A 54786-nucleotide genomic window follows, 5' to 3' on the forward strand; every position below is an offset into this window, starting at 1 on the left:
GAAGAGCGCGACATAGATCGGCACGAGGATCGCGAGCGCGACGAGGAAGCCGAGAAACAGCTCCTTGCCCGTCCCGACATACTCGGCCGGGGAGCCGTCGAGCGCGGTGCGTTCCCAGAAGAAGCGGCGCAGATTGGTGACGTACCAGAACCGGTAGATCCCGAAAGTCAGCACCGAGAGCAGAAAGCCCTTCAGCGCCAGCCAAGTCAGACCTTTGACCTGCGTGTCGAAGGATACGACGGCCGCGTGCCCGGCCGGACCGCCGCTCCGCATGTCGCTCTGGGTGCCGGTTACGGGATTCATGGGCCGTCGATCGTCCCGTCGCGTTTCACGGCGCGACACTACGGAGCGGGGCCAGCGCTGGCCAGTTCCGCGCGGGCGCAGATCAGTCCCGTCCCCGCAAAGTGGTGTGGCTACCTTTCGAAAGCGGGGGCGTCGTTAACGCGCGGTCACCGTTTCCCAGGCACCGATTGCCGGACCCGATCGGATCACCGGCGCGTCAGGGGTGGAGGCAGCTCACAGACTAGGCAGCTCGAACGGTGGCAAGGAAGCGCGCGACTTGAAGGCCCAAATGCTCCGACTGTTGCGACAGCTCGGAGGCGGATGCCAGGACCTGTACGGCCGCCGCTCCCGTATGCTCGGACGCCTGCGCCACGCCCGTGACGTTGGCCGTGACCTCGCCAGAGCCGGTCGCGGCTTGGCTCACATTGCGCACGATCTCCTGCGTGGCCGCGCCCTGCTCCTCGACGGCGGCCGCGATGGTGGATGCCACGGCGTTCATCTCCCGGATCCGCTCGCTGATACCGTCGATCGCCGCGACGGATTGCAGGGTCGTTGCTTGGATGCGCGCGACTTCGCCACCGATCTCCCGCGTTGCACGAGCCGTCTGCTCGGCCAGCGCCTTCACCTCGGCCGCCACAACGGCGAAGCCCTTGCCGGCGGCACCGGCCCGCGCGGCCTCGATGGTCGCGTTGAGGGCGAGCAGGTTCGTCTGGCCGGCGATGTTGGTGATCAAGCCGGTCACTTCGCCGATCCGCACCGACGCGGCCTGGAGCTCATGCACCAGCGCCGCCGTGCGGAACGCCTCCGCGTCAGCGGCACGCGCCATGTCGGCCGAGCCGTTCACCTGCCGGGCGATCTCCTCGACCGACGAACCGAGCTCCTCGGCAGCGGCGGCGACCGTGCCGATGTTGGTCGAGGTCTGCTCGGCCGCCGCTGCCACGGTCGTCGCCTGGCTCGCGGTCTCGGCGGCGATCCCGGCCATGCTCTGAGCCGTGGCCTGCAACTCGGTCGCCGCGGACGTGACGCCGGCGACGATTCCGCCGACGGACCGCTCGAAACCGTCGGCCATGCCCAGCAGCGTAGCCTTGCGCTCCGCCTCAGCCGTCGCCTTGGCCTCGACCGCTTCCGCCTCGAGTGCGCGAGCCCGCGCCAAGCCGTCCTTGAACACGCGCGTCGCCTCGATCATCCGGCCGATCTCGTCGGTGCGGCGGGTGTCGGGCACGGGCTTGGTGAGATCGCCGGCGGCCAGCGCGTCCATGACGTCGGCCAGTGCGAGCGCCGGCCGCGCAATCCCTCGGCCGATCAGGAAGGCGGTGGTGCCGACCAGAGCGGCTGTGACGAGCAAGCCAGCGAGCAAGCCGAGCATTATCGGGCGCATCTGTGCGGCGGTGTCGTCAGCGTACACGCCGGAGCCGATGATCCAGCCCCACGGCGCGAAACCCTTCACGTAGGAGATCTTGTCGATCGGATGATCGGCGCCGGGTTTCGGCCATTGGTAGGGTACAAAGCCTTCGCCACCAGCCCTGACGAGCTGGACCATCTCCCGGAACAGCAATTTGCCGTTCGGATCGGCCTTGGCCGATAGGTCGCTTCCATCGAGCTCGGGCTTGGTCGGGTGCATGATCATCCGAGGGGCCATGTCGGTGATGAAAAAGTACTCCTGGCTGGCGTAACGCATTCGCTTCACTGCCGCGGCCGCGGCAGCCTGCGCGACCCTACGATCCATCCGACCGGCGCGTTCCTCGGCTTCGAAGTGAGCCAAGATGCCGTGAGCCGCTTCGACGAGGTCGCGGGTTTTGAGCGCGCGAGCGTCGGTGACCGCGCCGTACAGTCCGTGAGCGGCCAATCCGACCAGAGCTACAATACCGATAAGGGCGACGATCGTGATCGACTGGATTTTTCCGGCAACGTTCAGCTTCATGGCCGTGAACCGATATAATGAAAACGTGCGAACGGCAGCCCTCGGCTCAAGCCGATCGGGTGCGTCACGCAGCGTTGGATGGAGCTGGTCTTAGTACGCGATCCCGCCGCGACTTCTTAACTGCGTCGCCGAAAGTGGGGTGCTTCGCCTTTAATTATGCGCGGAACATGAGATGTATTGGTCCATAGACCGACCAAACCTCCGGGCGGTGGCCGCTTTTGTGGCATTTGCAACTGAAAAATGCAGTATTCAGGTCTGGCAATCTCTGACTGAGTAGTTTCTTGTTAAGCCTCCGTCGATGGGGCGCGGACCGCCTCCACGTGGCGGTTTCGCCGGCCTGTCATAGCAAGCAAGGGTTGAAAACATAGCGGCGAACGAAGCCGATCTCTGACAGGTGCTTGCTCCGACTATTCGAAGGCTCCAGATCGGACCGCAGTTAGGCGGAATGGCCCGGATTCCGGTAAGATCGGTGGCCGGTACGACGGTTACATCTGCTTCGATGCATTGCAGCTCGGAAACAGCATGCCTCAATCGATCCTTCCCAGTCATGCCGAGGCGCATGCATGTGGAATAGGATCTGGCCGCGCCTTCGACTATCCCGCCGTCGACGCGAGGATTCACGGCTGAACTTGGCGCCTGAGGTTGTTCGAGATGGCTGCCGGCGGCACCGTGACGCGCGATAGGTTCAGCCACGACGCCGTTGATTGGATCGCCCCGAGCAACCGCTCCATCGTGTCCGCCGGCGCCGCCGGTTCGAGATGCGCCCGCAGGAGCATCAGCACGCCGGCCTTACGGTCCGCCTTCAGGTCGACCCGGGCGACGAGCGCTCCGTCCATGAGACCCAGGCGGGAGAACAGCGGCATGTAGTGGGCTCGCACGAGCACGTTGACGCTGTCGATCTGGAGGAGACCCAGCCGGCCGGTTGCGCGGCGCATCACGGTGGCGCTGACCTCCTGCGGGCGGTGGGGCGAACCGAAGCCCTGAGCCCTCAGCGCGATGCGGCGCGCCTCCAGATCCGAAAGTTCGAGCGTCAGGGCCACTCTCTGGAGCGCGGGCAGGATGCGGGCGAAGGCGCGTACGGATGACCGGGCACTGACCTGAGGCTCAGCGAGTTTGTGCGCGGCTCGGCTCTCTGATGCGGACCTGCAGCGCCTCGCTCATCGGTAGATCCAGGTTGAGCCTCTTGGGCGGAATGGGGTTAAGAAACCACTTGTCGTAGAGCGTCTTGAAGGCGCCGGAGGCCATCTCGGCTCTCAAGGTGCCGTCGACGAGCGCTTTGAATTCCGGATCGTCGCGCCTCAGCATGAGGCCGTACTCATCATCGGTCTGCGCCGCTGCCGGCAGGAACACGAGGGCGGAGGGGTCCGGTGCCGTTGCCCTTGCGCCGGCAAGGAGGACCTCGTCCTCGTACCACGCCGCTGCGCGTCCGGTGCGTAGCATCAGCAGCGACTCGGCATGGTCGCGCCCCTGGAGGATCGTCAATCCGAGTCCCTCGGCAGCGTTCCGCTTTTGAGCCAGCACCATGTTCAACGAGCCCTGCGTGATCACCACGGTGTGCTCGCGCAGGTCCCTCAGGTCGGTGATCCCTGACGTCGGCGTGGTCAGCCAGCGCGGCTGACTGACGAAGGTTGCGATGGAGAAGGCGACCTGCTTCTGCCGCTCGGGCGTGTTCGTCGTGCTGCCGCACTCGATGTCGACCGTCCCGTTCTGGATGAGCGGGATGCGGTTCGAGGCATTCACCGCGACGTAGGCGACCTTCAGCGCCGGCAGGTTGAGGTCCGTCCGGACCCGCTCCGCGATCGCGGCGCATAGATCGAGGGACATCCCCACGGGCTGCTGGTTGGCCCCGAGATAGGAGAACGGGATTGATGCCTCGCGGTAGCCCAGCGTGAGCGTTCCCGACGAGCGGATCTTCTCCAGCGTCTGGCTCGCAGCAAGCGCCGCGTCGAGGCCGGCGACGATTCTCGCGGCCGCGAGGACCACCAGCAGAACATTCCTGCGTCCAGGCATCATGGCAGCGTCTCCCGAAGAGGATTGGCAGGGGATGGCCGTCGACGGTCAGGCCGCCCGTCCGCGCGCGGTCACGTGAAGGCTCTCGCGCAGGGCGGCCTCCAGGATATCGACAGCGCGATCGATCTCGTCGGTCGAGACCGTGAGGGGCGGCGCGATGCGCCAGACCGAGCCGCGCTCGGGCCGGCGGCGGATGTTCATGCTCAAGCCCTTCTCGAAGCACTTGCGCGTCGTGAGGGCGCCAAGGGCGTGAGCCGGTGAGCGCGACTCTCGGTCCGTCACCAATTCGACGCCGAGGAGCAGGCCGAGGCCCCGTACGTCGCCGATCACATCGTGGCGCTGCTGCAGTCCTTCCAGGCGGCCACGGAGATAGGCCCCCATCTCGTTGGCGCGCTCGACGAGCTTCTCCCGGGCGATCACTTCTAGGACGGCGAGTCCCACCTCTGCGGTGAGCGGATCGGAAACGTGGCTGGTGTAGTAGGTGAAGTGCTTGGCGTGGATGTCTTCCTCGATCGCTGCGGTGGTGGACACGGCTGCGAGCGGCAGACCGCCGCCCAGAGTCTTCGACATCGTCATGATGTCGGGCACCACGTCGAAGTGCTCGGCGCCTGTCCGCGCGCCGATCCGGCCGAAGGCGGTCTGCGCCTCGTCGAAGATCAGGAGCATGCCGCGCGCGTCGGCGGCTTCCCGCAACGCCTGCATGAAGGCGCGCGACGGCACCAGGACGCCGCCCGCGCTGATCACCGGCTCGACGATGATTGCCGCGCCCTTGCCGGCCGACTGCATGTCGTAGAGCTTCAGAGCGAGGTCGAGATTGGCGAGCGCAGCCGCTTCCTCATCAAGGCCCGGGAAGTACGGCCGGTAGGGGTTCGGCTCGGGGATCACGAACACGCCGGGCGCGGGCACGCCGTAGCCCTTGCGGTCGCTGGCCATCGATACGGAACTCGCCCCGCCTGTGATGCCGTGCCAAGAGCCGCCGAGTGCCAGAACCTCGTAGCCGCCGGTGTACATCTTGGCCATGCGAAGGGCGACCTCGGTCGCCTCCGAGCCGGTGTTGATGAAGATCGTCTTGCTGAGATCCCGGGGCAGCCAGTCGTCGGCAAGCACCTGCGCAAGTTCGGCCACCGACTCCGGGATCATCCCGCTGAAGAAGTGGAACGCCTTCTCGCCGGCCCGGTGGACCGCCGCGACGATCGCAGGATGGTTGTGGCCGATCGTGGCGCACATCTGGCCGGAGGTGAAATCGAGGTACTCCCGCCCGCTGCTGTCAGTGACGACAGTGCCCCTGGCCTTCGTGAACAGATTTGGAAAGGTGTCCCCACCGTAACGGACCAGATGGTCCTCAGCCGCCTTGAGGAATGCGCTCATTGTCCGCTCCATCAGAGGATGCCAGGGCCATGCTCGTGCGGCGTGCCGCTCGTAGAGGCGCCGCATCGGCATCGGCGTTGCGTCGTGTCAGGAGCAGGGGTAGTCCTGGGATGCCGATGAGCGCCAACTCGAAGAATTCACCGGGTGCTGAGGCAGGCTCATCACCCGAACGGAACCTGCCCCGGATGCCGCCCTTGCGAGCGCTGGCGGCGTTCAAAGCGGCCGCACGGCACGCGAGCTTCGCGAAAGGCGCCGCGGAGCTCGGCGTGACCCCGTCGGCGATCAGCCACCAGATCCAGCAGCTGGAGGATTTTCTAGGTGTGGCGCTGTTTCGCCGGCAAGCGGGCCGCGCTGTCCTGACCGCAGCGGGCAGAACCTATGCGAGCGAGATCGAGGAGGCGTTCAGCGCCATCGCGGCGGCGACGGAACGGGTCGCCCCTCAATCGCAGCGCGAGCATCTCGTCGTAGCGGCGAGCCCGAGCTTTGCTGTCAAATGGTTGCAGCCACGGATGCAAGGCTTCCTGCGGACGCATCCGGAGGCGCGCATCCGCCTCTCCACCTTGTCGGAACGGGAGGACATCGAGAAGGAGCGCTTCGACATCGCGATCACCTACGGCCGGCCGGCCCACACGGCGATGAGCATCGAGCCATTCCTGCTCGAGTGCCTGCGCCCGCTGTGCAGCCCTGAACTCGCCGCCTCGATAGGATTGCGAACACCGCGGGATCTGGCGCGCACGACCCTGATACATTCCGTCAACGCACTGACATGGGCCGACTATCTGCGTCGGGTCGGCGAGGCGGCCTTGCGCCCGCGCAACGAACTTTGGCTCGACCGCTCTCTGATGGCGGTTGAAGCCGCGGTGTCCGGCCTCGGCGTCGTCTTGGAGAGCGAGGTTCTGGCGGCGGACGAACTGCGCGACGGCCGGCTCATCGCCCCCTTCGCCGATCAGGGGTTTGAAGTAGAGACGACCTCGTACTTCCTGATCCGGCCGCTGGGCGTCAGCCGCGGATCGTTGGCCAGGGCGTTCGAGGCGTGGTTGCTTGAGGCGATCACGGCCGAGAACCTGACGGTAGCGATGGCTGGCCAGCCGACAGGGCGTTCGGCGAGAACGTCGTAGATTGCGCGATCTCGACGGTCGATCGGGGTCGGTCGAGAGAGCGGAGACGGCCTCCGCTTCGATGCCGTGTTGCTCGAGAGCGCAGCTTCCTGAAACAATCCTGTCCGGTCACTCCGCATCTGGCCCTGAGCCGGCCTTCGAAAGGTCCGCGCAACGTCGGGCTGACCAGCCCGCAACGAGCGGACTTGGCACGAAGCGGCCTGTCCTTTTCGGAAGTGGTGGACCGACAGAACAGATTGCGGAGTGGCGGGAAAGATCCGCCCTGCATCTTACCGCGGATGGCGACGGCTGGCGTTGAAGACGGGTCTGGCCGCACCCCGCGAAGCACCCGCAACGAGCCGCATCACCACCGGAAGCGAACGTTCGCGGACGAGGGTCTGAGCGTCCATCGCAGACGTTGCGAGGCAGCCCGGGTGAACGTCGCTCACCCGAGCTGCCATCACCTGAAAGGATGCCGGTCTCAGACGGCAGCCTGCTTCTCGACGACGGTCGTCTCCACGATGTCCGCGGGCTCATACAGCCACCGGGCCAAGGCCCCCGCGGCCATCGCGCCTACAATCGGCGCCAGCCAGAACAGCCAAAGCTGACCGATGTACTCGCCGCCTGCGATCAGGGCAGGTCCCGTGCTGCGAGCCGGGTTGACCGAGGTGTTCGTCACCGGGATCGAGATGAGGTGGATCAGCACCAGGGCGAAGCCGATCGGGATACCCGCAAACCCCACCGCGGCGCCTTTCGACGTCGTCCCGATGATGATGAACAAGAAAAAGAACGTCATCAGGAATTCGGTGACCAGACAGGCTGCGAGACCGTACTTGCCGGGGCTGAGGTCGCCATAGCCGTTCGATGCGAAGCCGTTTGGAACCCAGCCCGCCTTGCCGGAGGCGATACTGTAAAGGACGCCCGCCGCGAGAACGGCGCCGATTACCTGGGCGCCGATATAGGGCAGGACGTGCCGCGTCGCGCACCGATTGCCTGACCATAGGCCGAGCGTCACGGCAGGGTTGAAGTGCCCTCCCGAGATGTGGCCGACCGCATAAGCCATCGTGAGCACCGTGAGACCGAACGCGAACGCGACACCCAGGAAGCCAATCCCGAGTTCGGGGAACGCGGCCGATAGTATGGCGGCGCCACAACCGCCGAAGGTGAGCCAGAAAGTGCCGAAGAACTCGGCAGTCGCCCGGCGCACAGTATCATGGTCCATGTCGATACCTCCCGCTGCTTAGGACTGCGATGCGCCCACGGAACAGGTCTCGAATTCGTTCGTCGCGCGTCGCGAAGATGATTTGCCCGCGCGCCCTGCGGGCGCCTTGCAAATGAAGGGCGCGAAGATTGCACATCAAAGTACATTTCGCAATTGATGTTGATCAGGCGTATTTTTTATACGCGTTAAGTTCGCTCCGTCCCGATTCATGTCTGCTTCTCGGCAGGAGCCCGACGGCTGCTCGCCACCCAACCCAGCCGCCCGAAGGCGCTCACCAACGCGACTGGAGCTGGCCGTAAGCGAAATGACCGCTTCGAAGAACGCCGGTCGGACAAGCGGACGGCAGGTTGGCTACGTCGCCCACCTGGCGATGAAGGCCAGCGACGACCTTCTTGCTGGTGTGCGGATCACCCTGGCCTCCCGGGCCGCCGATGCGCTTGAAGCGACATGTCGTTCATCCCGACCCAGTTTCTGACGCCGCGGAAGGCTCCCTGACGGTGGCCGGGACCGAGCGGGCCTCCGCGCCGTTCGACCCGGACGCGGAGCCGGACCGTTCGTCTTGGGGCATGCCCGCGGACGGTTCGAGGTTGTCGGCTTCAAGTCGATGCGGGCGCTTCCGGGTTCAGGGTCGAGCAATGTCGTGTCGACTTCACTCCGACGCGCCGTCGCGATCGCCGATGTCCCTGGCCTCCTGCTCGGCCGGTCAGTGTCGGCGGCATCCGGGCACCTCGGCCCGGGCGAGCACCGACAACGCGTGCACGGCTTGTGATCGGCTACGGATGCCATTCGCGGGCCTGGTCGCCCTCGCGTCCCGCCTCGGAGCCCGCCCCCTTGGCTGGACGAAGGCAGCGGCCGGTTCGTCTCGGAGAGGGGTCAAACCATCGTCGTCCAAGTCGTCGAGCCTGCCCGGACGGGCGATTGCGGCGGCGTGTGCCACTATGGCGAGAGGGAACGCGTACACTATATTAGGGTCAGCTAAAGAAGCGGGATTCCGGACCGGGGCCGATGGACGCCGTCACGCCGAACGAACTGATGCGGCTCCAGGACAAGGCCGGAGATGCGGCGCGCCTGCTCCGCCTCCTCGCCAACGAGAAGCGCCTGCTCATCCTCTGCCTGCTGGTCGCCCGCGGCGAGATTGATGTGACGAGCCTCGCCGAGGCCGTTGAACTCAGCCAGTCAGCCCTTTCGCAGCACCTCGCCAAGCTGCGGGAAGACGGGCTGGTCGCGTATCGCCGCGAGAGTCAGACACTCCACTACAGGTTGGAGGATCCCCGCGCCGCCCGCGTGCTCGCGACCCTGAAGGACATCTTCTGCCCCGAACTCGGCTGACCGCGTCAACCACGGAAGATCTCCGCCTCAAGTCCCGGCCGGTCCGGTCGGCGGCTCAGCCCACTCCGGCAGGACGCCAGCTCGGCGATGGTGAGGCCGAGCCCGCTCGACGCAGACGCTCGGGATCGGCCCGCAGGGTATATCCATCGAGCGTCGGTGAGGCGGCTTCTTCCGGATGTATCCGCATGATGAACCAGGACGTCATCGACCTGCATCGGTGCGTGCCGACGGCCACCAAGGTCGTGGTGCTCGGGACACGGGGAACCGCCCATGCCGCTCGGCCTGCGGTGCGGGGAACGACCGGTAGCCCGGCGGCGATGCTGGGACCGGGCCGGTCAGGGAACACGGTCCGGACCATGCGCGCCTCGACGACCTATCCGGCGGCGCCTCGGTGACGCCCGCACCCCTTACGGACGACGGAGTGGCGGATGAAGACGGTGTTTAGGAGCCTGATGCTCGCCGTCGTCCTCGCGACCCTGAGCATCGGGACGGTCCGGGCCGGCTCGGAAGTGCCGGCCGGTTACTATGCCGACCAGAGGGTGGTCTACCACAACGGCGGAGGCGGCCCGGACGGACCGGCCTACTTCAAGCGCCTGCTCGGCAACCTGCGCAATCACGTCGAGGCCGTGGGCAAGGCGCATGTCGAGATCCGCGTGGTGAGCCTCGGCGACGGGGTGGCGCTCTTCCAGTCGGCCGCGAGCGACGAGGAGCTTGCCGGCCGCATCGACGCGCTGAAGGCGATGGGCGTCCGGTTCCTGGTCTGCGCCAACACCCTGCGCGAACGGAAGATCGACCGCGCCGCGCTCCATGGCGTCAGCGAGGACGACGTCGTGCCGAGCGGCGTCGCCGAGCTGGCTCGCCTGCAGGGACTGGGGTTCGTCTACATCCATCCTTGAGGCCTGCCGGAGGCGTGACACCACCTCGGTGATCGACTGCGAAGCCCCGCCGGTGCGTCGCTGCACGTGACCGTCGGCCACCCATCCGCCGGACCGCTTTCCCGCTTGCCACAACATTAGAGGGTGCTAATTAAGTGCTATCTAATGTTTTCGGTGCGGGACGTCTGTTCCCGCGGCCGAGCCGGGTACCACCCGGATCGAAACTGGGAGCAGATCGCGATGGATGGCTTCACCCCAGTCGGCGCCCTTCTGGGCGGAGTGATGATCGGCGCGTCCGCGTCGCTGCTGCTGCTGCTCAACGGGCGCATCGCCGGCATCAGCGGCATCCTCGGCGGCCTCTTGGCCCCGCTGTCTCGCGAGACCGGCTGGCGAGCCGCCTTCGTGGCAGGCCTCGTCCTGGCGCCCCCCGCCTACACCGGCCTGGGTGGCAGCGTGCCGCCGGTGACCGTCGGGGCGTCGTTCCCGCTCCTGATCCTCGCGGGCCTGCTGGTCGGGTTCGGGGCGCGCCTCGGCGCCGGCTGCACCAGCGGCCACGGCGTCTGCGGCATCGGCCGCGGCTCGCCCCGCTCGCTGGCCGCGACCGGCACCTTCATGGCCGTCGCCATCCTGACCGTCCTCGTCGTGCACCATCTCGTCGGAGCCTGAGCCGTGGCCAAGACCGCCTCCGCCCTCGCCGCCGGCCTCCTGTTCGGCCTCGGCCTCCTCGTCTCGGGCATGGCCAACCCGGCCAAGGTCCTCGCCTTCCTCGACGTCACGGGCCGCTGGGACCCGAGCCTCGCACTCGTCATGGCGGGCGCCGTCACGGTCTCGGCCGCCGGCTACCGCCTGGCGCGGCGGCGCGGCCGGCCGATTCTCGCGCTGAGGCTCGATGTCCCGGTCCGGCGCGACCTCGACGCGCGCCTGATCGCCGGGGCCGCGATCTTCGGCCTCGGCTGGGGCCTGGCCGGCCTCTGCCCCGGGCCCGCCCTCACCCTCCTGACGGTGGCCCCGGCCGAAGCCGCGACCTTCGTGACGGCGATGGTCCTGGGGATGCTGCTTCTCCGCCTGGTGCCGCCGGCGCGCCTGAAGCCGACGGCCGTGCTGGGAGCCGACGCGTGATGCCCGGACCCGCCACATCCGGTCTCGCCGCCGGCTCGGGCAGGGTCGTGGGCGTGATCCTCGGCCTCGTCGGCGGAGGCGGCTCGATCCTCGCGGTGCCGCTCCTGACCTGCGTGGTCGGCGTATCCTCGCCCCACGTCGCCAACGGGACGAGGGACCGGGCGGTCTCGATCAGCGCGGCGGGGAACCTCGTCCCGCAATGGCGGGCCGGGAACGTGAAGTGGCGCCGCGCGGCGGCGTTCTCGCGTGCCGGTGTTCTCGGCGCGCTCGTCGGCTCGGCGGCCGCCAGGGCCGTCGACGGACGGAGCCTGCTCGCCCTGTCGGTGTCGTCATCCTCGGGGCCGGAGGCCTGATGCTGGCGAGATCCATGCCGCTGCGCGTGGCCATCGGCTCCACTGACCGCCGGCCGGCCTGTTCATCCTGGGCGGCGCGCTCGGTGGCCTCGTCGACTCGAAGCTCGGCCAGCGCCTCGCCGGGCGCGAACGCGCCCTGACCGTCACCTTCGCCGGCCTCGTCATCCTGGTCGGCCTCTACGTCGTCGCCCGCGGGGCTTTGCCGCTCCTCGGCACGAACGCCCGAACCCGGACAGGAGGAGATCCATGTCGGACCAGACCGTCGGAGCCCTGCGCGGGCATCCCGTCGTGACCGGTTTCTACGACGCGCCGACCGGCAGCATCCAGTACGTCGTCGCGGACCCTGAGACGAGGCGCTGCGCGATCATCGACCCGGTCCTCGACTTCGACCCGAAGTCCGGAGCGACCGCGACCCGCTCCGCCGACGCCCTGCTCGCCCATATCGAGCGCGAAGGCTACGCGCTGGAGTGGATCCTCGATACCCACCCGCACGCCGACCACTTCTCGGCGGCCGGCTACCTTCACGACCGGACAGGCGTCCCGACCGCCATCGGCGAGAAGATCGTCGACGTGCAGCGGCTCTGGAAAGGGCTCTACTGCCTGCCCGACACGTTCCGGACGGACGGGTCGCAGTGGTCCCGGCTCTTTGCCGACGGCGAGCGCTTCCGGATCGGCAATCTCGACGTCGGGGTGATGTTCACGCCCGGCCACACCATGGCCTCCATCACCTACCGGATCGGCGACGCCGCCTTCATCCACGACACCCTGTTCATGCCCGACAGCGGCTCGGCGCGGGCCGACTTTCCGGGCGGCAACGCGAGCGCGCTCTGGTGCAGCATTCGGCGCATCCTGGCCCTGCCGGACGACACGCGGCTGTTCACCGGGCACGATTACCGCCCGGGCGGCCGGGCGGCGGCCTGGGAGAGCACCGTCGCCCGCCAGCGGGCCGAGAACCCGCACGTGCTCGAAACTCCGACCGAGGCGGCGTTCGTGCGGATGCGCGAGGCCCGCGACCGCGAACTGCCGATGCCCAAGCTCATCCTGCACTCCCTGCAGGTGAACATCCGCGGCGGCCGCTTGCCCGAGCCCGAAGCGAACGGCCGCCGCTACCTGAAGATCCCGCTGGACGCCCTCGACGGCGCGGCGTGGGGCGAATGATGGGGACGCTCATGTCCACGACCAGCGCGAAGGACCGAACGGGCCTCGGACCGGTCGCCCATGTCGCGGTCGGCTTCCCGGCGCTGACGAAGGCCGGCGGCACCGTCGATCCTGCCTGATCGCGGCCGGCAAGGCGACCGGCCGCGCCCGGCGCCGGGCTCGTTCACGCTGCCCGTCGGAGGCTACCATCCGTGACCGAGACAACGCCCGACGCCGAGCCGACGGCCGCAGGGACGAGAAGCCCGATCCGCATCGGTCTCCGTGCAGATGCCGGCACGCCTCAGGTCAGCGCCGACCCGCGGCCTCCAGGCCGGGGCGGTCAACGATCTCGACCGCGCCACGCCGGACCTCGATCAGGCCCGCCTCTGCCCACTGCGCCAGGATGCGGCTCACCACCTCGCGCACGCTGCCGATGTCGTCCGCAAGCTTCTGGTGGGTCACCGCGGCCACGCCCCTTGGGTCCGCCTCGGCCAGGAGACGATGGGCGAGGCGCTGCTTGAGCGGTGCGAACGCGACCTCGTCGATCAGGGTGAACAAGCCGGACATCAGCCGCGTGTAGTCGTCCATGACGAGGCTGCGGAAGGCGGCGCTATCGCCCATCAGGTGCTGGAACGTGCTCACCGGCAGGGCCGCGAGTACGGTGCGCTCCTCGGCGACGCTCTGCGCCGGGAAGGTGCCGCCGGACAGGAGGCACTGCGTGGTCAGGGCGCAGGTGCCGCCCGGGCCGACCTTGTAGATCAGCACCTCGCGCCCGCCCTCCGACATGCGGAAGATGCGCGTGCGTCCCTCCAGGCACATCAGGTAGTTGGCGCACTCGCCATCGAGCTCGTAGGCGATGGCGCCCGCGTCCAGCACCGGGAAATGCACGGTTCCCCGGGCGATCTGGAGGTGCGCTGGGCTGAGTGCCTGAAGGAGCGGGAAACGGTCGATCCAACGTTCGACCTTCTGGGCATCCGTCATGGCTGGCGTCGTCCCCCGGCCATGACGACGGGTTGATCGTCCGGCTCGCGTTGCGTTTTTCTCCCGCCGCGCCGGACTTGTGTGACCTGGGTCACCGACCGGGTGCAGCGGCCCGGCATAGCATCGCGCCACAACGAACACGATGAGGGCACCCGCCATGCGCGGCGCCCACCGGGAGTGAGCCGATGCGCCGTTTAGCCCTGAGCTTCATGCTCGCCGCCCTCGCCGCCGGCCCCGCCGCGGCCGAACAGGACCTGCTGCTCGGGGCCGACATGTCCTCGCCCGCCATGACCAGGGCCGAGATGAGCCGCGCCGACGTCGAGGCGCTGATCAAGGGCGCGGACGGCAAGCCGGTCGACCTGCACGACAAGTCCCTGTCCGGACTCGATCTTTCCGGACTGAACCTGCGGGGCGCCAACCTCCGGACGGCGCGCCTGAACAAGGCGAACCTGCGCGGCTCCGACCTCAGCGGCGCGAACCTCGAACAGGCGTGGTTCATCAAAGCCGACCTGTCCGGCGCCAAGCTCGCGGGCGCGAAGATGTTCGGCATCACCGCCCGGAACGCCGACCTCAGCGGGGCCGACCTTAGCCGGTCGATGCCCATCGGCGACTTCAAGGGCGCCAACATGGCCGGCGCAACGTTGGTCGACCTCAAGGGCGGGGCCGACATCAGGAACCAGTCGATGGGCCTCATGCGCGCCGTGTTCGTGTCGGTGAACCTCTCGGGTGCGAACCTGAAGGGCGCCGATCTCGGGCGGTCGCGGCTCGAATACGCCAACCTCACGGATGCCGACCTCACCGATGTGGTGCTGATGGGCTCGGACCTGTCCGGAGCCAATTTGACCGGCGCCACAGTGAACGGTGCCGATTTCAAGAACGTCGACGTCAGCGGCGCCCGACTGATCGACCTCAAGGGGCAGCAGGAAGCCAAGGATTGGGCCGAGCGCGTGAACGCCGACCGTGCCGTCACCCAGGCATCCGATTGAGCCGACCGTCCGACTCGCCCCATCGCCGAGGAGATGGACCAACCCACGGCCAGCCGTCGCGTCCGGTTCAAGGAGCTGCAGGTGTTCGACGTCGACGTTCTCCGCACCGTCGCGGCCATCCTGCTGACCCCGATCGGGCTCGTCCTGATGGTTCCGGCCGCCCAGACCCGGCTCAACGATGCGTGGCTGGCGATGTCCGGTCCGGCATCCTGCCCTAGCTTTTCGGCGACTCTGGCAAGGGGCGAAGTAAGACAGGTCCGCGACAGCGTTGAATGCTGAAGAATGTCGTGCCCGTCGTGGCTCTGGTCGCCATGTTCGCCACCCCGGCTCTCGCCCTTGAGGTCACGAAGACGGCGACCATCGCGGCATCGCCGGACGAGGTCTGGAACACCATCGGCGGGTTCTGCGGTATCGGCGATCGGCATCCCGTCATCGAGACGTGCGCGCTGTCCCAGAAGGGCGGCAAGCAGGAGCGCGCATTGTCGCTGGGGAGCCCCTGACGACAAGGAAGGAGGCAATTGCCGGAGTCTGTGAGACGGGCCTGAAGGGCATCGCCGACAAGTCCCGGTGATTGCGTCGGCAGGCAGGGACAAGGGGGCCGCTCCCGGTGCACCCTCTGGGTGGAAGCGCGCCCAGGCTTGAAAATCTTCGGCGTCCTGGCGGCGCAGCGCGTCGGCGAAGCCACGAGTGCGATCACATGGTGGTGCTTCGCGCCGAACCGTTCCTCCGGCCCTCTATACTTCTGGGGCGAAATTGAAGGGACGGTCGAGAATGCGACAGGTGAAGGTCAGGCTGATGGAGCCGGGGCTGCGGCCCCGGCGGACGCGCTTGGAAATCCCCGGTTGGGCGGGCGATCCCGAGCCCCGCGCGGACGGCTCGCAGGAATATGCCTGGCACTGCATCCCGTTCTCGGAGGCGGCCAAGGGCGGGATCGAGCTGTTCTACCCGTACGACGCCGAGTTGCACGTGAGCACTCGGGACGGAAAGCTGGTCTTCGGGGGAGGACTCGCAGAGCCCGGCGGGCCAGGGCCGCAAAGGCCGCCGTTCCGGAGCTTCGGCGACGCTTACTACACCTATCAGATTCTCATCGACCTGAAGGTCGAGGAGGGCTGGGCGATCAAGACCGAGACTCATCCGCGCTTCTACACCGACCGGACCGGGACCGTGCCGGTCGCGGTGCCGGCCCTCATCCGGCACTGGTGGCCGATGATGTACTTCATGGTGTTCAAGGCCCCGGACGAGGGCCGCACGCACATCTTCCGGAAGGACGAGCCCTTCATGCAGGTGTCCGTCGTCCCGGCCGAGGCCGATTTCGAGCTCGTGCCCATGTCCGAGGCGGAGGCCGCCGAGCGCGAGCTCCAATCGCGGCGCATCTACGCCAGCCGCGCGACGCTGGCCGCCGACTCCCAGTGGACCTCGGCGACCCACACCGTGTTCGACGGCACCTATCGGCGCATCCTGGGCGCCGCCAAGAGTGAACGGTGAGGCGGGGCGGGACGGAGATCCCACCCCGCCGCAGCGGGCTCAGTACCCGTAGGGCACGTAGTAGCCGTGATGGTGATGGTGGTGATGATGGTGGTGGTACCGCCGGTAGTACCGGTGGTGGTGATGGTGATGATGATAGAACGGCGGGTAGAAGCCGTGATGATGGTGATGGTGGTGATGATAGTAGTATTGCGCCTGCTGGACCGTCGCCTCGCCGTCGGAAGCGGCCGGTAGCAGCCCGGCCTTCGCCGCGACCTCGTCGGACTCCTTGAGGAGTGCCACGGCGTCAGGGATGGGCTTGAGCAGGTCGGCGTAGCTCTCGGCCTGCATGGCCGCGGCCAGCCCGGTCTGGGCGGGCATCGCGGCCTGCGCCGGGTCGGCGGCCGCGAGCAGGGTGACGGCTCCGATCAGGCCAGCGACTGTCTTGTCCATCGACGGAATCCTTCCTTAGAACGGCGCGACCCGCCCCGAAGACGCGCGGACGGAAGCGCCGCCGGGAACACCATCCGCCGGAAAGCCGTTCCGGCTTGCTCAGGGCCAGGCGATCACTTCTCCGACATGAGCATCGAAGTGCCTGCTGCCGCTCGCGATGACCCGCGCCGATACTGCATGAAAAGAAATTTAGTCGATTTTCACCGCATCCTCAGTTGCTGCATCCAGCGCGACGACGGCATTGCAGTGTCGGCGCGACCATGCGGCGCGTGCCTGCCGCTTTTCGAGGAGTCGACGATGGCGAGACGTTTGCGTTGCGCCTTGCTGGTTCAACTCGCGGTCGTGCCTGCGGCCTCGGCCCAGCAACCGGCCGCGTCACCGGACGCGCCCGCATCCTTCGTCGAGCCGACGGACGCGGCGCACCGGCACTGCTCCGGCTCCTGCCTGAAGACCGGCCCCCTGCAGTGGTTCTGCCGGCCCGACCAGACCTGTTCCCTCGATTGCGGGACTGCGCCCCCGAAGATGCACTGCCACGACCCGAGACGGTGATCAGACGGCCTTGCCGACCAGGCTCCCGATGCCCGCCGTGACGGCCATGGCCAGCACGCCCCAGAAGGTCACCCGCGCCGTGGCCCGCGCGATCGGGGCGTCGCCCGCCTTCGCGCCGAGCGCCCCGAGCACCGCCAGGAATATCAGGGCGGTCCCCGACACGGTGTAGACCGCGAGGTTGCCGGGCGAGAGCGCCGCCGTCGCCAGGGGCAGCGCCGCGCCGACCGAGAAGGTCGCCGCCGAGGTCAGCGCCGCCTGGACCGGCCGGGCCGTCGTGACCTCCGAGATGCCGAGCTCGTCCCGGGCATGGGCGCCGAGCGCGTCCTTGGCCATCAGTTGCTCGGCGACCTGCAGGGCGAGCGCGTGGTCGAGGCCGCGGTCGACATAGATCCGCGCCAGTTCCTCCCGCTCGGCGGCGGGATCGCCGGCGAGTTCGCGCCGTTCCCGGGCCAGGTCGGCCTGCTCGGTGTCGGCCTGGGAACTCACCGAGACGTACTCGCCCGCCGCCATCGACATCGCGCCCGCCACGAGGCCTGCGCTCCCCGCAACCAGGATCTCGCCGGTACTGGCCGCGGACGCAGCGACGCCCACGATCAGGCTGGCCGTGGAGACGAGGCCGTCGTTGGCGCCGAGCACCGCGGCGCGCAGCCAGCCGATGCGGTCGATGAGGTGCCTCTCTTGGTGGACGGGTCGCATGGTCATCAGGATCCCCGGGGCAGCATGCGACGCAGGACGGCGTCGTGCCGGAGGTAGTGGTGTACGAGGGCGGCGACCGCCTGGAACAGGGCCAGGGCCAGCAGCACGTTGGCGGTGAGCCTGTGTGAGTGCGTCGGCGACCGCCGCCACCCGGGGTCGCGGACCTGCGGCAGGCTGATCGGGCCGAGGGAGACGCCGCGCACGAAGGCGTTGGCGATGCCGAGGCCGACCATGATCGGCGACAGGACGTAGAGCGCGGCGCGTGTGGCCTTCGCCAAGCGGTAGAGCGGCCCCGGATCCACCACCGGCAGGTCACGGCCCCCGGGCCGTCGCCCGACGAGGCAGGCGACGGTCATGCCGGCGAGGACGAAGCCCAGGTCGAAGTGTCCAGGCCGCATGCCGGAGCGCCGCGTGCCCTTGGGGGCGAGGTCTTCGAGGAAGGTCCCGACCAGCCACAGGCCGGGCGCGAGCGCGGCGGTCGGCCAAGGGAGCGCGATTGTGCCGCCGTCGTGTCGCGGCGCCGGGCGCCTCGTGTTGTCGGGTTCCGTCATGGTCGAGGTCCGGCCTACGCCGGTGATGCTGCCATGGGATGACGGTCGTTGACGACCGGGCCCCCGGGGCGACGGCACGCCTGCCCTTGGCGCTGATGAACCAGAGTTCCTCGCTCTCGTCCTGGACCGTCTTCACCGCGATCTGGCGCAGCTTCAGCACAACCGGCTCCACGCTCGTCGACTGACCTCGCCGCGTGGTCCGCGCCTTCGGTCCGGGCTGATCGTCTCAATCAGCACGGTCCAAAGCCGGCCGGTGAGGTCACCCAACATGCGATGTATTTCAAGCGTAACCGAGTCGACGATCTCTTGAAACGCGGTCGAAATCCCATTGAGCTACCAGGTTTATCGGGAGGTCGGGGCGCTTGGCGTGCAACCTTGATACTGGGAACCAGCCAAGCCGAAACCCGCCGGGATGATCCACCGTCGCATGGTGTTGGCCCATGAAATCCGTTGCTTCTCAGATCTGCGCCGCTGGCGTGTTTTCGGCGTCCGTTGTCTGCGCCGGGTCTCTCATGGCGGAGCCGCTGCCGCTATCCCATGGCAATTACGTCCAGGCGGATCTGGCCTGCGGGGGCGCGCCGTTGGCTGCTTTGAGGACATACGACGGGCAGGGGCTCGGCGGCCCGCACGACAGTAAATGCGTCAGCAAGATCATAGACGCTCGTGGCAAGACGTACAAAATAGCGACCTCCTGCGCCGCCGCCGGGGACGGAAGCCCGGTCGTGCCCACGACCACGTCCGAGACGGTGATCGTGCAATCGCGCGGAAGCTTCAAGATCGTGGACGCGTCCGCCGGCGATCGAGGGGGCGTATCGTTTAAGCTTTGCGCTGGAAGCAAATAAGTGCAGCAGAAGAATCAACTGGATTTTGGTCTCCAGGATTTGACGCACGGGGAGCGCTGAATAGCTGGTGCATCTCCATCGTGTGTGCACGCGGCCATGCCGCCTGCGCCCGGTGAGAGGCGGCGCATCGGATGATCCTTGCGTTATACGCGGTGGCGAACCGGGATGGTCGAGACTCTGATGAGTTCAAACGAATGGTACCATGTATAGCACCGGCCACCGCTTCGAGCCTCCGCTCGCACCCGACCGCGTCACCGGGCTCGGCGTCCCCATGCGGCTCCGTGGCAACGCCTTCTCCGCCGCGGAGCGGCGCTCCGCGGCGTCGCGGGATACACCGCGCGACATGTTCGATATGCTGGCGGATGCCTTTGGGGACGAGGACGAGGGCTTGTTGGCCGATGAGGTGTCGACGATGCTCTTCGCCGGTCACGAGACCACGGGACTAACACTGTTCTGGGCGTGCCTTCTCCTCGCTAACGCGCCTGAATGGCAGGACGCCGTGCGCGAGGAGGCTCGCTCATGCGACGTGTCGCCGAGTTCGGTCGGAGAGGCGCTCGCGCGCTTGCCGCTGACACGGGCCGTGGCTGTGGAAACCTAGCCACTATATCCCCCGGCCTGCATGTCCGCCCGTGCAGTCATGGATCCGTACGACCTACGCGCGCTACCGGTTCGAGGTGGCAGCCGCATCCTCCTTCCATTCTGCATGCTGCATAGGAATGCCGCGTTCTGGGCCTCTCCATCGCGTTTCGATCCATCGCGCTTGCTCGACGCCGCGAGGCCTGACCGGTTTACGTTCCTGCCATTCGGTGCCGGGTCGCGTGTCTGCATCGGCGCTCAACTTGCCGTGGCCGAGAGCATGCTTGTCCTCGCTCGGCTCCTGCGCGGCAACGCGATCGCGATGGAACACGCCGGCCCTGTTCAGCCAATCGGGTCATTCTCAACCCGGCCGAGCCGTGTACCTATTTTCAAGCCGCGCCGCGGCGCGCATCAGGCACCGGCGAAAAGCCCCAGATCAAGGTCACGACTCCACAACCGGGTGGCGTGCGAACCGATTGGGCCGGCTCCTCGATGGCGCTCCCCGCAACCAGCGAGCCCTATCGGCAGGAAGTCGGGCCCTTCGTCCAGTTGTTGCGGAAGGGGTCCGGCACGGAGCCCACCGATCCAAAGAAGGTTGCCACGGCGATCGTGGATCTTTCCGGCCGTGACGATGCACCGGTCGAACTCCTGAGCGGCGTGGACGCCTATGATCTTGCTCGAAGAGCAGCCGTGGCCGCGCCGGACCGGGCGTGGAAGGACCTGACCGTATCCGTCGCGTTCTGAGGCCGGTCGCCGACGGCGAGCCCGGACCTAACCGGATGCCAATAGAACGCCCCCGAGCGCGACGCGTATTCGAACGCCGACGCTCGCACCGGTATGCGGCCGCGAACCCGCGGTGCGCGCCCGCGCTTGGTCGCCCCTGCGGCCGTCCTGACGTGAGCGGAGTACTTCGTGCATGGCTGGCGGAAAGGCTCGACGAGGCTGGAAATGGACCCACCGTCTGCTCGCCGTGTCCGGGGCGGCCGTGCTTCTCTTCGGCATCTTCGGCGCGGTGACCCTCGGTCCGCTTCTCCTCAGGCCGAATGCCTATAAGGCCGTTGCTTCGATCGAGACGCAGCCCTCGTTTCACGATCCTGCGCTGCTCGCACGAGCCTGGGCTTTGCCGGTGGCCGAGAAGTACCGGCAACGTCCTTACGAGTACCAGAGCAACCCGAGTTTCTGCGGTCCCGCCAGCGTGGCGAACCTGCTACGCTCGCTCGGTGTCGATTTCGCGCAAGCCGATGTAATCCGCGGCACGAGATTCCAGCCCTGGTTCGGCCTCCTTGTGAACGGTCTGACGCTGGAAGAGTTGGCGGACCTGATACGGAGGCGGCTCGATCGCCCAGTGCATATCGTGCGCGATCTGTCGTTGGCCGCGTTTCGCGAGGCGATGAAACGCAGCAACGATCCGAACAGGCGGCTGATCGTGAACTTTCATCGCGGGCCATTGTTCGGCCGAGGCGCCGGACACTTCTCGCCAGTTCTTGGATACTTGCCGGACCGCGACTTGGTTTTCGTCGGGGACGTGAACGGAGACTACACGCCTTTCCTCGTCGGAACGGAGCGGCTCTGGCAGGCCGCGACGACGATTGACAGCGCGTCCGGCAAAGCCCGCGGATTGCTCATCGTCGGTCCCCTCGCACCCTAACCGCGATGTACGGTTTCCATCGCAAACGGCGCGTCAGTCGCGCGGACAAAGTCCGGCCCCGTCGCGCGGATCTCGATGTTTCAAACTCCCCCGACGCTCGGCAGCCGGTAACTGCGACCTGCTCCGGGATAAGGATATCGACGGCAGCGTGGCGCGCAGCATTTGCACATACAGTTGAGCGCATGCCCGTACGTGGCACGGCTGACCGCCAGCGCCATCGACCGACCGTACGGCTCGAGCACTTTCGGTGCGCCCTCATCGCCCGACCCTCGGCTGAGCGCCCGAGCGTACATGAGTCGCAACGCTCGAGAGGCTGTCTTGTCCATCATCCTAAAGGTGGACTTGCAAAGATCACCTTATAGGGAGGCGGATTACTGGCCATTGGATGGCTCTAGATCCGTATTCCGTGGCCGTTGACGTGAACACGCCGCTCGTGAACAAGGAGGGGGCGACGCAATCGCGAGCAGCGTGAGGCTAAGGGCGTCGCCCATTGCTTCGTCAAAACTCGGAAGGCTTCCAGTCCAATGCGTGGTGACCTGGGCCATTCGACGCCTGCACAGGCAGGCGTAGCGCGCCTGATACGGCCTTTGCTCGGTGTCGGCATCTCGCTCGTGTTCGTATATCTGGCCATCCGCAATTTATCTTGGCCACAAATTCGGGACGCACTAGCGGCCGTCGACCTTCGGTACGCGCCAGTAGCGCTCGCTTGTCTCGCGCTCGGATACGCTGCACGCATCACGCGCTGGTGGATAATGCTACTTCCCACCCGCTCGACTCTGCTCTGGCGCCAAGCCGCCGCACCGTACCTGATCAGTATCGCAGCGAATAACGTGCTTCCGTTTCGCATGGGCGACATCATGCGCTTGTTCGCTTTCAGAGGCCAAGTCGGCCTCGAGGCGAGCAGGGTTGCCGGCACGCTCCTCGTCGAGCGCCTCCTCGATCTATTCGCGCTGCTCGCGATCTTTGTCCTCGTTTTGCCGTTTGTGCCGACGTCGGAAAGTGCCGAACGCATCGCGTCGCTCGCCCGCTGGGCCGCTGCCTGCGGCGGCTTAGCGATCATCGCCTTGATCCTCGTTGCCGTGCTCGAGCGCCTCGTCGTTCGGCGGCTTGAAGCCCACCCTCTGACCCAGGCAATTCCGCTCGCTCCGAAGGTGCTGGCGACCGTCACGAGCCTGTCCGACACGCTGCGCGCGATAGGACGACCGAGCCGCATCCTGTCTCTCTGCCTCCTGTCGGCGGCAGCTTGGCTATGCGAAGGAGGCGTGTTCGTGGTCGCGGCCCGAGCCGCGGCCGTACCGCTCGACGTCCCAGGTGCATTTTTCTCGCTCGCGGTCGCGACGCTCTCGACCCTCTTGCCGAGTTCGCCCGGTTACGTCGGGACCTTCCACTTCTTTGCCATGCAAGCCGCCCTCACTTTCGGGGCGATGCCGGCGGCGGCGGCCGCGTTCGCGATTGTCGTCCACTTCGCACTCTGGGCGCCCACCACGCTCGCCGGCGCGCTCGCTGTTCTGGCGAGAGGCGCCCGTCGCCCGCGCGACTGGTCCATCGGCCTCCGCCCCATGAAGACCGATACGTTGCTTCCTGCGAGATTTGACGATGCCTGAAACCTCTCCGCACGTCGCCGTCATCGGCGGAGGCTTCACGGGCCTCGCGGCCGCCATCCGACTCCTCAAGGCCGGGTGTCGAGTTACATTGTTCGAAGCAGATGCGGGTCTTGGCGGTCTAGCCGGAGGCTTCGATATTGGAACAGGGCAAGTTCTAGAACGTTTCTACCACCACTGGTTCACGAACGACCGCCACGTTGTCGACCTCGTGAAGGAGATCGGGCGGGAGGGGGAGGTAATCGAGCGCCCGACCCGAACGGGAATGTATTACGCGAAGAGCTTCTTCAAGCTGTCGACACCGCTCGACCTTCTCCGCTTCGACGCTCTGAGCTTCCTTGATCGCATCCGGCTCGGCACCGTGGTGCTGCGTGCCCGCCGTGTGAAGGACTGGATGAAGCTCGAATCTTTGACTGCCAAGGAATGGCTCATCCGCATCTGCGGTGAGCGGGTCTACAAAGTCGTCTGGGAGCCGCTGCTGGTCGGCAAGTTCGGCCCCTTCGCGGACGAGGTTTCGGCGGTCTGGTTCTGGAAGAAGATCGCGCTCCGCGGGAGTTCCCGCAGCTCGGACGGGCGTGAGATCTTGGCCTACTACAAGGGCGGTTTCGCGGCCTTGGCCGACGCGCTCGGGGATGAGGTACGTCGGCTCGGCGGAACGGTCCGGGTTTCGACGCCGGTGACAGGCTTTGCGTCCGAGGACGGCCGCATTACCGGCGTCCGGACCTGCGAATCTGTGATTCCGGTCGACTCCGTCCTCATGACGCCGGCATTGCCGCTCATCGCCAACCTTCTCGAAGGACACGTCTCGGCGGACTACGTGGCGCGGCTCCGGCGAGTGCGCTACCTCGCCAATGTTTGTCTTGTCCTAGAGCTCGACCGCAGCTTGTCCGAAACGTATTGGCTGAACGTTGCAGACCCGACGTTTCCGTTCGTCGGAGTCATTGAGCACACTAATTTCGAGCCGCCAGAGTCTTATGGCGGCCGACATATAGTCTATCTGTCGAAGTACTTGCCCGAGAGTGATCCCCTCTACGCGATGTCGGCGGACGAACTCCTTGCCTACGCTCTGCCACATCTACAGCGAATGTTCCCTCGTTTCGATCCCGCTTGGATCACAGACAGTCATGTCTGGCGTGCCGCCCATGCGCAGCCGATCATGGAGCGCCACTACTCCTCGATCATTCCGGATGTGACAACACCGCTCTCGAATCTGTATATATCCACCATGGCTCACGTCTATCCAGAAGATCGCGGGACGAATTACGCCATCCGGGAAGGCCGCAAGGTGGCCGACGCCATCAACAAAAGTCTTTGCTTGACGGCTCAGACTACCTAGTCGCGGAGCGGAAACCGGCCAGCGTGACGCGAACACGCACTCGTTGCCGTCGATGAGCCATCGCCCCTCGCTGCGGCCTGCTGCTTCACTCTCTAGCGGGCCGTTCAAGAACTTTGCCAGCGGCGAGCGACGATGGGAAACTCGTCGCCGTGGAAGCCGATCTCGCGCCCACGCGAGTCATCCGCCCGAAGCTCGCCATCGGGAGCCGCAGGCCTCGTCCATCTCATCGTTCTCGTTCCGGCCGAACTGAGGTCGCCACCGCCGGCGAAAACCCTGGTAGCGCATCCGAAGGCGAACTTACCGCGGGCGGCTTCGAAGAGAATGAAGGCTGGCTCGATCCGGTTGGCAGAGTCGTCAACGCGGCTCAGCGGCGCGATGAGCTGCGAAGTCCACTGAGTAGAACAACGCCCCGAACGCCGATCCGAAACCTCGCATCCGCCTTAGCCGAGCGCTTCTGGGCGTGAGTGAAGAATGCCCGGCTTCGCCGCGCGATGGATGCCTTCGACGGCCTGCTGGACGGGTTTGCAATTCTTGAGCGCTGATACGCTCCGTACGACGTCATAGCAGTCCTTCGCCGCGGTCGATCTGATGAGCCACGCCATCATCGGGTTCTGGAACCCGCGCTGAGTTCCCACGATCGCCGGAGGGCGCGCAAATCTGCATTGTAGTCGAATGTACCGGCGGCTCGGACAGGCGTTGCGATCGAATGCGGGAGCGCATCGATTCGGTGAAGTCAGATACCACTAAAGTGTGTCTTCCGTTCGTGTGAGAGTGACAGGATCGTCTCTGATCTTCGAGGCGCGAGAGAGGCTGCCGCAACGGATCGGTTCTACAGACATAAGTCCGCCGACAGCAGTTTCCACGGCACTGCGATCCCGGAAAGGCTCTTGTGTTGAAGTATCCCAACAGGATGTCGGCTTGCGGAGATCCGGGAGGAGCGGTCCGTTGAAGGCTTCCCTGACCTCGTCGCGATCGGTCGGATTGTATCCGAGACGCGACACAATCCAGGGCCGCTCCCACGCCGAGTGAACATCGAAGGCCATGAATTCGCGAGAGAGGCTGGATTCAGCGATGCTCAGAACCCCGAATGACCTCGCCGGGCGCGCCTTGGCCACTGGAGGTAATAGGAGCGAAACTCTCGCCGGATTCGCCGGTCTGGCTCTGATGGCAATCGGCATCATCAGCGTCATGCTCATGATCGCGCGGCAAACGAACTGGCCGTCCGGAACGGACATGCAAGTCTACCTCGATGCCGCGAGATTGCTCGTTCATGGCCAGAACCCGTACGTGATCGTCGAGAGCGCCGACCCCTACCCCTATCCCCCCTTTTTCGCGCTCCTTGTCGGCATAATCAGCCAAATTCTAGGCTATGGGAAGCTTTGGATCCTGTGGCCGTGCCTAAGCATCGGTCTGGTTCTCGGCTGCGTCACGCTCTTTCGAAGCTTCGGCCGGATCATGCCGGACGGGTGGCTGCTGTTCGTGACCGGCCTCATCTTGTGCAGCCGGGTGATCCGCTCGGATCTATTTCATGGACAGATCAATATTTTGATCTTGTTCGCTGTCCTGCTTGGCTTGCGATACTTTCTGAACGGAGCCATCACCCGTGGAGCGGTCGCTTGGGCTCTCGTCTTCGTTTGCAAGCCGTTCATGGGCGTGCTGATCTTCTACTTGCTCTGCCGGAAGGGCTGGCGAGCAGCCGCCTTGACCGTAAGTGTCGCGGCCGTACTGTTCATCGGTCCTTTTCTCTTGATCAACAACGCCATTGAGGGAGTTCGGGGTTGGCTGGCGGCCTCGACCTTCCTCACGATGCTCCCGATGGCTGCGCGGCCGGATCATCAGTCGCTACCGGCCCTGGCCAAACGGCTCTTCGTCGAGAATCCATTCAGCGTTCCATGGATTGACGCACCGGTCGCCGCTCAAGTCGTGAGCGTTCTGGCCGCGGCTCTCGCCGTCCTTGTCTTCCTGGTTGCTATAGCATTCCGCCCTGGGCTCGAGAATGCTCAGCATAGGATACCAGAGGCAGGACTGGCTCTCGCCGAGGTCGGCCTGACAATCGGCATCGCGCTAAGCTGCGGGCCGCTTCTCGAAGGCGACCACCTCATCTTGATTTGGCCCGCTCTTTATGGGGCAGTTCTCTGCGCGCAGCGGGCCGGCCCGGATCCCGAGACGAGCCGGGGACGCTGGATCGTCGCTGCAGCGATGTGGTGCACCGTCTTCTGGGTGTTCGCCCTTCCGAAACTGCCTTACATCCTTGCCTCGGTGACATGGCCCGTGCTGAAGGGCCCTGAGATCCTGATGAGCGGGTGGAACGGCATCCTGGTCTTTCTCGCCTGCCTTGCAACGTCCTCCGCTCTGAGAGCGCGCGTAGATCGGGCCGGCGTGAGACAGCTCGCGTCCTGATGAAGGCTCGAACGCACGTGGACAGTCCACGGACTCATCGTCGATCGCGCGTGCTTCTGCCGGCTCGGCGCTGATTGAGGTGCATCGACAATCGAGCAGGTGTTGATCTGTCGAGGAAAGGTGACAGGGCGATGGACCGGATCGAGCTCAGTATCATAGTGCCATGCTTCAACGAGGAGCAGGTAATCCGCACGACGAACCGGCGCCTCTTCGATGAAATTTCGAAAATAACGTCGGACTTTGAGATTCTCTACGTCAACGATGGCAGCAGCGATGCTACCTATGGCATCCTCTGCAGCCTGCACGAGGAGGACACGCGGGCGAAGGTCATCAACCTGTCGAGAAATTTCGGTCATCAGATCGCCGTGTCGGCCGGGCTCGACAACGCTGAAGGCAACGCCGTCGTCATCATCGACGCCGACCTCCAGGATCCGCCGCACCTCATCGCCGCGATGGTGGACCTCTGGCGCGCCGGCTCCCAGGTCGTCTATGGCCGACGCATCAAGCGTAGCGGCGAAACCTGGTTCAAGTTGGCGACGGCCCACTGGTTCTATAGCGTCCTAAACAAGTTGTCTGATGTCTTCATCCCGCAAGATGTCGGGGATTTCAGGCTCCTGGACCGCCGAGCTGTCCTGGCCCTGCGCGCTATGCCAGAGCGCAACCGCTTCCTCCGGGGCATGGCGAGCTGGGTGGGTTTCCGCCAGACCGCGCTCGACTACCACCGTGACCCGCGGTTCGCGGGCGAGACGAAGTATCCGCTCCGCCGGATGGTGCGGCTTGCGGGCGATGGTATCCTGTCTTTCTCGGTCGTCCCGCTTCGGGTCTCGATTTGGATCGGGCTCTGCGCGGCAGCGCTCTCAATGGTCGGGATCTTCTACGCGCTGGTCTTGCGGCTGCTCACCAACGTTTGGGTCGAGGGATTCACTCTGCTCTTTGTGTCGCAATTATTTATCGGAGGTGTGCAGCTCGTCTTCTTGGGAGTTGTCGGCGAGTACATCGGCCGCATTTTCGCGGAGGTGAAGAACCGTCCTCTCTATATCGTTGCCGAAACGCGCGGAATTGAGGAGAGTCTTCAGAACGCGGTGTTTCCGCGCTCGAAATTACGCGTTCTGAACTCTCGGCCCGATAACCGTAGCGAAAGTCTCGGTCTTGTTCATGCGGGGGAGTGAGGCGTCAACGCCGTGGCGATGCGCGGCTGCGTCGTCCTGCTGACGGTGCGCCATTTCAAAGTGACTGGACGAAAGCGGATTGGCGAAGATATCAGGCCCTCTGTATTCGGGGCCGCCCCTGATCCTCGAACGATGCAGCAAGAGCCGTCGCCGCCGCTATCGCAGTCAATAGGATCATCACGTCACTTGTCGCGCTCAACAAGGCTTGTTCGCTCACCCCGATTGTACGTCCGTGAACGTCTGACGCCAGTTCCAGACGCCATGCGAGCAAGGTGGAAGCGGTCGCCACCCCTGTTGCCGTGCCGAACGCCCGCATGAGGTTCAACAGACCGCCCGCCTGTCCAGCATGGTCGGCCGGTGCGGCCGCTAAGGTGGCGCTGTTGTTTGGGGCGATGAACAAGCCAAGCCCCACCCCATACAGCGCCAGCAACATCATCATGGCCGGCTCGCTGCTGGGACTTCCGGTGAGCGTTTGGCTGAGACCGGCAGCGGCAGCCGCGCACAACCCCATACTGCCTTTCGTCACGAGACGGGGCCATTTCGCTGAAAGGCTGCCGCTGAACGGCGCCACCAAGCCGAGCGCGGCGGGTATGATGGCGAGCCGCAATCCCGCCGACAGCGGCGCGTCGTGGTAGCCGCGCACCAGTGCGAACGACATGGTGAAGAACATCCCGTACAGCATCGCGTAAGACAGCAACGTGGCGACCGTCCCGCCGGCGAAGGCGCGCGACTGAAACAAGCCTAAATCGACGAGCGGCGTCGGAGCCCGCCTCTCCCACCACACAAATCCTGCCAGGAGCACCAATGCTGAGGTCGCGCAGATGAGCAGCGCGGGGGAGAGCGGTCCCCAGGCATTCAGCTCGGTGAGCGTCGTCATCAACGCGCTCAGGGCTGGAATCAGTAGCAATGCGCCCCACCAGTCGAACGCGGCCTCTTTGCTAAGCCGCGTGCTCACGGGCACTGTCACCCAGCCCAGCGCCGCTCCGAGGGCAGCGAACGGCACGGTCACCCAGAAGATCCAGTGCCAGCTGAGGTTGCTCAGCAGCAAACCACCGAGTGCCGGCCCCGTACTCACTCCGATAGCCTGGGCGCTGGCGAATAGGCCCATCGCGCGTCCACGCTGAGCGGGATCTGTGGCAGCCACGAGGATGACGATGCTGTTTGCACCGAGCAAGGCCCCACTCATGCCTTGCAGCACGCGAAAGGCGATGAGCCAAGGCAGGTTCGGTGCTAAGCCGCACAGCGCTGAGAACAACCCGAACAGCGCAAAGCCGAGAAGGTACATCAGCTTGCGCCCGGCAATTTCGGCCAGCCGCGCGTAAACGGGCAGCACGGCGGCGAATGCGAGGCTGTAACCCACTGCGACCCAGCTCACCTGATCAAGCGACGCATTGAAGGCTTGCTCCAGGTCCGGCAGTCCGAGCTGCACAATGCTGGCATCGACTTGCCCTGCAAAGGCTCCGAGACAGGTAATGCAGACCACAAGCCAGGAAGAGACGCCGAGCCGAGAAATAGATCTGCTCGGTGCCGGCGCCTGTGAGGAAAAACTGGCTCGCTTATCCTGCGCTTCCGGCATGACAGGGACTCGCTTTTCCATGTCGACCTCCAGGCTCGGATTTCGGTATTAGAGCCTAGCAGGCAGGCTGAATTCAAGTTGGAATGATCCGGCCGGCTGGCCCGGGCTCGACTGGTTCAGCTGCGGCGCGGGTGTTCTCAGCGTTACTATAGCTGCTGTTTCGAGAGTGTTCGTCTCATTTTCCATAGGACGAAAAGTGCGAGAATTGGTTCTCGCAAATTTTGATCACCGACGTTGAGAAGTGCGCGGCCATTTCCGCGCTCACCGCAGATCCGAAATCGTCGCTGACCGGACCTTCGAACTGAGCTTCTGCGACGTCTCCGGAGATGCTCTCGAGGCCTGTTTGATACTGGCAATGGGCGCGAAGCCGAAAGTCCGCTTCTCGGATAACGGGCGCTGTGCCTGGGCTCAGCCAAGCCCCGCAGGGGCGGCTTCCTGAGCGACGTCTTCGTCGATCCAGCCGGCGTCCGGAGCCGACCACGTCAGTCGGTTCGGGATCGGGACTAGCAACCTGGAGGACGTGCCACGGTCCGAGCCGTCGACCGAGACGGCTATGATCCCGGGTGGCTCTGGAGAACGGCGGGGAACACCCTGCGGAACACCTCGACCGCGCAGGTCGCGAGAAAGCGCATGAGGTTATGGAGGTTCGTTGGAGCGGGCGATCGGGATCGAACCGACGACATTCAGCTTGGGAAGCTGACCGAACACTTGAAATGACCTGAAATCCAATGGCGAACCGTTAACCAAAACGCCCCGAACCACAACAAAAACATGGGGTTAGGAATACGGCGGAGTCGTATGCCCTTGCCAGCAGGCCCCGAGGTAGTTGTTGTATCAGCCGTTGTATCAGGGGCGCGGACGGGCATGGCGACGAGGAACGACTACACCCGCGAGCGGCGCCGGCTCAACGCCGATGACCTGAAGCGCGCCAGGGGAATGGTCGCCGGGTCCCGCGTCCCGGGGCGAGGTCTGGAGTGGGCCGACACCGAGGAGCGCGGGCTTGCGCTGCGGGTCCTTCCGCTCGGCGCGACTTGGTACCTGCGCATGCGGACGACGACCATGCGCCTCGGCACCGCCGACGAGCTCACCGTCCCGGCTGCGCGAGAGGCGGCTGCCCGGGCGAAGCTCGCCCTCAAGGACGGGCGCGACCCGCGCTCCGACCTCAAGCTCTACCGGGATGCCCTGGAGCAGTTTGCCGGCGACGTCGAGGCCGCCGTCGGTGCCGCCTTCGACTACGAGGTGCTGCCCGACGACGCGGCGCACCGGAGGCTGCACGGGCCTTGGACCTGGGACGACCTCGTCGAGGAATTCCTGGCGGCGAAGCTGCCCAAGCTGAAACCGGCGTGGGCGAGCCAGTACCGCACCCACCTGACCTACCCGGCGTTCCGCCGCATCGGGCACTGGCACCTGCACCAGCTCGACGTCGAGGTCCTTGAGGAGGTCAGGGACGAAATCGAGGCCGCGACGTCCCCATCATCGGCCGCCCGGGCCGTCAGGCAGACGAAGGCGGCGCTCGATTGGGCCTGGCGGTTCAAGCGTCGGCAGAGCCAGCTCGGCAAGGTGCCCTGGTGGGAATCCTTCGACATCGAGTACGCGTCCGGGACCCGGGACCACGTGCCGACGCTGGCCGAGCTCGGGCGCACGCTCACCCTGGCGGAGCGGTACCGTGTCCTCGGCTCGACCGACCAGGAGACAAGCCCCGGCACGCTGGCGGCACTGTGGGCCACGGTTCTGACGGCGCAACGGACCGGTGCCCTCGGTGGCACACGCCTCGACCGCGTCATCCCGATGCCGGGCCGTCCCGACTGGCAGGTCTGGACCTGGAGCGCCGATGACATGAAGGGTGGCAAGGATCCCCGCCCGCACGCGCTGCCGGTCCCGCCCTCGGCGCTGGAGATTCTCGCCCGGTTCGAGGACCCGGACACGGACAGCGCCTATCTGTTTCCGTCCCGGCAGTCGGGCCGGCACGTCACCAGCGAGGGCATCGCCGGCTTGCTCGACCGCCTCCAAGGAAAGAGCAAGCCGAGCCGGAAGCCGAAGGACGGCGGCGAGCGCAAGCCGCGGACCCCGCGCGTCAACCTGTTCGAGAAGCATGGCATCAGGCCGTGGGTCCCGCACGACACCCGCCGTTCTCTGGGCAGCTACCTCGACGACGAGGACCTCGGCGGCGCCGGCAGCGCCATCCTCGCGCACAAGACCGGGAAAAAGGATGACGAGCACGCGCGGTTGGAAGACGTGACCCGGAAGGTCTACGCAAAGGCGCAGCGCCTCGACCTGAAGGCCCGCGGCATGGAGCCTTGGGTCGCCGCCGTCATCGCTGCTTACGAGCGGGAGAAGGCCGCCCTCGACCGTGCCGCCGAGGCCGAAGCGCGCCGGGCCGAGCCGAGCGCCATGGCGACATCCCGGGGCCGTTCGGCACGGACGAATCCCGCCGACCCGCGGTAGCGGCCGGAGGCCTCCATGAGGTCCTCAGCCATAGCGCGCATCAGGGCGTCGCGCTCCTCCGGTCCCGCATCCACGACGTCCTGAAAGCTCAGCATCGACCACTCCGTTCTTGAGAACGAAGTAGGAACATCTGTGACCAGTTCAACGGGGGCGGCCCTGCGTTCAAGTTATGCTGCTTCCGGGGCTCTTATGCGCAGAACATAACGGCATTCGTGCTTCCCGGGCGACCTTATGTGCAACCAGCGCGATGCCCAGGGATAACCCCGCCTTCGCCGTTGACCGCCTGAGTCCGCGCCCCGATCATCGCATCCTCACCAGCCGCACGAGGCCGACGTGAAACGCCGAATAGCGCTCCCCCCGACCGAAGGACCGACCCCCGGGGCGTGACGCGCGTGCGCAGCCCCCTCACGGAGGCTGCCCCATGACGACTTTCTTCTCCGCCGATTCCCACTTCGGCCACGCCGGCGTCCTCGCCATGTCGAGGCGTCCCTTCGCCTCCATCGAGGAGCACGACGAGGCTCTGGTCGCCGCCTGGAACGGTGTCGTCGGCCCGCGCGACGAGGTCTGGCACCTCGGTGACTTCGCCCTCGGGGCGAGCCCGGAGCGGTGCGCCGCCCTGTTCCGCCGGCTCCGGGGACGCAAGATCCTCGTCCGTGGCAACCACGACAAGCCGCGGGTCACGGACCTGCCCTGGCACGAGCAGCACGACCTCGTCTCGCGGAAGATCGAGGGCGTCCGGGTCGTCATGTGCCACTACCCGCTCAGGGCGTGGCCCGGCGTTTGGAGGGGGTCGATCCACCTGTTCGGGCACACCCACGGTTCCCTGCCGGACACCAGCCAAAGCTGCGACGTCGGCGTCGACCAGTGGGCCTACAGGCCTGTGACGCTGGGGGAGATCCAAGAGCGCCTCGCCGCCACGCCGGACATCCCAGAGGAGCGGCGGCTCGGTCAGGAAGGGGACGACGATGCCGAGGGGTGAGCAGGAGATCCCAGACGACTGCGTAACGTGCATCCGCTGCGGCTGGGTCAGCTTCGCGGTGACGCGGGCTGACGCCGAGGCGCATGTCGAGAAGCACAATCGCTGGAGGCTGGAGGAACCGAGCCGCCTGCGGCATTGGCCGACACCGGCGACGCTCGATGGCTACCGGTGCCGGGGATGCGGTCAATGGGGGCCGTACCGGCGGACCGTTCCCGGGGACTGCCCAACGGGGGCGACGCTCAACGCAGTCGTATGCGAACACGTCTGAAACGCGAAGGGCCCTGGCGTCACCACCGGGGCCCTCTCTCTATATACAGGGCTCACCCCCTGCTCGGGTGGCGCTCCCGTTCCGCCCGGGCCTTCCACTCAGTCTCGGCGGCGACGAGCTCGTCATGCCTGGCGCGGGTCTCGTCGGCGCGGTGGGCGTCCTCCAGGTAGGGGTGAATCCGGGCAGCCCCGCCGGCGCACTGTGCCGCCCGCAGCATCGCCACATGGGCCCGCTCATCCGGGGCCGTCGGCTCGACGCCATAGCCCCAGCGCGTCAGCGTCCGAGGCCGCGCGAGATCCTCCTCCGCGGCACGAATCGCCTCGTCGACCGCGCGGACCCGCGCCGCAGTTCGGGCGGCCTCCATCAGGGCCGGGTCGGTCTCGGCTACGGCCCGAGCGAGCGCCGAGGCCTGATCAGCCAGGACCTCCTGCACCGGGGCGTCAGCCGGCGGCGCTGGCGGGGATTCTGGGAGCGGCCGGGGGAGCGGAATGGAGGGCGCGGCAGGCTCCCCGGGCGACCGGCGGCAGGCGGGGCGTGAAAGCGGTGGCGGTCGTCATGCTCGGCGGCTCCTCTTCTCTTCCTCGATGGCGCGGCGGTGGGCGGCAGCCGCGGCGGCCGCCGTCGTCATGATCAGGTGCTGGTGGGCCCAGGCAGTCAGGGCCCCCTTCACCAGGGCCTTCGTGGGGAAGGCCCGTTTGCGCCAAGCGGCGCGGGCCGCCTCCAGGCTCGGATACCGGGAGACGGTCCGCCCGCTGGGGCGATGCACGATGACGTGCTCGACGGGCGGGCGGGTCGGCATCAGCCGAGTGCTCCCGCGTAGCTATAGGTGTCCGCGAAGAGCTCCCGGAACTCGCATGCCTTCATGCGCGGCAGGAACGAGCGAATGGTTTGCCGTGCCGACACCTTCGGGCCCTTGGCGTGAAACGGGCTGTCTGCCTGCTCCATCATCCCGCTGTCCCACTCGATGACCGCTGCGGCGAGGCGCAGCGCGTCCTCTGCGGTCGTCTCGTAGGAGAGCGGGATGGTGTATTCCCGCGCGGCCATGACGTGGACGATGCGGACGTACTCGCCGCCGACCTCGGCGAAACCGGTCGCGACGTCGACGTCGAAGGTATCAATGGGCAGGCTGTCGTCGAGGTTGAGGTTGACGGTGCGCTCCATGGCGCTCTCCTTTTTGCGAGGGATGCCTGTTTCAGGGCGCCACTGACTGCCTGGCGCGCGACGGGGGCATCGTCAGGCGGCCTTGGCGTTGAGGCTGGAGAGCGCCGCATCCCGGTCGCGCAGGTCGATGGGCGCGAATCCGGCGAACTGCCCGTCGCGGACCAGGAGCTCGTCCCAGACCCGTCGGCTGTCGCGGTAGATGACGCGCATGCCGGGACGGAGCAGGCCGGACCGCACGAGGTCGCCGATGACGCCCTCGGCGTCGTTCGTGACCGAGCGGCCGCCGAGGTCGAGGTCGGTCACGAGAATGACGTCGCCCTCGATCTCGACCTCGTAGTCCGACCGGGTCGTGAACAGGTCGCGCTCGGGCACGCCCCCGTTGGCCCGGCAGATGGGGCCCTTGCCGATCTTCACGCTGACGGCATCGGTCAGCGTGCGGCCGCAGCACGAGCAGTGCGTGGCTGGGTTGGCGTTCGTTCGGATGGTGAGCATCTGGGTCATGATGGGTCTCTGCGGTGCGGGAGGCTTTGCTTCCCAGGCAGCCCTGGTTGGGTGCGCCCTCCCGCAAGCGGGAGGAAGCCGAGCGTGACGCTCGGGGTCGTCGTTAGGCCGGCTCGTTCGGGTCGACCCATTCCATCGCCTTCTCAATCTGCTCGATGGCGGACCGAACGGCACTGATGACGTTGTACTCGGCGTTCTCGACGAAGCGCTGCAGCCGGACGTCCGCCCAGCGCTGGGAGCCGGCGCGGGCCTTGGCGGCGGTCAGGACGGCGGCGTAGCAGGCCCGCGTCTCCCGGGCGTCGAGCAGGGCAAGCTCGTCGACGAATCGCGAACGGTCGCTCATGCGGCATCTCCGAACAGGTCGGTCTGCGCGACCGCCGGAGCCCGAGGCGCCTTCTTCGCCCGGGTGGCGTTCTTGCGCTCGCGCTTGGCCTCAGCCTCAAGCGACCGGATGGTGGAGCCTCGCAGAGAAGCGCCGCGGTTCGGGCTGCCGTGGGCGACCCGCTTGAAGGCTTCGTACCCCTCGTAGCCGCCGGGCTCGACGAGCCGCTTGAACTTCTCCAGGACCGGCACCTCGTCGGGGTCCATCATGGTCGCAACTTCGGGGACCTCCTCCATGACGAAGGAGACAGGCTGCATCTCACGGATGAAGCGGGCGAACTCGTAGACGAGGTTGTTGCGGGGGTCGGAGATGTTCTGCTTGCCAGCCTTCGAGTACCCCTGGCAGGGCGGGCCGCCCGAGATGAGGTCGAGCTCCCCAAGCTGCATGCCGATAGCCTTGAGCACCCGCTCGGACGTCAGCTTGCGGACGTCGCCGATAAATAGATGGCTGACGCCGGCCACGCGCGCATCCTGCCCGCGAATCCAACCGGACCCGGCGACGAAGGTGGGGGTGCGGGCCAGCTTACCGTCCGCGACTACGTGACCGCCCTTCACGGTCAGGCCCGAGCGCCGGTACTCCTTCTCGATGTAGGTGGACGTGCGCTTCTCGTCCTCCGGGGTCACGAAGTGCATCGTGACGCTGCCGTACCGGCACAGGTTCATCGCGTAGGTCAGGGCCGCGAAGACCTCGTACTCAGCCGCGGCCACGACCTCATAGCCGGCCTGGATCAGGCCGAGGGACATGCCGCCGGCTCCGGCGAAGAAGTCCATCGCCTTCGGTCGCCGGCCGACGCGGGCGCGCTTCTCGGCGACGGCGCTGGGGAGGATCAGGCCCGTCGGGGCCCGGACGAAGTCGCGCTGCCCGAGCATCACAGGACCTCCGCGTGGAGCAGGGTAACAACGTCCCCGTCGTAAAGCGTCACGGTCTCGGGCTGGCGCGGCACGTAGCGGACCTCTCGGACCAGCCCGAGGCCCTCCAGGATTCGCGCGGCCGGCCCGCGGCGCCTGCGCACGACGTCGTTCACGTATGGGACGCTCAGGCCGTGCGCGGCCGCCCACGCCGTCTGGCCGCCTGCCTCGATGCAGGCGGCCCGGAGACGGCCGACGACTTCTTCCTCTGTCAGCGATGCGGCCATTTCCAGTCTCAGGCATGTTAAACTCAGTAGAGACTATGGACATTCCGTTGAAAAGCAAGATGCCATATTCCTTCGACATTCGGGGGATCGTAATTCGTAATTTGCAAATTGCAAATTACCAATTAGGTCAGCGAAAAAATTTTCGGCGAATCTTTAAACGTGCTTGGCCGAGTGCTTCAATCTGGCAATCAGTGAATTGCCAGGAGGTCCCGACACATGCTCGCCTTCGCCATCCCCGCCAAGCACTGGCTATGGACGGGCGCCCTCACGCCGGGGACGCGCCGCGTCGTGGCTGACCGGCCGCTCCATCCCGCCCGCTACGAGATCATCGACGGGTTCCACACCGGCATCGTCGAGGCCGACCTGCCCGAGGGTACCGTCGTCGTGACGATCTCCGCCGGCATGCCGGAGCGGTTCGGCACTGCCTACGTCGTGCTCGCCGAGGTCCTTCAGCACGTTCACGAACACGAGGCCCAGGACCTCCTCGATCCGGCCGAGGCGACACTCCGCCTGCACGAGCGCCTCAAGCAGCAGGCCGGCCTCGACTGCGTGTCGCGCCGGTTCCGCTACCCCAACGGGCACGCCATGAAGAAGGGCGAGCTCCGGGTCCGCGGCGGCTGGTACGCCGTCGTCACAGACACGACCGCCCGCCAGGTTTGGCTGCGCGCCGCGACGACGGCCGAGATCCTCGCTGGCGGCGGCGTCGTCCCGGAGGCGCCGGTCGGACAGGACCTGATCGCGGCCATCCGCGCCGAGGTCGCCGAGACCGCAGCGGAGGAAGCTGACACTCCCGCCGCGGCGTGAACACCAGTCCCCGGGCTGGTGCATTTCCAGCCCGGGATTCAGCCTTCCCACGGGTCCGCAGAGCCGGCCCTTCAGTCAGGAATCCCCACGTCATGCGCAAGATCGCCAAGCTCGCCGCCCTCGTCCTCGCCGCCATGGCGGCCGCCACACAGGCCGTCTGGGACGGCTCGAAGTGGGTCATGAAGAGCCTGTTCGCCCCGCCGCAGCCCGTGGGCGTCGAGGTCGGAGACGCGATGGACGCCGTGGCCGCCCGAGCCGCCGCGCCCGTGACACCGTCACAGCCGGCGGCGCGTGACACCGTCACGCCCGCCCCGGCGCCGGCCCCCAAGTCCGAGACCGCCCCGAAGGCCGCCGCGACGGCGAAAGTTGTCGAGCTCGATCCCGTCCTCGCGAAGGGCAAGGCGGCCTACGCGTTCGCCTGCGCCCTCGCGACGCTGGGTGACGAGCCCCCGACGGAGGGTCTCAACGAGGCCGAGATCGCGTGGCTGAACTCGCTCAACACGATGGAGATGATGCACATCTGGCGCGGCGGCCCGATGCAGGCCGGCGCCCACATGCTCGGCATTAAGGCCATCCCCGGGCTGCCCCTGTGCCCGACCCTGTCGGAGTACAGGCACATCCTGGGAAGCGCGGCGCAAGTGACGCCTCGTCAGCGCGAGGAGATCGCCGAGTACAACGCCACCCTCGACCAGGCATTCGAGGACATGATCTCGGACCCGGGCTTCCAACTGAAGCAGGGCATCTGACGCCACCCCCGAACAGCGAAAGGCCCGCCCCGGGACGCCGGGGCGGGCCTTTCTTTTTGTCGCTCACCCTGCGGTCCGGGCCTTGATAGTTGCTGCGTGCACACTTTGTCGTGCTACCGCGTGCGCACAGATGCCGACGCTATGCCGACCGGGCGGCCCGCAGGACGAGGCCCTCAGCGCGGAGGGCGCGCCGGTGCATGCTCGCGGTCTCAGCCTTGGCGGTGGCGGTCTCCTGACGGGATGTGGCGAGCTCCCGCTGCAGCCGGGCGACCTGCGCGCGGAGTTCGGCCGCCTCGTCGACGGCGGCCTGATGGAGAGCGCGCTGGCGGGTGACGGCGGCCATCGCGCGCCCGGCGGCGCTGGCGTTCCGGAGGCCCTGCTCGTAATCGGCGTCGGCCTGACGCTGCCGGGCATCCGCGAGGCTCGTAGCCAGGACGCCAGCCAGGCCCATGCCCACCCGGTCGAGGTCGCTGGCGATTCCGTGGGCGGTCGTCATTGGGTCACTCCCTCGTCCGGTGTGATTTCACGATCGGGGGTCACGGACTCACTGTCGAGTAGGAGTCAACGCTTGTCCCTGGCCCGGACGCCGGAACGTGGGGAGAACTCTGAGCACGGTTAGCGCCCCGTTACTTGCTGCCTCTGTAACGGATTGTGGGAAGTACGGCGTCACCGGCCCGAGGGCATGTGTGGTCCGGTGCACGGGGGCAGGGCACGCTCCGCGGCATGGAGATCTCAGTCACCGTCGACCGGTCCGGTTACGACCGCCAGGTCAGCGACCTCGCCGCCAGGGTGCTCAAGCCGGCCTTGCAGGAGGTCGCCGACTATCTCGGCGCGGCCGCCCGCCAGCGCCTGATGGCGGAGACCGTCCTGCGCTTCGACAACCCGGTCGCGTGGACGGTCAACGCCTTCGCCTATCGGCGAGACGCGGCCGGGGACGACGCCGGCACATACGTCTTCGTCCTCGGCGACCAAGCGCAGTACTTCGGCCTGGAGGTCGAGGGCGGCCCCCGCGTGGCCGGCGACTACGCGACGACGAAGGGAGGCCCGCTCGTCCCGGCGTCCGGCGCCGCCGACAAGCTGGACGCCGAGGGCAACCTGCCCCGCAATTTCGTCCGTGACGCCGTCGCGGCCGGGGCCCACTGGATGCGTCTCAAGGTTGGCGAGCCGGAGGCCCTGGTGCTGCCCGGCCGGGGGCGCCTGCAGGTCCTGGCGGTCATCTCCGAGCGGATCGAATACCAGCCCCGATTCCTGTTCGCTGACATCGTCCGTGACGCCGTCCTGCAGAAGGCCCCGGCCGCCGTCACGAAGTACCTGAGCGGTGCTAGATGAGGAACACGGGCGACCAGACCGAGATGCCGACGAGGAAGGCGTTGCCGTTCTGGGCGGGCGGAGCGACCGGCGCGGGTGCCGCCACGCCCCCGTTGGCGGGCGGGACGTATCCGGTCGGCGGCGGGCTGTTCGGGTTCGAGGGGATGTACGTATTCACCCATGTCATCCCCATGTCGAAGGTTGCCGGCACGATCTTGTCGTAGCCATCAGCCCTGACGATGAGGTCGTGCGACTGCACGTGGAAGAACGCGCCGTCCACCCCGGTGCTCGGCACGTCCCAGCTCGTGCCCGTCCAGTCGACCGGGATGTTCCCGCCGGGCGGGTTGGTCGTCTTCATGAAATTCCCGGCCAGGTCGTAGAGCGCGAGGCGCTGCCCGTCGGTAAGGGTGACGACGATGGCGTTCATCCCGACGCAGGCCGGGGTGCACGGGTGTCCCGAGCTGGTCCTGACGAGCGCGTTGTCATTGACGCTCGTCCAAGAGCCGCTCGACTCGATGATGTACTCGTTGCTCGGCACGTCCCCGACGTCGAGGTACTGAAGCACCGTCCATGTCATGTTGACCATGGACTGTCCGACGGGGATGATCTCGGCGCCGCCCGCCAGCGTCAGCCGGACGAGCCCGTACGGGCTGGCGAAGCGGTAGTCGCTGTTGTCCCAGTCGACGATGCTGCTCTTGGGGTACGGCATGAGGGGCGTCCTTGCGTCAGGTGCTACGGGCGGGGCTCGGGCGGTTGGGGCGGCCGGTCAGTCCTTGCTGTCCCCGTGGAGGCAAGCGGCGCGCAGCGCCTTCACGAGCTCGTCCTCCTCGGCGGCCGGGCCGCCGCCGGCGCCGAGCTTCGGATTCGGGGCCTCCGCGTTCATCGCTCTGCGGAAGGCGTCGCCCTTCGGCGAATCGCCCGCCTCGCGCGTCTCGGGGGCCGCGGCGGCAAAGGTGTCGACGTCCTGCAGTGCAACAGCGAACAGCGTCTAGGCCTGCTCGGCGAAGAGGTCGGTGTCGAAGGCGAGCGCGGCGGCGAGGGCCGGGAAGAGCTTGCCGTTGGCCGACTGCGTGATGGCCTTTATGCGGGCCTTCTCGCCGGAGGCGCCGGTCGCGGCGGCGGTGGCGCCCTTCTTGACGTCCTTCTTCTCGTCGGCGGGCTCACCGTCCTCTTCGGAGGCATCCTTGTCCTCCTCCTTGCCCCCGGCCTTCTTGGCCTTAGCCTTGTCCTCGTTGGTCTGCTCCGAGGCGGTGCGGGGCGTCGCCAGCTTGGCGCGGAGGCGAGGGGCGGAAATGGGCTGCTCCGGGTTCGGGGGACCCGCGCCCAACCTCGGTATCCAGCCGGGGCCGTTGAGCGGGCCTGGAACTGTTGTCCCGGCGAGCGTCAGGTGCCGCCGTGCATCGGCCAATACATGCCGGACAGAAAAAATCGGCGGTGGAAAACGCTTGCCTCGCGTGCGTGCGCGCCCGCCTGCTGGCTTTAGAAGTCCGCAGTCGGAAGCGGGGCCGCAATTCGCAGGATGACTTGGATGGTCTGAACATCCCGGCATCTGACGCCGTTCGACGGCATTTCTCGGGGTTGACATGCTGACGGCGGAAATTCCCGCGTCGGAAATCAGTGCCCTCTAAACGCCGTGCGCCCTTGCGCTTCAATCCGCCGTGTGCATCTATGACGGTGTCATGGACGCATTGGATAAACTCATCGCCGAAAAGCGGCAGGCCATTCGGGTCGTAGAGGCGGAAATCTCCGACCACGAGGCCAAGGTCGCTACCCTGCGTGAGAGCATCGCTCTCGCCACCGTCGAGCTTGCGGCCTTTGAAAAGGCCGCGGCGCTTCGGCCGGTCTCGTCGCGCGGCGACGACGAGGAAGCCTTCGACACGCATGACGGTGACGGTAAGCGCCGCGGGCGCCAGAGGGGCGCGATCTCGCACGCTTGGCGGACCGCTCTCGGCTATCTGTACTTGATGGGTGAGCGCTTCGACTACGAGCGCATGCACGAGGTCGCACAGAACGCCGGCATCACGACCAGCTTCGCCTCCATCCGCGACCGCGCGCGCGATTACGTCGAGCGCGGGCTGCTCGACGGGTCTGCTGACGCCGGCTTCGTCGTGACGGACAAGGCCGCCAACCAGTTCAAGTTCGACCAGGCGCCGGCTGCCGGCCATGGGGGGACCGCCCCCGAGATGCCTGAGATCGAGGAAGAGGAGGAGGACGACGCCTCGGACGCCGGAACTCTGCGCGAGCAGGGCGCGACCGGGAATACGTCGTTCTTCGGGGATTCCGACGGAGGCGGTATGGCCTCATAGAAAGTGCTTCGACGGCTGAGGTCCTGCCGGTCGAAGTAACGGAGCCGGGTGCTACCAACACCCGGCTCCGTATGGACCACCAACGATAGCCGCTCCCGGGAGGAAGCTGCGCTGAAAGTCGACGGCTCGCAGCCTCAACGTGTCACTTTCCGCCGCAGTTTTCAACTCGGGAGCTCCTTCATCCTGTATATGAACAGGAGGGCTCGCCAATGCGCGGCCGCTTCCCCTGCACGTTCGAGATGGCGTGCTACGTCCTCTACCTCGTTGAGATCCTCGGCCTCAGCCAGACGGAGGCCGCCATCCGCGTTGGTCTTAACGTCGGCTCGGTGAACCACGTCGTCCATGGCCGCCGCCACCCGACGGCGTATCCGGTCCCGCTTCCGTCGTGACCCATCCGGCCGGGGCATTCATCGCCCCGGCTCCCTATGCGACAAGCAGGCCGGTCGAGGCCTCGTCCTCGACGAGCTCAGCCATGACTTCGTCGAAGGTGGATACCTCGTCGGCGAGGCCGGCGTCGACGGCGGCTTGACCGATGAACACCGCGCCCTGGCCGAACTGCTCGGATCCGACGACGTCCACGGACAGGCCGCGGTAGGCGGCGACCTATGCGATGAACACTGCGGCGGTGTCGTCGGCGTTCTTCTGGATGGCGGCCCGCCCCGAATCGGTCGCGACGTCGGGCCTCTTGTTCGGGGTCTGCGAGGAGATGATCTCGTGGGTCTTCACGCCGGCCTTCTCGTCGGCGCCGCGGCGGTCGACGATGGAGCAGCAGCAGCCGAGCGACCCGACGGCCGAGGTCGGCGTCACCACGATGTGGTCGGCGGGGGACACGTTCCAGAGGGCCGCGCTGCAGGCGTCCCCGGCGACGAAGGCCACGACGGGCATGTGCGCGGCCGCCGCCTTCACCGCGGCCGCCGCCTCGCTGCAGCCGGTGACCTGCCCGCTGGGGCTGTCGACCTCCAGGATGATGGCCGTGACGCCGCCGTGGGCGACCGCCGCGGCGAGGTCCGCCTTCAGGGTCGTGTACGAGGTCATGCCGCAACTCTGCAGCCACGACGCGTAGGCGATGAGCGGGCCGATGACTCGGATGATGGCGACGCCGTTACGGACGATGCCCCTGCCGTACTCGCGCAGGTAATCGTCCCCCTCGGCCAGCGCAGCCCGCTTCGGGGTGCCGTCGCCCTCGTCGTGGTCCCCGGTCGAGACGCCGCCGGTGACGTGGCTCTGCGCCCGCGGGGCGAGGGCCTGGATCTCGACGCCCTCCCGGCGAGCGAGGAACACAGTAGCCCTTCGGCGCTCCGGTCTCGGGGTCGAGCTCGATGCCCCGACGGCGGGTCGCCGTGTCGGGCGCGAATTCCGGGTTTGAGAGCCGGTCGGCCTCGACCACGCGGAAGCAGGTGCCGAACCGGGTGAGCCCGTTCTCGGGCAGGTAGTAGGGCACGGCGACGCCGGATCCCGACACGATGGTCGAGGTCAGGAGCTCCGAGGCCATGAAGCCCAGGGTCTCGGTGCGGGAGGCGTCGCAGTTGGTGGTCCGGGCCCAGTTCCGGAACAGGCCGCGGACGACGCGGGACCACTCCTCCGCTCAGAGCTTGCTCTTCCCGAGCGTCTTTCAGTCGGGCGTCGGGACGGCGTCGAGCCCTTCGCCGACGATGGCGAGGACCTGCTGCTGGATGGCCGAATAGACCTGTCCTTCGTGCCGCTCCGAGCCGCGCCCGCGCCAGAACGCGATGTCGGCCTCTGGTCCGTTGTCGGCGTCGGCGCTGCCGCGAGAGACCCGCCAGTCCCGCATCCCTCGCGCGAACGAAGTGCCGGGCCAGCTGCTGTCGATGGCTGCGTTCCGGCTTAGGGGCGTGAGCCCGTCGGCTGTGACGAGGGCGGGGACGCGAGGCTGCATGTTGGCCTCAGCCGATGTAGATCGCGCCGAAGCCGCAGGGCCCCGACAGGCGGACGCGGGTCTCCAGGTCGGCGATAATGTCCCGGAGCTCCGTCACGCTGGCCTTAGCCAACGCGACGTTCTCGCCGGTCGAGGCGACCGCCGCCACGTCCTTCGGACCGAGGCGCCGACGGAGGGCGGCCTTGGCGAGGGCGAGGTCGGCCTTGGCCTCGTCGAGTTCCTGAGCGGTCATAGGCGGGTCCCGGCTGTGCCCGCCCACCGTTCCCCCCGCCCATGCATCGGCCTACACATGCCGGCCGGGGCGGTGTCAGTCCTCGTCGTAGGATGCGGCCCGCCCGAGGCCGGCGCCCCGCATCAGGGCGCGCATGTCGACCTTCGCGGACGGGCCCGCGAGGCCGGGCGCATCGTCGCCCGGGGTGGCCTCGCCCCGACCTTGCGAGGGCATGCGCAGGCCTGGCGGGACACGGATGGCGTTCGCCGTGGGCGCGGGCGGGCGGACCACGCGGCGGACGATGCGGTCCTCGGGCGCGGCCTCGACCGACCGCGGGGCGGCGGGCTCGGGGCTCTATTCCATCGGCATGGCCTCCTGGGCGGCATCGTCCTCGCGGGCGTCCTCGGAATCCCCGGCTCTCGAACCCTACAAGGCGGGCGGTGCCCTTGCGGACGGCCTCGGTCACGTGGCTGGAGATGGAGCGGCCGCGCAGGTCGGCGGGGCGGACGATGGGGTTGTCGTTGTAGCGGGGCATGGGGGAGCGGCCCTGGTGGATGACCCCTCGACCGTCAGGCCGCCCCGTACATCGGCCAACACATGCCGGATGGGACGCGGCTCAGGCCTGCCGGGTCAGCCCGAGGCGCTGCATGAGGGCGCGCTTGGCCTGTGGCTGCGCGACGCCCCGGCGCTCGACCAACTCCTCCATGGCCTGCCCGAGGACGGCGTCGAGGCCATAGGCGATGCCGTCGTAGCTCCTCTGTTCCTTCACGCGCGCGCGAAGCCCACCTCGACGAGACAGGTCGCAGAGGGCGGTGGCGATGGCGGCCTCCACGAGGCGGGGCTCAGGGATGCCCTCGGCACGGCGACGGGCACGCTCGGCCCGCTTGCGCTCGGCGGCGTCCCGGCGCTCGCGTGCGGTGCGCGCCGAGCCAGACTCGGGCGCGCTGGCATCTTCGGCCTCGGACTCAGGGTCGAGGTGGATCTCGTACGGCATCTGCTCGCACAGGCCGGGGAGGATGAAGGCGGGCTCGGTGAACATGCGGGCTGGCTCCTGTTGGAGATCATGCCAGCCGGCCCGGCAAGGCACAGCATCAGAACGAAGAAGGCCCCCCGCCCGGGTGGGACGGAGGGCCTTCACGATGAGGTGCATCGTCAGCCCGCGAGAGCCTGCCAGCATATTGCCAGGGTGCTCGGCAATAGACAACGCCTATGGTGCGTGGGCGCGTGCACGCTGGCGTGATGCGAGTACCCTGAGCTCCGCCATGCGCGCATCCCCGGCCGCGAGGCCAGCAGGGTCGCGCAGGGCGCGAGCTTGGGCTGCGAGCCTGCCGAGCAGCCCCACTCTCCCAACGGGCGGAAGAGGCACCTCGGGGGCTTCCTCAGGGCATCCATCATCCAGTGCGGCCAGGGATACAGGGGCAGGTCTCGGAGGGGTGACGGCGGGCCTTAGCGGAGCGAGGTCTGAGGGGACGTCGGCGGGTGGCAGGTAAGGGGCGAGGAGCGCTAGGGACGAGCGAGTGCGAGGAGCAGCGAGGACGGGCGGCGTCTCATCAGGAGGGGGGACAGGCTCGGCCGCAGCCGGGGTCCGGAAAGCTAGGAGGAAGGCCGGAACGGGCACGGCGGCAACAGGCGCAGGGGGCTCTACAGGGGCCGGAGAGAGAGCCCCGGGCTCCGGAGGAGGGGCGTCAACACGGGGACGGGGAGAACCCGGGCGGGGCGGGAGGAGACCCAGGAAGGGGCGGAAGCGAGCCCCGGTCCCGGAGGGGGAGACCACGGGTTCGGGAGAGGACAACAAGGGCTCCGCGGAAGGGGCGACCTCAAGCTCCGCGATGGGGGTCTCGACAGGTTCGCCCACCCCCGGCTCCCTATATCGGATCATTTGGGTCGTCTCACCTATAGAATCCTTCCGCGAACCCCTTAAGGTTGCAGGTGAAATCCGGTCCAGCGTACCTTCCAGGACATCGTTCATGATGCCCTTCAACTCGGCCTGCCGACCCTCCGGTGCGAGGAAGCTGTCGTGGACCGGCAGGGCCGGGAGCTCAGCCTTCTCGCAGGCCTTGAGGACCTCTAGGGCCATGCGGGCATCGATGGCCATCAGCGAGACACCAGCGTCGCTCCCGATGTAGCCCGCGATGGCCGGGTTGTGAGCGATGACCTTGTCGATGATGCGCCGGGTCTCGGTCCAGCCGTAGGGCCACACTGGCGAGCCGTCGGCCTTCTTTTGGCGGGCCTTCTCTATCAGGGCCCCGGCCGCGGCGTTCAGGGTCGCGGCGTTGATGGCCACGTTCAGCGCAAGCTTGCCGACCCACCGCTGGTAGTGAGGCAGCGCGTAGCAATCGAACCCGGCGGGCATCCTCTCCCCGCGCATGGCGTACAGTAGGCGCGGGTGCAGGGAGGCGAAATCTTCCTCGATGACCACTTCGCCGTTGATCAACAGGTCGAGCCGCCGGTCCTTGGGCAGCCCCTCCCAAAAGCCGCCGTAGATTCGACCGCCCTGCCGGAATCCTCCACGGCTGAAAACACGGTAGACATCGACCTTCGGCGTGATGCGGGCGCAGGCCCATGTCTCGACACCGTCTTTCACCTTCCGGGCGCGAACGTGGTGCGCGGTCCGCTCCCAGTTGTCCGGCGAGGCCGAGGCCGAGACGTCGACCGAGAAGCTGTTCATGAACCGGTTGAGGTTGCCGATTTCGCGCGTCAGTCGCCGGGTTTCGGATGTGTCCTCGTAGTCGATGCGGGAGCCGTCCTCGCCCTTCAAGACGAGCGGGCAGCGCGAGCCAAGATACTCGATCGGCTGACCGGCCAGGATCTCGACGAGACGGTTTGAAGCCCGCATGCGGCTCTGCATGCCATGGGTCAGGTGGGCGCCGGGCTTCGACCGGATCTCCTCGATAAGGCCGAGGCGCCCAAGTTCGTTCACGGTCTGCAGCACCGACGAGTAGGTGTAGTCCGTCCCCTCGTACCGCCCTTGGGCCGCGTAGAAGTCCCGAGAGCGGCTGTAGGAGACGTAGGGCCGGTCGCTGTCCGATGCCAAGGCGAGCGCCGCCAGGACGCTGGCCATGGCTCTGTTGATCTTGGAGCGGGAGAACTTCGGCAGGCCTGCGGCGGCAACCAAGTCTTCGGATACGCGCCAGTGGAAATCCAGAGCGCGGGCATTGCGCGCCAATTCGTCATCGTGCTCGGGCATGTGGCTCTCGCGGTGGAGCACACGCCGGGGCACCTCTGACCCGACGCGGCTCGCGCATGCTCCGCCGCGCTTTTGCTAATAGCTAGAGGCGCTTAGCGGTGCGCCATGAACGCGATTCCTGATCCTTGGCCGAGCGGAAAGCGCCTATGCGAACCGCGGCAGGGAGGCCCGTCAGGGCACTTCAATTTTGAAAGTTGACCCCGGCATCATCCAGGTCGCTCGATCCAAACAAATCGGCTCCCCGGTGCCTTCCGCGTGGGTGCGACAAAAGCGCATCGTCGGAGACCTGCCTGTGAATGGGTCGGACTGCTCGAGGGCGGCGCTCCACCTCAGCGGGCATGTGGCTGCCGCTTACATTGCACTTGGCGTAAGCGTCATAGCCAATTTCAGTGCTTATCCATCCCGATGCTCCCGTCAATGATGCGCAGCAACCTGCTATAATCAATCGTTATAGGTAAAAACTAAACAATCCGATGTTGTGCTTAATCATAAATTTAAGCAATGCCAGATAGTTGGGAGCACACCTTGCGATTACGAGCCACCAAAATTTATCAGTATTTAGACAAACGAAATATTATTATTTGACCGAGAAGTCTTATTACTGAGATTTAGAATGAAACGGGCCCCAGCAGTGATGCCGGGGCCCAATTGGACGTCTCAGAGTGCCGACGTACGGAAATCTTCCATGTTGTAGGCAACCTCGTCGAGATCGTCGAGCCAGTTTAAGACGGCCAAACCGCGGTCGCCTTGTTGCCACTGCTCGGACATGAACTCGAGCCTGTACCTCTGATCCTCGATGAAATCTTGGAGAGAGTGGTACGAGGCCGCGAGCTCGAGTTCGAGCTTCTTGGGCATCTTCATTCTGACCCGCATTGCTGGGTACCTCACACGATCCGCTCCCAAGGCCGAGAGCAATAAAGAGGACCGGCCTTGTGGGTGTGTGAGCAGCGCCGCCTTCAACATACTGCGCCGCGCGAGTTTCCAACAAGTTAAGACCTGTTCTGAACGTCGTCGCTGATGTCGGCCTACCGGGGAGTATGAACGGGCTCTAAAGTGTGAACCGAACCAAGGCGTAGCAGGGTTTGTGGTTTTGTAATTCAGGGCCGCCGTTTACAGCGTGGAGGCGGCGATGGCGGACCTGATCTGGCTTCGAATGAGCAGTGGGCGGTGATGGCCCCGTTCATGCCCAAGGATCAACCCGGACCCGAGCGAAAGGACGACCGGCAGATCATCTCTGGCATCCTGCGAGTGCCCACCTCGGGCTGCCGCTGGCGTGACTGCCCGGTCGCGTATGTGCCTCGCACGACCGTCTACAACCGTTTCAACCGCTGGTCCCGGCGTGGCTTCTGGAAGGCGATGTTGGCCGCCCTGGCCAAGGCCGGCTGGTCGGGCGAGGCGGCTGCCATCGACAGCACCTACGTGCGAGCACATTGCTCGGCGCACGGCGGGATAGGTGGGCGCAGGCCCAGGCCATCGGCCCGTCGCGTGGCGGCCAGACGACCAAGGTCCATTCGCTCACCGACGTCCTCGGTCGGCCCGGCGTGCTCCTACTGACGCCCGGCATGTCCGCCGTCAGCACTCCTGAGACAGATTGAGGGCCTTCACGAACGGAGGATGGTTGGTTCAACGTAGCCCCCAGGAGCGAAGATGAAACAGACGTCCGGGCCGGCACGAAAGCCGGCGGAAGCCGTAATCTAGGATATCCGTCGAGCCACACGCCGGCAGTTCTCGGCCGAGGAGAAGATCCGCATCGTGCTGGAAGGCCTGCGCGGTGAGGACAGCACCGCCGAGCTGTGCCGGCGCGAGGGCATCGCCAGTTCGATGTACTACGGCTGGTCCAAGGAGTTCTTGGAAGCTGGCAAGAAGCGGCTGGCCGGTGACACGGCTCGGGCCGCGGCCGCCGACGAGGTCAAGGACCTGCGCCGCAAGCCAGGCGCGCTGGAGGGGGTCGTGGCCGACCTCGATCGCCGCCATCACCCTCAGCGTATCCAGGCTCAGATGCCCGGCCTGCTCGGCGCGATAGACCGGACCGGCGGCGCGGAAGACGTTGGCCAACTCGATCGCGGCGGGCATCGTCTCAGTCCGGCGCTGCCCCCTGTCTATGGAACAGGGCGAGCCTGTCGAGGGGGCTGGTCACGGCCCGCACCGTCCGGGTTGCGACCTTGGCGTAGAGGGCGGTGGTGTCGAGCCGGCTGTGCCCGAGCAGGACCTGGATGACGCGGATGTCGACGCCGTCGTCCAGGAGATGGGTGGCGAAGGAGTGGCGCAGGGTATGGGGACCGACGCGCTTGGGGTGTCCGCCGTCAGCACTCCTGAGACAAATTGAGGGTCTTCACGAACGGAGGATGGCTGGTTCATCGTAGCCCCCAGGAGCGAAGATGAAACAGACGTCCGGGCCGGCGCGGAAGCCGGCAGAAGCCGTGATCAAGGACATCCGCCGCGCCACGCGCCGGCAGTTCTCGGCCGAGGAGAAGATCCGCATCGTGCTGGAAGGGCTGCGCGGTGAGGACAGCATCGCCGAGCTGTGCCGGCGCGAAGGCATCGCCAGCTCGATGTACTATGGCTGGTCCAAGGAGTTCTTGGAGGCCGGCAAGAAGCGGCTGGCCGGCGACACGGCCCGTGCCGCGACCGCCGACGAGGTCCAGGACCTGCGTCGCGAGGCGGGTGCGCTGAAGGAGGTCGTGGCCGATCTCGTCCTGGAAAACCGCCTGCTGAAAAAAAGTATGACCGGGGCTGGGGGCGACGAGGCATGAGGTACCCGGCCCCCGAGAAGCTGGAGATCATCCGGCTGGTCGAGCAATCCCATCTGTCGGTGCGCGCCACCCTGGAGAAGCTCGGCGTCACCCGGGCTACGTTCTACCGGTGGTACGACGCTTTCCAGCGTGGCGGCCCCGAGGCATTGGCGGATCGCCCGTCCCGACCCAGCCGGGTCTGGAACCGGTTGCCCGCCGAGGTCCGCGAGCAGATCGTCGCCCTCGCGCTGGAGCAGCCGGAGCTCAGCCCGCGCGAGTTGGCGGTGCGCTTCACCGACGAGCGGCGCTACTTCGTCTCGGAGGCCACCGTCTACCGCCTGCTCAAGGCCCAGGACCTGATCACCAGCCCGGCCTACATTGTGGTCAAAGCCGCCAACGAGTTCCGCGACAAGACCACCGCACCCAACCAACTCTGGCAGACGGACTTCACCTATCTGAAGGTGATCGGCTGGGGTTGGTACTACCTCTCGACCGTGCTGGATGACTTCTCGCGCTTCATCGTGGCGTGGAAGCTGTGCGCGACGATGCAGGTCGGCGACGTCACCGCCACGCTCGATCTTGCGCTGGCGGCGGCCGGGCTCGATCATGTGCAGGTGGCGCATCGGCCGCGGCTGCTCTCCGACAATGGATCAAGCTACGTCGCGGGTGATCTGGCCGACTGGCTCGGCAGCCGGGGCATGACCCATATCCGCGGCGCGCCCCGCCATCCTCAAACGCAGGGCAAGATCGAGCGCTGGCACCAGACGCTCAAGAACCGCATCCTGCTCGAACACGCCTACCTGCCCGGCGAACTGGAGGCGCGGGTTGCCGCCTTCGTCGAGCATTACAACCACGCTCGGGCTCACGAGAGCCTGGGCAACCTCACTCCCGCCGACGTCTACTTCGGCCGCGGCGAGACGATCTTGCGTGAGCGGGCGCGGATCAAGCGCCAGACCCTCATCGATCGCCGCTTGCGCCACCACGCGCAGGCTGCCTAACCTCTCAACCCAGAAGGACCAGAGCCTCCGTTCCTGAGCGCCTCAAGTCGTCTCAAATCATCTGACGACGGACACGACTGTAGCCGACGATATCCGTGATCAAGATCGCGGCGAGACGGCGCTCGACGGGCCTGTCCAAAACCGCCTCCTTCGGCTCAGACTTCCACCGGTTCTCATATCACGGCTGCGCCCCTCGGCTACTATCGGCTGGCTATGCAGTTCTTCAGAGCCGCGACAGCAGCAACAGATGAGGTGGTCGTGGGCGACAAAAATCGTCCAGAGTGGCTGTACGGGAGGACTGAGTACAATTTCTGTTTGGCGGCGGCCCGAAGCATAAGCGATTGCGCATGGCAGCGAGCACCTCGATCTCGATGGGATATGTCGAAACCCGTGAGACGCCACAGCAGCGTCCGCTTTGGCCAGTTCTCGCTTTGAAGCAGACGAGCCGGTTTCCACCCATCTGAGACGTTCGTCCGGGCACCGGGCGGCGGCAGATGCTGGCCGAAAGCGGCTGGTCCGCTTCGAGTCAGATCCGCTGCAAAAGCGAATCTGACCCCTACCGACCAACCCCAGACGTGCGGACAGCCACCGCTGCTTCCCAATAGCCGCCATTCGTCGGCTCCTCGGCTTCGGATGCTTTGCGCTCCAAAGGATCGCCACTAGCCAAGCGCCCGGCCGCCGAGGCGACACGCCCGGCCTTCCTGCGCCCTAAGGTCTGCGACGAGGCTCGCTCCCGACCGCAAATAAGCTACGTGGACCTTACTCGTCTGCGCCGCCCACCGCGGGCTGGTAATGCCCTCCTGGCCTCCATGAGATCACTGGCATCGCCTGGATCGGTCGCGGCTGGATCTTTGGCGTCCAAGTCACGATCGATACAAGCCGACCACCATCGCCCGTGGGCGACGGCGGCCGAGATGGCTGTCTAAAACATCGCCCGCAATGGCCCGAACGCCGGCGCGCGGTAGGGCCGGATCAAGGTGATCTACATGCCTGCGGCTGTAGGGCGAACGATGACCTCGTTGACGTCGACCCCCTCCGGCTGCTCGAGAGCGTAGCGGATGGCGCGGGCGATAGCGTCCGGGGTCAACGATTTCTGCCTCCAAACCTTCAAGGCATCCGCTACCTGCGGATCGGTGATGTCGTTGCCGAGTTCCGTGGCGACGACGCCGGGCGAGATGACGGTTGCCCGAATGTCGTCGTGCTCCTGCCGCAGCCCCTCCGTGATGGCCCAGACCGCGTATTTTGTCGCGCAGTATACGGCCCCCGTGGGCACAACAAGGTGTGCGCCGATCGACGCGACGTTCACGACATGCCCTGACGCCTGGGCGACGAAGCGGGGCAGCACGGCGGCGATGCCGTTCAGAACGCCGTGGATGTTGACATCAATCATTCGGGCCCACTCCTCGCGCTTGAGTGCGGCGAGCGGAGATAAGGGCATTACGCCCGCATTGTTCACAAGCGCATCGATCCGCCCGAACCGTGCTTCTGCCGCCTCGGTGAAGGCCTCGAAGTCAGCTCCGTCGGTGACGTCGAGCACGCGGTAGGCGACATGCTCGCCGAGTTCCGCAGCCAACTTCTCAAGCCTGTCCGCCCGGCGAGCGCCGATGAAGAGGCTTGCGCCGGCCTTGGCGAGCTCGCGCGCAGTGGCTTCGCCGATGCCGCTCGAAGCGCCGGTGACGAGGATGGTCTTGTGGGTCACGCCGGTCATGGTTGATCCTTTCAGCTTCAAATTGCCCGGCAGACCATGCTTTGGCGGAGGCCCCAGTGGTTAGAACGATCGCCCGAAAGCTTTGCACGATCCTCTGAACCCGCCGGCTCTGGCTTGTGGCGCCTGCGAGGCCAGCCGAAAAAGGGTTCATGGATAGGACTGGAGAACTCGCCGCGTTGATCAGGCGGCACGGGCCTGCGGAGGGCCTAGCACCCACAGCAATGCGCGGCCTCTCGCTCATCCGCGCCAATGGACCGACCATGCCGGTCCCGGCCGTCTACGAGGCATCGCTTTGCCTGATCGCCCAGGGCGCGAAGCGCGTCTCCCTGGCAGATCAATGCGTGGTGTACGATGCGTCGCGCTATCTGCTGGTATCGGTCGATCTCCCGCTTGTAGGCCACATCATAGAAGCGAGTCCGAGCGCACCGTATCTCTGCTGCAAGATCGATCTCGACCTGCAGGCGCTCGCTGATTTGATCGTCATCGAGGGTGGCGCGGCGAGCAAGGCGGACCTGTCGGCAATCGCTGTCTATCCCGTCGATCCGGATTTGGTAGATGCAGTCTGCCGCCTCGTGAAGCTACTGGAGCGGCCTGAGAGCATTCGCGCGCTCGCGCCTCTAATCGAGCGCGAAATTCTCTACCGCCTGCTGATTGGACCGCATGGCCCCACGCTTCGGCAGATGGCCATGGTCGACAGCCGCATCAGCCAGGTGACTCGCGCCATCATCAGGATCCGCGAGCGTTTCAACGAGCCGCTTCGGATCGACGAGATCGCCGCTGCGGCAGGCATGAGCGCCTCCTCGCTGCACGCACACTTCAAGTCCGTGACCCGGATGACGCCGTTGGAGTACCAAAAGCAGCTCCGCCTCCAAGAGGCGCGCCGCCTGATGCTCGCGGACGGGCTGAATGCCGGAGCCGCCGGCTTCGCTGTTGGCTACGACAGCCAATCACAGTTCAGCCGCGAATACCATCGCCTGTTCGGTGCCCCGCCCCGTCGAGACATCGAGCGCCTGCAAAGTGTGACAATCTATGCAGGGATAATCTAGGCACGGAGGTGCGTCTTAAGCTGCCTAGGAACGGCTTTGATGGTGATTTCTGCTTCTTAGGTGTCGCATTCGACCGCAGACTGCCGCAGATTCACCCATATGAGACGCTCACGCAGTCGGCCTGCAACGGCTGATGCTGGCCGAGAGCATTCGGTCTGCTTCGGAAAAGGTCTACCGGAACAGGGGACACGCGCTACGTCGCTGTCCGTGCAGCGACCGGTTGGCACGGGAGCTGCTCCCACTCGCCATCACAGTACGGCACGGGTACGGTCGTCAGCGCTGCCTGAGCAAGAGCTGCGCTAATGTCCGAAATCCACTCCTCCGTCTGCCCGCACGACTGTCCCAGCACCTGCGCCCTGGATGTAGAGGTCCTGGACGGGCAGAAAATCGGAGCGGTGCGCGGGGCCGACAACCCGTATACGGGCGGGGTGATCTGCAACAAAGTGGCCCGTTACGCCGAGCGGGTCCACCATCCGGAGCGCGTGCTCTACCCGCTCCTACGCACCGGCGAGAAAGGCAGCGGCACCTTCCGCCGTATCGGATGGGACGAGGCGCTGGACCGCGTCGTGGCCGGCTTCGGCGCTGCGACCGAGCATCACGGCAGCGAGGCCGCCTGGGCCTACAGCTCCGGCGGCACGATGGGCCTCGTGCAGCGCGACGGCATCTTCCGGTTGCGCCACGCCCTGCGCTGGTCCGGTCGCAAGGGGACGATCTGCTCCACGATCGCCGGTGCCGGCTGGACCGCCGGCTGCGGCCGCATCTCGGGCTCGGACAGCCGGGAGATGGCGGTCGCGGACCTCAACGTGCTGTGGGGGACCAACCCAGTCTCCACACAGGTCAACGTCATGGCCCACGTCACCCGCGCCCGGAAGGAGCGCGGGGCGAAGCTCGTGGTGATCGACCCGTACCGCACCGGCACCGCGGCGGCCGCCGACCTGCACCTCGCCCCTCGGCCCGGGACGGACGCGGCGCTCGCCTGCGCGGTGATGCACTGCGCCTTCCGCGATGGCCATGCAGACCGCGCCTACATGGCGGATTACGCCGACGATGCGGAGGCGCTTGAGGCGCATCTGGCGACGCGCGGGCCCGCCTGGGCGGCCGAGATCACCGGGCTAAGCGTCGCGGAGATCGAGGCGTTCGCTGCGCTCTACAACACCACCCCGCGGGCTTACATTCGCTGCGGCTACGGTTTCACCCGCGGCCGCGGGGGCGCCGCGGCGATGCACGCGGTGACCTGCCTGCCGACCGTCACCGGCAAGTGGCATTACGAGGGCGGCGGCGCGCTGTTCACCAACAAGGGCATCTTCGCCTGGGACAAGTCGCTGATCGAGGGCACGGCCCTCCGGGATCCCGCGATCCGGGAGCTCGACATGAGCCGCATCGCCAGCGTGCTGACCGGCGACGCCGACGCGCTGCACGGCGGCCCCGGCG

Annotated in this window: 57 protein-coding genes and 7 pseudogenes (2 of these 64 running past the window's edge); 33 read left to right on the forward strand and 31 right to left on the reverse strand. The window is 66.6% G+C overall.

Annotation, left to right across the window (positions count from 1 at the left end):
- The 5 genes from MOTC310_RS08615 to MOTC310_RS08635 form a co-directional block, all read right to left on the reverse strand.
- Positions 1-303, reverse strand: the 5' portion of a protein-coding gene (locus MOTC310_RS08615; protein ID WP_331301523.1) for a YjgN family protein. The gene continues 990 nt to the left of window position 1, outside the view; only the first 303 of its 1293 coding nucleotides appear in the window; it begins with the start codon at positions 301-303; the stop codon falls past the left edge of the window.
- A 220-nt stretch (positions 304-523) separates the two neighbouring features.
- The gene (locus tag MOTC310_RS08620) at positions 524-2203 is read right to left on the reverse strand and encodes a methyl-accepting chemotaxis protein (protein ID WP_331301524.1); all 1680 of its coding nucleotides are present in this window, start codon (positions 2201-2203) and stop codon (positions 524-526) included.
- A gap of 617 nt (positions 2204-2820) precedes the next feature.
- Positions 2821-3243: a hypothetical protein gene (locus MOTC310_RS08625; protein WP_331301525.1), complete on the reverse strand. Its 423-nt coding sequence runs from the start codon at positions 3241-3243 to the stop codon at positions 2821-2823.
- Between the two features lie 64 nt (positions 3244-3307).
- Positions 3308-4216: a transporter substrate-binding domain-containing protein gene (locus MOTC310_RS08630; protein WP_331301526.1), complete on the reverse strand. Its 909-nt coding sequence runs from the start codon at positions 4214-4216 to the stop codon at positions 3308-3310.
- Between the two features lie 45 nt (positions 4217-4261).
- A complete protein-coding gene (locus MOTC310_RS08635) occupies positions 4262-5647 on the reverse strand; it encodes an aspartate aminotransferase family protein (protein WP_331301527.1) in 1386 nt (461 codons plus the stop codon).
- 50 nt (positions 5648-5697) lie between these two features.
- Here MOTC310_RS08635 and gcvA point away from each other — a divergent pair, with 50 nt between their 5' ends.
- Positions 5698-6699, forward strand: coding sequence for a transcriptional regulator GcvA (gene gcvA / locus MOTC310_RS08640; RefSeq protein ID WP_331301528.1), 1002 nt, complete (start codon positions 5698-5700; stop codon positions 6697-6699).
- 460 nt (positions 6700-7159) lie between these two features.
- Here the strand turns inward: gcvA and aqpZ are convergent, their stop codons facing one another.
- Positions 7160-7900, reverse strand: a complete 741-nt coding sequence (aqpZ, locus tag MOTC310_RS08645) for an aquaporin Z (RefSeq protein WP_331301529.1) — start codon at positions 7898-7900, stop codon at positions 7160-7162.
- A 1005-nt stretch (positions 7901-8905) separates the two neighbouring features.
- Between aqpZ and MOTC310_RS08650 the strand changes: the two genes are divergently transcribed.
- The 7 genes and pseudogenes from MOTC310_RS08650 (at position 8906) to MOTC310_RS08680 (ending at position 12734) form a co-directional block, all read left to right on the forward strand.
- A complete protein-coding gene (locus MOTC310_RS08650; protein ID WP_331301530.1) occupies positions 8906-9229 on the forward strand; it encodes an ArsR/SmtB family transcription factor in 324 nt (107 codons plus the stop codon).
- A gap of 143 nt (positions 9230-9372) precedes the next feature.
- Positions 9373-9674 (forward strand): annotated as a pseudogene (locus tag MOTC310_RS08655) (L,D-transpeptidase family protein); the annotation flags it as partial.
- On the forward strand, positions 9658-10125 hold the full coding sequence (locus MOTC310_RS08660; RefSeq protein WP_331301531.1) for a DsrE family protein: 468 nt from the start codon (positions 9658-9660) through the stop codon (positions 10123-10125). The pseudogene MOTC310_RS08655 and the gene MOTC310_RS08660, both read left to right, overlap by 17 nt.
- Positions 10126-10344: 219 nt before the next feature.
- Entirely contained in the window at positions 10345-10770 is a 426-nt protein-coding gene (locus MOTC310_RS08665) for a YeeE/YedE family protein (protein WP_331292820.1), read from the forward strand.
- Positions 10771-10773: 3 nt separating this feature from the next.
- Positions 10774-11223: a DUF6691 family protein gene (locus MOTC310_RS08670; protein ID WP_331301532.1), complete on the forward strand. Its 450-nt coding sequence runs from the start codon at positions 10774-10776 to the stop codon at positions 11221-11223.
- Positions 11223-11793, forward strand: a pseudogene (locus tag MOTC310_RS08675) (TSUP family transporter); the annotation flags it as partial. The gene MOTC310_RS08670 and the pseudogene MOTC310_RS08675, both read left to right, overlap by 1 nt.
- A gap of 29 nt (positions 11794-11822) precedes the next feature.
- Complete coding sequence (locus MOTC310_RS08680) at positions 11823-12734, forward strand: MBL fold metallo-hydrolase (RefSeq protein WP_331301533.1); 912 nt, start codon at positions 11823-11825, stop codon at positions 12732-12734.
- Between the two features lie 285 nt (positions 12735-13019).
- Here MOTC310_RS08680 and MOTC310_RS08685 read toward each other — a convergent pair whose 3' ends face one another.
- Positions 13020-13694, reverse strand: coding sequence for a Crp/Fnr family transcriptional regulator (locus MOTC310_RS08685; RefSeq protein WP_331301534.1), 675 nt, complete (start codon positions 13692-13694; stop codon positions 13020-13022).
- Between the two features lie 185 nt (positions 13695-13879).
- On the opposite strand from MOTC310_RS08685, the gene MOTC310_RS08690 reads away from it, so the two are divergent.
- From MOTC310_RS08690 to MOTC310_RS08705, 4 genes are all read left to right on the forward strand, one after another.
- Complete coding sequence (locus MOTC310_RS08690) at positions 13880-14680, forward strand: pentapeptide repeat-containing protein (protein ID WP_331301535.1); 801 nt, start codon at positions 13880-13882, stop codon at positions 14678-14680.
- Between the two features lie 81 nt (positions 14681-14761).
- On the forward strand, positions 14762-14959 hold the full coding sequence (locus MOTC310_RS08695; protein ID WP_331301536.1) for a hypothetical protein: 198 nt from the start codon (positions 14762-14764) through the stop codon (positions 14957-14959).
- The gene (locus tag MOTC310_RS08700; protein WP_331301537.1) at positions 14953-15180 is read left to right on the forward strand and encodes an SRPBCC family protein; all 228 of its coding nucleotides are present in this window, start codon (positions 14953-14955) and stop codon (positions 15178-15180) included. The genes MOTC310_RS08695 and MOTC310_RS08700 overlap by 7 nt, the downstream gene beginning before the upstream one ends.
- 271 nt (positions 15181-15451) lie before the next feature.
- On the forward strand, positions 15452-16165 hold the full coding sequence (locus MOTC310_RS08705) for a hypothetical protein (protein WP_331301538.1): 714 nt from the start codon (positions 15452-15454) through the stop codon (positions 16163-16165).
- A 39-nt stretch (positions 16166-16204) separates the two neighbouring features.
- Here MOTC310_RS08705 and MOTC310_RS08710 read toward each other — a convergent pair whose 3' ends face one another.
- Positions 16205-16597: a hypothetical protein gene (locus tag MOTC310_RS08710; RefSeq protein WP_331301539.1), complete on the reverse strand. Its 393-nt coding sequence runs from the start codon at positions 16595-16597 to the stop codon at positions 16205-16207.
- Between the two features lie 297 nt (positions 16598-16894).
- On the opposite strand from MOTC310_RS08710, the gene MOTC310_RS08715 reads away from it, so the two are divergent.
- The gene (locus MOTC310_RS08715; RefSeq protein ID WP_331292904.1) at positions 16895-17146 is read left to right on the forward strand and encodes a hypothetical protein; all 252 of its coding nucleotides are present in this window, start codon (positions 16895-16897) and stop codon (positions 17144-17146) included.
- Here the strand turns inward: MOTC310_RS08715 and MOTC310_RS08720 are convergent, their stop codons facing one another.
- Both MOTC310_RS08720 and MOTC310_RS08725 read right to left on the reverse strand, forming a co-directional pair.
- Entirely contained in the window at positions 17147-17842 is a 696-nt protein-coding gene (locus MOTC310_RS08720) for a VIT1/CCC1 transporter family protein (protein ID WP_331301590.1), read from the reverse strand. It abuts the gene before it with no gap.
- A gap of 5 nt (positions 17843-17847) precedes the next feature.
- Positions 17848-18393: a cytochrome b gene (locus MOTC310_RS08725; protein ID WP_331301540.1), complete on the reverse strand. Its 546-nt coding sequence runs from the start codon at positions 18391-18393 to the stop codon at positions 17848-17850.
- A 38-nt stretch (positions 18394-18431) separates the two neighbouring features.
- Between MOTC310_RS08725 and MOTC310_RS08730 the strand changes: the two genes are divergently transcribed.
- The 8 genes and pseudogenes from MOTC310_RS08730 (at position 18432) to MOTC310_RS08765 (ending at position 27965) form a co-directional block, all read left to right on the forward strand.
- Complete coding sequence (locus MOTC310_RS08730; protein ID WP_331301541.1) at positions 18432-18578, forward strand: hypothetical protein; 147 nt, start codon at positions 18432-18434, stop codon at positions 18576-18578.
- 928 nt (positions 18579-19506) lie between these two features.
- Positions 19507-20127: pseudogene (locus MOTC310_RS08735) on the forward strand (cytochrome P450); the annotation flags it as partial.
- Positions 20128-20303: 176 nt separating this feature from the next.
- Complete coding sequence (locus tag MOTC310_RS08740; protein ID WP_331301592.1) at positions 20304-20555, forward strand: Rossmann-fold NAD(P)-binding domain-containing protein; 252 nt, start codon at positions 20304-20306, stop codon at positions 20553-20555.
- A gap of 172 nt (positions 20556-20727) precedes the next feature.
- The gene (locus MOTC310_RS08745) at positions 20728-21459 is read left to right on the forward strand and encodes a phytochelatin synthase family protein (protein WP_331301542.1); all 732 of its coding nucleotides are present in this window, start codon (positions 20728-20730) and stop codon (positions 21457-21459) included.
- Between the two features lie 524 nt (positions 21460-21983).
- A complete protein-coding gene (locus MOTC310_RS08750) occupies positions 21984-23063 on the forward strand; it encodes a lysylphosphatidylglycerol synthase transmembrane domain-containing protein (protein WP_331301543.1) in 1080 nt (359 codons plus the stop codon).
- Positions 23056-24396: an NAD(P)/FAD-dependent oxidoreductase gene (locus MOTC310_RS08755; RefSeq protein WP_331301544.1), complete on the forward strand. Its 1341-nt coding sequence runs from the start codon at positions 23056-23058 to the stop codon at positions 24394-24396. Before MOTC310_RS08750 ends, MOTC310_RS08755 begins: the two co-directional genes overlap by 8 nt.
- A gap of 1071 nt (positions 24397-25467) precedes the next feature.
- Positions 25468-26796 carry a glycosyltransferase family 87 protein gene (locus tag MOTC310_RS08760; protein ID WP_331301545.1) on the forward strand — a complete coding sequence of 443 codons (1329 nt, stop codon included), beginning with the start codon at positions 25468-25470 and terminating at the stop codon, positions 26794-26796.
- A gap of 131 nt (positions 26797-26927) precedes the next feature.
- Positions 26928-27965 carry a glycosyltransferase family 2 protein gene (locus MOTC310_RS08765; protein WP_331301546.1) on the forward strand — a complete coding sequence of 346 codons (1038 nt, stop codon included), beginning with the start codon at positions 26928-26930 and terminating at the stop codon, positions 27963-27965.
- Positions 27966-28056: 91 nt separating this feature from the next.
- Here the strand turns inward: MOTC310_RS08765 and MOTC310_RS08770 are convergent, their stop codons facing one another.
- A complete protein-coding gene (locus MOTC310_RS08770; protein ID WP_331301547.1) occupies positions 28057-29562 on the reverse strand; it encodes an MFS transporter in 1506 nt (501 codons plus the stop codon).
- A gap of 843 nt (positions 29563-30405) precedes the next feature.
- On the opposite strand from MOTC310_RS08770, the gene MOTC310_RS08775 reads away from it, so the two are divergent.
- Together MOTC310_RS08775 and MOTC310_RS08780 are read left to right on the forward strand one after the other, a co-directional pair.
- The gene (locus tag MOTC310_RS08775) at positions 30406-31986 is read left to right on the forward strand and encodes a tyrosine-type recombinase/integrase (protein ID WP_331301548.1); all 1581 of its coding nucleotides are present in this window, start codon (positions 30406-30408) and stop codon (positions 31984-31986) included.
- 421 nt (positions 31987-32407) lie between these two features.
- On the forward strand, positions 32408-32965 hold the full coding sequence (locus tag MOTC310_RS08780) for a metallophosphoesterase family protein (RefSeq protein ID WP_091784743.1): 558 nt from the start codon (positions 32408-32410) through the stop codon (positions 32963-32965).
- Between the two features lie 320 nt (positions 32966-33285).
- On the opposite strand, the gene MOTC310_RS08785 is transcribed toward MOTC310_RS08780, so the two are convergent.
- The 7 genes from MOTC310_RS08785 to MOTC310_RS08815 form a co-directional block, all read right to left on the reverse strand.
- Positions 33286-33666: a hypothetical protein gene (locus MOTC310_RS08785; RefSeq protein WP_091784746.1), complete on the reverse strand. Its 381-nt coding sequence runs from the start codon at positions 33664-33666 to the stop codon at positions 33286-33288.
- A gap of 120 nt (positions 33667-33786) precedes the next feature.
- Positions 33787-34032, reverse strand: coding sequence for a hypothetical protein (locus tag MOTC310_RS08790; RefSeq protein WP_091784749.1), 246 nt, complete (start codon positions 34030-34032; stop codon positions 33787-33789).
- Positions 34032-34394: a hypothetical protein gene (locus MOTC310_RS08795; RefSeq protein WP_091784752.1), complete on the reverse strand. Its 363-nt coding sequence runs from the start codon at positions 34392-34394 to the stop codon at positions 34032-34034. The genes MOTC310_RS08790 and MOTC310_RS08795 overlap by 1 nt, the downstream gene beginning before the upstream one ends.
- A 72-nt stretch (positions 34395-34466) precedes the next feature.
- On the reverse strand, positions 34467-34895 hold the full coding sequence (locus MOTC310_RS08800) for a DUF6011 domain-containing protein (RefSeq protein ID WP_331301549.1): 429 nt from the start codon (positions 34893-34895) through the stop codon (positions 34467-34469).
- Between the two features lie 103 nt (positions 34896-34998).
- Positions 34999-35238: a hypothetical protein gene (locus MOTC310_RS08805; protein WP_091784759.1), complete on the reverse strand. Its 240-nt coding sequence runs from the start codon at positions 35236-35238 to the stop codon at positions 34999-35001.
- Positions 35235-36146 (reverse strand): DNA cytosine methyltransferase, encoded by a 912-nt coding sequence (locus MOTC310_RS08810; protein ID WP_091784762.1) that lies wholly within the window; start codon positions 36144-36146, stop codon positions 35235-35237. Before MOTC310_RS08810 ends, MOTC310_RS08805 begins: the two co-directional genes overlap by 4 nt.
- The gene (locus tag MOTC310_RS08815) at positions 36146-36412 is read right to left on the reverse strand and encodes a hypothetical protein (protein WP_091784765.1); all 267 of its coding nucleotides are present in this window, start codon (positions 36410-36412) and stop codon (positions 36146-36148) included. The genes MOTC310_RS08810 and MOTC310_RS08815 overlap by 1 nt, the downstream gene beginning before the upstream one ends.
- A 216-nt stretch (positions 36413-36628) precedes the next feature.
- On the opposite strand from MOTC310_RS08815, the gene MOTC310_RS08820 reads away from it, so the two are divergent.
- Positions 36629-37216, forward strand: coding sequence for a hypothetical protein (locus MOTC310_RS08820; RefSeq protein WP_331301550.1), 588 nt, complete (start codon positions 36629-36631; stop codon positions 37214-37216).
- Positions 37217-37308: 92 nt separating this feature from the next.
- Complete coding sequence (locus MOTC310_RS08825) at positions 37309-37962, forward strand: hypothetical protein (RefSeq protein WP_091784771.1); 654 nt, start codon at positions 37309-37311, stop codon at positions 37960-37962.
- A 139-nt stretch (positions 37963-38101) separates the two neighbouring features.
- Here the strand turns inward: MOTC310_RS08825 and MOTC310_RS08830 are convergent, their stop codons facing one another.
- Entirely contained in the window at positions 38102-38458 is a 357-nt protein-coding gene (locus MOTC310_RS08830; RefSeq protein ID WP_091784774.1) for a hypothetical protein, read from the reverse strand.
- A gap of 227 nt (positions 38459-38685) precedes the next feature.
- On the opposite strand from MOTC310_RS08830, the gene MOTC310_RS08835 reads away from it, so the two are divergent.
- Entirely contained in the window at positions 38686-39291 is a 606-nt protein-coding gene (locus MOTC310_RS08835) for a hypothetical protein (RefSeq protein WP_331301551.1), read from the forward strand.
- On the opposite strand, the gene MOTC310_RS08840 is transcribed toward MOTC310_RS08835, so the two are convergent.
- Positions 39284-39979 carry a hypothetical protein gene (locus tag MOTC310_RS08840; RefSeq protein WP_091784783.1) on the reverse strand — a complete coding sequence of 232 codons (696 nt, stop codon included), beginning with the start codon at positions 39977-39979 and terminating at the stop codon, positions 39284-39286. The two genes, MOTC310_RS08835 and MOTC310_RS08840, sit on opposite strands and share 8 nt — an antisense overlap.
- A gap of 279 nt (positions 39980-40258) precedes the next feature.
- On the reverse strand, positions 40259-40597 hold the full coding sequence (locus tag MOTC310_RS08845; RefSeq protein WP_091784786.1) for a hypothetical protein: 339 nt from the start codon (positions 40595-40597) through the stop codon (positions 40259-40261).
- Positions 40598-40949: 352 nt separating this feature from the next.
- On the opposite strand from MOTC310_RS08845, the gene MOTC310_RS08850 reads away from it, so the two are divergent.
- Both MOTC310_RS08850 and MOTC310_RS08855 read left to right on the forward strand, forming a co-directional pair.
- The gene (locus tag MOTC310_RS08850) at positions 40950-41576 is read left to right on the forward strand and encodes a hypothetical protein (RefSeq protein WP_331301552.1); all 627 of its coding nucleotides are present in this window, start codon (positions 40950-40952) and stop codon (positions 41574-41576) included.
- Positions 41577-41785: 209 nt separating this feature from the next.
- Complete coding sequence (locus tag MOTC310_RS08855; protein ID WP_091784792.1) at positions 41786-41965, forward strand: RNA polymerase sigma factor; 180 nt, start codon at positions 41786-41788, stop codon at positions 41963-41965.
- Positions 41966-41999: 34 nt separating this feature from the next.
- Here the strand turns inward: MOTC310_RS08855 and MOTC310_RS08860 are convergent.
- The 8 genes and pseudogenes from MOTC310_RS08860 to MOTC310_RS08890 form a co-directional block, all read right to left on the reverse strand.
- Positions 42000-42611: pseudogene (locus tag MOTC310_RS08860) on the reverse strand (S49 family peptidase).
- A 67-nt stretch (positions 42612-42678) separates the two neighbouring features.
- Complete coding sequence (locus MOTC310_RS32775; protein WP_091784801.1) at positions 42679-43131, reverse strand: phage portal protein; 453 nt, start codon at positions 43129-43131, stop codon at positions 42679-42681.
- A 57-nt stretch (positions 43132-43188) separates the two neighbouring features.
- The gene (locus MOTC310_RS08865; protein WP_139174083.1) at positions 43189-43473 is read right to left on the reverse strand and encodes a hypothetical protein; all 285 of its coding nucleotides are present in this window, start codon (positions 43471-43473) and stop codon (positions 43189-43191) included.
- Positions 43474-43480: 7 nt separating this feature from the next.
- On the reverse strand, positions 43481-43705 hold the full coding sequence (gene gpW / locus MOTC310_RS08870) for a gpW family head-tail joining protein (protein WP_091784807.1): 225 nt from the start codon (positions 43703-43705) through the stop codon (positions 43481-43483).
- Positions 43706-43780: 75 nt separating this feature from the next.
- Positions 43781-43918, reverse strand: coding sequence for a hypothetical protein (locus tag MOTC310_RS08875; RefSeq protein ID WP_175544084.1), 138 nt, complete (start codon positions 43916-43918; stop codon positions 43781-43783).
- Positions 43919-44300: 382 nt separating this feature from the next.
- Entirely contained in the window at positions 44301-44723 is a 423-nt protein-coding gene (locus tag MOTC310_RS08880) for a hypothetical protein (protein WP_091784810.1), read from the reverse strand.
- A gap of 168 nt (positions 44724-44891) precedes the next feature.
- Entirely contained in the window at positions 44892-46871 is a 1980-nt protein-coding gene (locus MOTC310_RS08885; RefSeq protein ID WP_331301553.1) for a hypothetical protein, read from the reverse strand.
- 657 nt (positions 46872-47528) lie between these two features.
- Positions 47529-47726, reverse strand: coding sequence for a hypothetical protein (locus tag MOTC310_RS08890; RefSeq protein WP_124262938.1), 198 nt, complete (start codon positions 47724-47726; stop codon positions 47529-47531).
- A gap of 274 nt (positions 47727-48000) precedes the next feature.
- On the opposite strand from MOTC310_RS08890, the pseudogene MOTC310_RS08895 reads away from it, so the two are divergent.
- Together MOTC310_RS08895 and MOTC310_RS08900 are read left to right on the forward strand one after the other, a co-directional pair.
- Positions 48001-48433, forward strand: a pseudogene (locus tag MOTC310_RS08895) (IS5 family transposase); the annotation flags it as partial.
- A 139-nt stretch (positions 48434-48572) separates the two neighbouring features.
- Positions 48573-48833, forward strand: a pseudogene (locus MOTC310_RS08900) (transposase); the annotation flags it as partial.
- A 115-nt stretch (positions 48834-48948) separates the two neighbouring features.
- Here the strand turns inward: MOTC310_RS08900 and MOTC310_RS08905 are convergent.
- Positions 48949-49161, reverse strand: a pseudogene (locus tag MOTC310_RS08905) (tyrosine-type recombinase/integrase); the annotation flags it as partial.
- Between the two features lie 88 nt (positions 49162-49249).
- On the opposite strand from MOTC310_RS08905, the gene MOTC310_RS08910 reads away from it, so the two are divergent.
- Positions 49250-50601 (forward strand): IS3 family transposase gene (locus tag MOTC310_RS08910; RefSeq protein WP_331301554.1). Its coding sequence is split into 2 segments (ribosomal slippage): positions 49250-49585 and positions 49588-50601, totalling 1350 coding nucleotides; the frame shifts between segments, so codons are not numbered across the junction.
- Between the two features lie 982 nt (positions 50602-51583).
- Here the strand turns inward: MOTC310_RS08910 and MOTC310_RS08915 are convergent.
- Positions 51584-52309: an SDR family oxidoreductase gene (locus tag MOTC310_RS08915; RefSeq protein ID WP_091784824.1), complete on the reverse strand. Its 726-nt coding sequence runs from the start codon at positions 52307-52309 to the stop codon at positions 51584-51586.
- A gap of 149 nt (positions 52310-52458) precedes the next feature.
- On the opposite strand from MOTC310_RS08915, the gene MOTC310_RS08920 reads away from it, so the two are divergent.
- On the forward strand, positions 52459-53355 hold the full coding sequence (locus tag MOTC310_RS08920; protein WP_091784827.1) for an AraC family transcriptional regulator: 897 nt from the start codon (positions 52459-52461) through the stop codon (positions 53353-53355).
- Positions 53356-53657: 302 nt separating this feature from the next.
- Positions 53658-54786: the 5' portion of a molybdopterin-containing oxidoreductase family protein gene (locus tag MOTC310_RS08925; RefSeq protein WP_331301555.1), read on the forward strand. Its footprint extends 950 nt past the window's final position; the window shows 1129 of its 2079 coding nt (coding positions 1-1129); it begins with the start codon at positions 53658-53660; its stop codon lies off the right edge, out of view.

It is taken from the genome of Methylobacterium oryzae, from assembly GCF_036441375.1.
In the GTDB taxonomy this organism is placed as follows: domain Bacteria; phylum Pseudomonadota; class Alphaproteobacteria; order Rhizobiales; family Beijerinckiaceae; genus Methylobacterium; species Methylobacterium oryzae_A.

Excerpts from the sequence above, each read along its gene's own strand:
- MOTC310_RS08805 (WP_091784759.1), bottom strand. The coding sequence starts at position 35,238 with ATGAGCGACCGTTCGCGATTCGTCGACGAGCTTGCCCTGCTCGACGCC.
- MOTC310_RS08920 (WP_091784827.1), top strand. The coding sequence starts at position 52,459 with ATGGATAGGACTGGAGAACTCGCCGCGTTGATCAGGCGGCACGGGCCT.
- MOTC310_RS08840 (WP_091784783.1), bottom strand. The coding sequence starts at position 39,979 with ATGCCGTACCCCAAGAGCAGCATCGTCGACTGGGACAACAGCGACTAC.
- MOTC310_RS08700 (WP_331301537.1), top strand. The coding sequence starts at position 14,953 with ATGCTGAAGAATGTCGTGCCCGTCGTGGCTCTGGTCGCCATGTTCGCC.
- MOTC310_RS08835 (WP_331301551.1), top strand. The coding sequence starts at position 38,686 with ATGGAGATCTCAGTCACCGTCGACCGGTCCGGTTACGACCGCCAGGTC.
- MOTC310_RS08755 (WP_331301544.1), top strand. The coding sequence starts at position 23,056 with ATGCCTGAAACCTCTCCGCACGTCGCCGTCATCGGCGGAGGCTTCACG.
- MOTC310_RS08885 (WP_331301553.1), bottom strand. The coding sequence starts at position 46,871 with ATGCCCGAGCACGATGACGAATTGGCGCGCAATGCCCGCGCTCTGGAT.
- MOTC310_RS08705 (WP_331301538.1), top strand. The coding sequence starts at position 15,452 with ATGCGACAGGTGAAGGTCAGGCTGATGGAGCCGGGGCTGCGGCCCCGG.
- gpW (WP_091784807.1), bottom strand. The coding sequence starts at position 43,705 with ATGACCGCTCAGGAACTCGACGAGGCCAAGGCCGACCTCGCCCTCGCC.
- MOTC310_RS08635 (WP_331301527.1), bottom strand. The coding sequence starts at position 5,647 with ATGCGGCGCCTCTACGAGCGGCACGCCGCACGAGCATGGCCCTGGCAT.
- MOTC310_RS08875 (WP_175544084.1), bottom strand. The coding sequence starts at position 43,918 with ATGCCCTCGCAAGGTCGGGGCGAGGCCACCCCGGGCGACGATGCGCCC.
- MOTC310_RS08745 (WP_331301542.1), top strand. The coding sequence starts at position 20,728 with ATGGCTGGCGGAAAGGCTCGACGAGGCTGGAAATGGACCCACCGTCTG.
- MOTC310_RS08620 (WP_331301524.1), bottom strand. The coding sequence starts at position 2,203 with ATGAAGCTGAACGTTGCCGGAAAAATCCAGTCGATCACGATCGTCGCC.
- MOTC310_RS08800 (WP_331301549.1), bottom strand. The coding sequence starts at position 34,895 with ATGACCCAGATGCTCACCATCCGAACGAACGCCAACCCAGCCACGCAC.
- MOTC310_RS08660 (WP_331301531.1), top strand. The coding sequence starts at position 9,658 with ATGAAGACGGTGTTTAGGAGCCTGATGCTCGCCGTCGTCCTCGCGACC.
- MOTC310_RS08730 (WP_331301541.1), top strand. The coding sequence starts at position 18,432 with ATGACGGTCGTTGACGACCGGGCCCCCGGGGCGACGGCACGCCTGCCC.
- MOTC310_RS08765 (WP_331301546.1), top strand. The coding sequence starts at position 26,928 with ATGGACCGGATCGAGCTCAGTATCATAGTGCCATGCTTCAACGAGGAG.
- MOTC310_RS08650 (WP_331301530.1), top strand. The coding sequence starts at position 8,906 with ATGGACGCCGTCACGCCGAACGAACTGATGCGGCTCCAGGACAAGGCC.
- MOTC310_RS08865 (WP_139174083.1), bottom strand. The coding sequence starts at position 43,473 with ATGCAGCCTCGCGTCCCCGCCCTCGTCACAGCCGACGGGCTCACGCCC.
- MOTC310_RS08770 (WP_331301547.1), bottom strand. The coding sequence starts at position 29,562 with ATGGAAAAGCGAGTCCCTGTCATGCCGGAAGCGCAGGATAAGCGAGCC.
- MOTC310_RS08775 (WP_331301548.1), top strand. The coding sequence starts at position 30,406 with ATGGCGACGAGGAACGACTACACCCGCGAGCGGCGCCGGCTCAACGCC.
- MOTC310_RS08815 (WP_091784765.1), bottom strand. The coding sequence starts at position 36,412 with ATGGCCGCATCGCTGACAGAGGAAGAAGTCGTCGGCCGTCTCCGGGCC.
- MOTC310_RS08665 (WP_331292820.1), top strand. The coding sequence starts at position 10,345 with ATGGATGGCTTCACCCCAGTCGGCGCCCTTCTGGGCGGAGTGATGATC.
- MOTC310_RS08710 (WP_331301539.1), bottom strand. The coding sequence starts at position 16,597 with ATGGACAAGACAGTCGCTGGCCTGATCGGAGCCGTCACCCTGCTCGCG.
- MOTC310_RS08680 (WP_331301533.1), top strand. The coding sequence starts at position 11,823 with ATGTCGGACCAGACCGTCGGAGCCCTGCGCGGGCATCCCGTCGTGACC.
- MOTC310_RS08630 (WP_331301526.1), bottom strand. The coding sequence starts at position 4,216 with ATGATGCCTGGACGCAGGAATGTTCTGCTGGTGGTCCTCGCGGCCGCG.
- MOTC310_RS08760 (WP_331301545.1), top strand. The coding sequence starts at position 25,468 with ATGCTCAGAACCCCGAATGACCTCGCCGGGCGCGCCTTGGCCACTGGA.
- MOTC310_RS08880 (WP_091784810.1), bottom strand. The coding sequence starts at position 44,723 with ATGTTCACCGAGCCCGCCTTCATCCTCCCCGGCCTGTGCGAGCAGATG.
- MOTC310_RS08820 (WP_331301550.1), top strand. The coding sequence starts at position 36,629 with ATGCTCGCCTTCGCCATCCCCGCCAAGCACTGGCTATGGACGGGCGCC.
- MOTC310_RS08810 (WP_091784762.1), bottom strand. The coding sequence starts at position 36,146 with ATGCTCGGGCAGCGCGACTTCGTCCGGGCCCCGACGGGCCTGATCCTC.
- MOTC310_RS08750 (WP_331301543.1), top strand. The coding sequence starts at position 21,984 with ATGCGTGGTGACCTGGGCCATTCGACGCCTGCACAGGCAGGCGTAGCG.
- MOTC310_RS08915 (WP_091784824.1), bottom strand. The coding sequence starts at position 52,309 with ATGACCGGCGTGACCCACAAGACCATCCTCGTCACCGGCGCTTCGAGC.
- gcvA (WP_331301528.1), top strand. The coding sequence starts at position 5,698 with ATGAGCGCCAACTCGAAGAATTCACCGGGTGCTGAGGCAGGCTCATCA.
- MOTC310_RS08850 (WP_331301552.1), top strand. The coding sequence starts at position 40,950 with ATGGACGCATTGGATAAACTCATCGCCGAAAAGCGGCAGGCCATTCGG.
- MOTC310_RS08855 (WP_091784792.1), top strand. The coding sequence starts at position 41,786 with ATGCGCGGCCGCTTCCCCTGCACGTTCGAGATGGCGTGCTACGTCCTC.
- MOTC310_RS08690 (WP_331301535.1), top strand. The coding sequence starts at position 13,880 with ATGCGCCGTTTAGCCCTGAGCTTCATGCTCGCCGCCCTCGCCGCCGGC.
- MOTC310_RS08795 (WP_091784752.1), bottom strand. The coding sequence starts at position 34,394 with ATGGAGCGCACCGTCAACCTCAACCTCGACGACAGCCTGCCCATTGAT.
- aqpZ (WP_331301529.1), bottom strand. The coding sequence starts at position 7,900 with ATGGACCATGATACTGTGCGCCGGGCGACTGCCGAGTTCTTCGGCACT.
- MOTC310_RS08780 (WP_091784743.1), top strand. The coding sequence starts at position 32,408 with ATGACGACTTTCTTCTCCGCCGATTCCCACTTCGGCCACGCCGGCGTC.
- MOTC310_RS08790 (WP_091784749.1), bottom strand. The coding sequence starts at position 34,032 with ATGCCGACCCGCCCGCCCGTCGAGCACGTCATCGTGCATCGCCCCAGC.
- MOTC310_RS08890 (WP_124262938.1), bottom strand. The coding sequence starts at position 47,726 with ATGCCCAAGAAGCTCGAACTCGAGCTCGCGGCCTCGTACCACTCTCTC.
- MOTC310_RS08715 (WP_331292904.1), top strand. The coding sequence starts at position 16,895 with ATGGCGAGACGTTTGCGTTGCGCCTTGCTGGTTCAACTCGCGGTCGTG.
- MOTC310_RS08720 (WP_331301590.1), bottom strand. The coding sequence starts at position 17,842 with ATGCGACCCGTCCACCAAGAGAGGCACCTCATCGACCGCATCGGCTGG.
- MOTC310_RS08825 (WP_091784771.1), top strand. The coding sequence starts at position 37,309 with ATGCGCAAGATCGCCAAGCTCGCCGCCCTCGTCCTCGCCGCCATGGCG.
- MOTC310_RS08830 (WP_091784774.1), bottom strand. The coding sequence starts at position 38,458 with ATGACGACCGCCCACGGAATCGCCAGCGACCTCGACCGGGTGGGCATG.
- MOTC310_RS08740 (WP_331301592.1), top strand. The coding sequence starts at position 20,304 with ATGGCGCTCCCCGCAACCAGCGAGCCCTATCGGCAGGAAGTCGGGCCC.
- MOTC310_RS08725 (WP_331301540.1), bottom strand. The coding sequence starts at position 18,393 with ATGACGGAACCCGACAACACGAGGCGCCCGGCGCCGCGACACGACGGC.
- MOTC310_RS08685 (WP_331301534.1), bottom strand. The coding sequence starts at position 13,694 with ATGACGGATGCCCAGAAGGTCGAACGTTGGATCGACCGTTTCCCGCTC.